The 54,657-nt window shown below is 67.9% G+C and carries 59 protein-coding genes and 1 tRNA gene (1 of these 60 only partly in view); 22 read left to right on the plus strand and 38 right to left on the minus strand.

Features of this window, described 5'->3' with window-relative positions; translation table 11 throughout:
• Nucleotides 1-1,505 (minus strand): glycoside hydrolase family 28 protein (locus tag ACFV15_RS18215; protein ID WP_378351633.1); only part of this gene is annotated, 1,505 nt, incomplete at its 3' end.
• A 194-nt stretch (nt 1,506-1,699) separates the two neighbouring features.
• Here ACFV15_RS18215 and ACFV15_RS18220 point away from each other — a divergent pair.
• Complete coding sequence (locus ACFV15_RS18220) at nt 1,700-2,245, plus strand: EF-hand domain-containing protein (RefSeq protein ID WP_378351634.1); 546 nt, start codon at nt 1,700-1,702, stop codon at nt 2,243-2,245.
• A 1-nt stretch (nt 2,246) separates the two neighbouring features.
• Here ACFV15_RS18220 and rnhA read toward each other — a convergent pair whose 3' ends face one another.
• Complete coding sequence (rnhA, locus tag ACFV15_RS18225) at nt 2,247-2,699, minus strand: ribonuclease HI (protein ID WP_378351635.1); 453 nt, start codon at nt 2,697-2,699, stop codon at nt 2,247-2,249.
• 55 nt (nt 2,700-2,754) lie between these two features.
• Between rnhA and ACFV15_RS18230 the strand changes: the two genes are divergently transcribed.
• Nucleotides 2,755-3,075, plus strand: coding sequence for a spore germination protein GerW family protein (locus ACFV15_RS18230; RefSeq protein WP_378351636.1), 321 nt, complete (start codon nt 2,755-2,757; stop codon nt 3,073-3,075).
• 54 nt (nt 3,076-3,129) lie between these two features.
• Nucleotides 3,130-3,633, plus strand: a complete 504-nt coding sequence (locus ACFV15_RS18235) for a hypothetical protein (protein ID WP_378351637.1) — start codon at nt 3,130-3,132, stop codon at nt 3,631-3,633.
• On the opposite strand, the gene ACFV15_RS18240 is transcribed toward ACFV15_RS18235, so the two are convergent.
• Nucleotides 3,618-4,994: a hypothetical protein gene (locus ACFV15_RS18240; protein ID WP_378351638.1), complete on the minus strand. Its 1,377-nt coding sequence runs from the start codon at nt 4,992-4,994 to the stop codon at nt 3,618-3,620. The genes ACFV15_RS18235 and ACFV15_RS18240 overlap by 16 nt on opposite strands.
• Before the next feature lie 52 nt (nt 4,995-5,046).
• Between ACFV15_RS18240 and ACFV15_RS18245 the strand changes: the two genes are divergently transcribed.
• From ACFV15_RS18245 to ACFV15_RS18255, 3 genes are all read left to right on the plus strand, one after another.
• On the plus strand, nt 5,047-5,676 hold the full coding sequence (locus ACFV15_RS18245) for a class I SAM-dependent DNA methyltransferase (RefSeq protein ID WP_378351710.1): 630 nt from the start codon (nt 5,047-5,049) through the stop codon (nt 5,674-5,676).
• 75 nt (nt 5,677-5,751) lie between these two features.
• Entirely contained in the window at nt 5,752-7,530 is a 1,779-nt protein-coding gene (locus ACFV15_RS18250) for a serine/threonine-protein kinase (protein ID WP_378351639.1), read from the plus strand.
• The gene (locus ACFV15_RS18255) at nt 7,527-8,321 is read left to right on the plus strand and encodes an FHA domain-containing protein (RefSeq protein ID WP_378351640.1); all 795 of its coding nucleotides are present in this window, start codon (nt 7,527-7,529) and stop codon (nt 8,319-8,321) included. Before ACFV15_RS18250 ends, ACFV15_RS18255 begins: the two co-directional genes overlap by 4 nt.
• Here the strand turns inward: ACFV15_RS18255 and ACFV15_RS18260 are convergent.
• From ACFV15_RS18260 to ACFV15_RS18305, 10 genes are all read right to left on the minus strand, one after another.
• Entirely contained in the window at nt 8,304-8,855 is a 552-nt protein-coding gene (locus tag ACFV15_RS18260; RefSeq protein WP_378351641.1) for an NUDIX domain-containing protein, read from the minus strand. The genes ACFV15_RS18255 and ACFV15_RS18260 overlap by 18 nt on opposite strands.
• 28 nt (nt 8,856-8,883) lie before the next feature.
• The gene (locus ACFV15_RS18265) at nt 8,884-9,636 is read right to left on the minus strand and encodes a hypothetical protein (RefSeq protein ID WP_378351642.1); all 753 of its coding nucleotides are present in this window, start codon (nt 9,634-9,636) and stop codon (nt 8,884-8,886) included.
• Entirely contained in the window at nt 9,633-9,938 is a 306-nt protein-coding gene (locus ACFV15_RS18270; RefSeq protein WP_378351643.1) for a type VII secretion target, read from the minus strand. The genes ACFV15_RS18265 and ACFV15_RS18270 overlap by 4 nt, the downstream gene beginning before the upstream one ends.
• Nucleotides 9,935-10,327, minus strand: a complete 393-nt coding sequence (locus tag ACFV15_RS18275; protein WP_378351644.1) for a YbaB/EbfC family nucleoid-associated protein — start codon at nt 10,325-10,327, stop codon at nt 9,935-9,937. Before ACFV15_RS18275 ends, ACFV15_RS18270 begins: the two co-directional genes overlap by 4 nt.
• Nucleotides 10,324-11,097 carry an ESX secretion-associated protein EspG gene (locus ACFV15_RS18280; protein WP_378351645.1) on the minus strand — a complete coding sequence of 258 codons (774 nt, stop codon included), beginning with the start codon at nt 11,095-11,097 and terminating at the stop codon, nt 10,324-10,326. Before ACFV15_RS18280 ends, ACFV15_RS18275 begins: the two co-directional genes overlap by 4 nt.
• Nucleotides 11,094-11,414, minus strand: a complete 321-nt coding sequence (locus tag ACFV15_RS18285; RefSeq protein WP_378351646.1) for a hypothetical protein — start codon at nt 11,412-11,414, stop codon at nt 11,094-11,096. The genes ACFV15_RS18280 and ACFV15_RS18285 overlap by 4 nt, the downstream gene beginning before the upstream one ends.
• 17 nt (nt 11,415-11,431) lie before the next feature.
• Nucleotides 11,432-12,553, minus strand: a complete 1,122-nt coding sequence (locus ACFV15_RS18290) for a WXG100 family type VII secretion target (RefSeq protein WP_378351647.1) — start codon at nt 12,551-12,553, stop codon at nt 11,432-11,434.
• A 149-nt stretch (nt 12,554-12,702) separates the two neighbouring features.
• Entirely contained in the window at nt 12,703-13,461 is a 759-nt protein-coding gene (locus tag ACFV15_RS18295) for a succinate dehydrogenase/fumarate reductase iron-sulfur subunit (RefSeq protein ID WP_378351648.1), read from the minus strand.
• A complete protein-coding gene (locus ACFV15_RS18300) occupies nt 13,458-15,386 on the minus strand; it encodes a fumarate reductase/succinate dehydrogenase flavoprotein subunit (protein ID WP_378351649.1) in 1,929 nt (642 codons plus the stop codon). The genes ACFV15_RS18295 and ACFV15_RS18300 overlap by 4 nt, the downstream gene beginning before the upstream one ends.
• A gap of 2 nt (nt 15,387-15,388) precedes the next feature.
• The gene (locus ACFV15_RS18305) at nt 15,389-16,003 is read right to left on the minus strand and encodes a succinate dehydrogenase cytochrome b subunit (protein WP_378351711.1); all 615 of its coding nucleotides are present in this window, start codon (nt 16,001-16,003) and stop codon (nt 15,389-15,391) included.
• Between the two features lie 166 nt (nt 16,004-16,169).
• On the opposite strand from ACFV15_RS18305, the gene ACFV15_RS18310 reads away from it, so the two are divergent.
• The gene (locus tag ACFV15_RS18310; protein WP_378351650.1) at nt 16,170-17,105 is read left to right on the plus strand and encodes a LysR family transcriptional regulator; all 936 of its coding nucleotides are present in this window, start codon (nt 16,170-16,172) and stop codon (nt 17,103-17,105) included.
• 60 nt (nt 17,106-17,165) lie between these two features.
• On the opposite strand, the gene ACFV15_RS18315 is transcribed toward ACFV15_RS18310, so the two are convergent.
• Nucleotides 17,166-18,320 (minus strand): GyrI-like domain-containing protein, encoded by a 1,155-nt coding sequence (locus ACFV15_RS18315; protein ID WP_378351651.1) that lies wholly within the window; start codon nt 18,318-18,320, stop codon nt 17,166-17,168.
• An 84-nt stretch (nt 18,321-18,404) separates the two neighbouring features.
• Here ACFV15_RS18315 and ACFV15_RS18320 point away from each other — a divergent pair, with 84 nt between their 5' ends.
• Nucleotides 18,405-18,545 (plus strand): hypothetical protein, encoded by a 141-nt coding sequence (locus tag ACFV15_RS18320; protein ID WP_378351652.1) that lies wholly within the window; start codon nt 18,405-18,407, stop codon nt 18,543-18,545.
• A 40-nt stretch (nt 18,546-18,585) separates the two neighbouring features.
• Here the strand turns inward: ACFV15_RS18320 and ACFV15_RS18325 are convergent, their stop codons facing one another.
• The gene (locus tag ACFV15_RS18325) at nt 18,586-19,983 is read right to left on the minus strand and encodes a hypothetical protein (protein ID WP_378351653.1); all 1,398 of its coding nucleotides are present in this window, start codon (nt 19,981-19,983) and stop codon (nt 18,586-18,588) included.
• 162 nt (nt 19,984-20,145) lie between these two features.
• On the opposite strand from ACFV15_RS18325, the gene ACFV15_RS18330 reads away from it, so the two are divergent.
• Nucleotides 20,146-20,388 (plus strand): hypothetical protein, encoded by a 243-nt coding sequence (locus ACFV15_RS18330; protein WP_378351654.1) that lies wholly within the window; start codon nt 20,146-20,148, stop codon nt 20,386-20,388.
• 87 nt (nt 20,389-20,475) lie between these two features.
• Here the strand turns inward: ACFV15_RS18330 and ACFV15_RS18335 are convergent, their stop codons facing one another.
• The 3 genes from ACFV15_RS18335 to ACFV15_RS18345 form a co-directional block, all read right to left on the minus strand.
• Complete coding sequence (locus tag ACFV15_RS18335) at nt 20,476-20,979, minus strand: hypothetical protein (RefSeq protein WP_378351655.1); 504 nt, start codon at nt 20,977-20,979, stop codon at nt 20,476-20,478.
• Between the two features lie 167 nt (nt 20,980-21,146).
• Nucleotides 21,147-21,305, minus strand: a complete 159-nt coding sequence (locus ACFV15_RS18340) for a hypothetical protein (protein ID WP_378351656.1) — start codon at nt 21,303-21,305, stop codon at nt 21,147-21,149.
• A 103-nt stretch (nt 21,306-21,408) separates the two neighbouring features.
• Complete coding sequence (locus ACFV15_RS18345) at nt 21,409-22,260, minus strand: alpha/beta fold hydrolase (protein ID WP_378351657.1); 852 nt, start codon at nt 22,258-22,260, stop codon at nt 21,409-21,411.
• A 77-nt stretch (nt 22,261-22,337) separates the two neighbouring features.
• On the opposite strand from ACFV15_RS18345, the gene ACFV15_RS18350 reads away from it, so the two are divergent.
• The 3 genes from ACFV15_RS18350 to ACFV15_RS18360 all read left to right on the plus strand — a co-directional run bounded on the left by ACFV15_RS18350 (nt 22,338) and on the right by ACFV15_RS18360 (nt 24,267).
• Nucleotides 22,338-22,985 carry a TetR/AcrR family transcriptional regulator gene (locus ACFV15_RS18350; RefSeq protein WP_378351658.1) on the plus strand — a complete coding sequence of 216 codons (648 nt, stop codon included), beginning with the start codon at nt 22,338-22,340 and terminating at the stop codon, nt 22,983-22,985.
• A 74-nt stretch (nt 22,986-23,059) separates the two neighbouring features.
• Nucleotides 23,060-23,728: a hypothetical protein gene (locus tag ACFV15_RS18355; RefSeq protein WP_378351659.1), complete on the plus strand. Its 669-nt coding sequence runs from the start codon at nt 23,060-23,062 to the stop codon at nt 23,726-23,728.
• Between the two features lie 20 nt (nt 23,729-23,748).
• Nucleotides 23,749-24,267 carry a hypothetical protein gene (locus ACFV15_RS18360; protein ID WP_378351660.1) on the plus strand — a complete coding sequence of 173 codons (519 nt, stop codon included), beginning with the start codon at nt 23,749-23,751 and terminating at the stop codon, nt 24,265-24,267.
• A 239-nt stretch (nt 24,268-24,506) separates the two neighbouring features.
• On the opposite strand, the gene ACFV15_RS18365 is transcribed toward ACFV15_RS18360, so the two are convergent.
• Nucleotides 24,507-24,580: transfer RNA gene (locus ACFV15_RS18365), tRNA-Pro, on the minus strand.
• Between the two features lie 150 nt (nt 24,581-24,730).
• Between ACFV15_RS18365 and ACFV15_RS18370 the strand changes: the two genes are divergently transcribed.
• Nucleotides 24,731-25,501, plus strand: a complete 771-nt coding sequence (locus ACFV15_RS18370; protein ID WP_378351661.1) for an ATP-grasp domain-containing protein — start codon at nt 24,731-24,733, stop codon at nt 25,499-25,501.
• Nucleotides 25,502-25,521: 20 nt separating this feature from the next.
• On the opposite strand, the gene ACFV15_RS18375 is transcribed toward ACFV15_RS18370, so the two are convergent.
• The 7 genes from ACFV15_RS18375 to ACFV15_RS18405 all read right to left on the minus strand — a co-directional run bounded on the left by ACFV15_RS18375 (nt 25,522) and on the right by ACFV15_RS18405 (nt 34,588).
• Entirely contained in the window at nt 25,522-26,703 is a 1,182-nt protein-coding gene (locus ACFV15_RS18375; protein WP_378351662.1) for an alginate lyase family protein, read from the minus strand.
• Nucleotides 26,704-26,815: 112 nt separating this feature from the next.
• Nucleotides 26,816-28,456, minus strand: coding sequence for a glycosyl hydrolase family 28-related protein (locus tag ACFV15_RS18380; RefSeq protein ID WP_378351712.1), 1,641 nt, complete (start codon nt 28,454-28,456; stop codon nt 26,816-26,818).
• 115 nt (nt 28,457-28,571) lie between these two features.
• The gene (locus ACFV15_RS18385; RefSeq protein WP_378351663.1) at nt 28,572-30,821 is read right to left on the minus strand and encodes a glycosyl hydrolase family 18 protein; all 2,250 of its coding nucleotides are present in this window, start codon (nt 30,819-30,821) and stop codon (nt 28,572-28,574) included.
• Between the two features lie 98 nt (nt 30,822-30,919).
• Nucleotides 30,920-31,819 carry a LysR family transcriptional regulator gene (locus ACFV15_RS18390; protein ID WP_378351664.1) on the minus strand — a complete coding sequence of 300 codons (900 nt, stop codon included), beginning with the start codon at nt 31,817-31,819 and terminating at the stop codon, nt 30,920-30,922.
• 47 nt (nt 31,820-31,866) lie between these two features.
• Complete coding sequence (locus tag ACFV15_RS18395) at nt 31,867-32,220, minus strand: hypothetical protein (protein ID WP_378351665.1); 354 nt, start codon at nt 32,218-32,220, stop codon at nt 31,867-31,869.
• A 70-nt stretch (nt 32,221-32,290) separates the two neighbouring features.
• Nucleotides 32,291-33,430, minus strand: a complete 1,140-nt coding sequence (locus ACFV15_RS18400; RefSeq protein WP_378351666.1) for a Glu/Leu/Phe/Val dehydrogenase — start codon at nt 33,428-33,430, stop codon at nt 32,291-32,293.
• A 9-nt stretch (nt 33,431-33,439) separates the two neighbouring features.
• Nucleotides 33,440-34,588 (minus strand): NAD(P)/FAD-dependent oxidoreductase, encoded by a 1,149-nt coding sequence (locus ACFV15_RS18405; RefSeq protein WP_378351667.1) that lies wholly within the window; start codon nt 34,586-34,588, stop codon nt 33,440-33,442.
• Nucleotides 34,589-34,737: 149 nt separating this feature from the next.
• Here ACFV15_RS18405 and ACFV15_RS18410 point away from each other — a divergent pair, with 149 nt between their 5' ends.
• The 4 genes from ACFV15_RS18410 to ACFV15_RS18425 all read left to right on the plus strand — a co-directional run bounded on the left by ACFV15_RS18410 (nt 34,738) and on the right by ACFV15_RS18425 (nt 38,391).
• Nucleotides 34,738-36,198, plus strand: coding sequence for an amino acid permease (locus ACFV15_RS18410; protein WP_378351668.1), 1,461 nt, complete (start codon nt 34,738-34,740; stop codon nt 36,196-36,198).
• A gap of 66 nt (nt 36,199-36,264) precedes the next feature.
• Nucleotides 36,265-36,831 carry an RNA polymerase sigma factor gene (locus ACFV15_RS18415; protein ID WP_378351669.1) on the plus strand — a complete coding sequence of 189 codons (567 nt, stop codon included), beginning with the start codon at nt 36,265-36,267 and terminating at the stop codon, nt 36,829-36,831.
• Nucleotides 36,824-37,705, plus strand: coding sequence for a CU044_5270 family protein (locus ACFV15_RS18420; RefSeq protein ID WP_378351670.1), 882 nt, complete (start codon nt 36,824-36,826; stop codon nt 37,703-37,705). Before ACFV15_RS18415 ends, ACFV15_RS18420 begins: the two co-directional genes overlap by 8 nt.
• Before the next feature lie 77 nt (nt 37,706-37,782).
• On the plus strand, nt 37,783-38,391 hold the full coding sequence (locus ACFV15_RS18425) for a TetR/AcrR family transcriptional regulator (protein ID WP_378351671.1): 609 nt from the start codon (nt 37,783-37,785) through the stop codon (nt 38,389-38,391).
• 21 nt (nt 38,392-38,412) lie between these two features.
• On the opposite strand, the gene ACFV15_RS18430 is transcribed toward ACFV15_RS18425, so the two are convergent.
• Nucleotides 38,413-39,195: an enoyl-CoA hydratase/isomerase family protein gene (locus ACFV15_RS18430; RefSeq protein WP_378351713.1), complete on the minus strand. Its 783-nt coding sequence runs from the start codon at nt 39,193-39,195 to the stop codon at nt 38,413-38,415.
• The gene (locus ACFV15_RS18435; protein ID WP_378351672.1) at nt 39,191-40,102 is read right to left on the minus strand and encodes a PaaX family transcriptional regulator C-terminal domain-containing protein; all 912 of its coding nucleotides are present in this window, start codon (nt 40,100-40,102) and stop codon (nt 39,191-39,193) included. The genes ACFV15_RS18430 and ACFV15_RS18435 overlap by 5 nt, the downstream gene beginning before the upstream one ends.
• A 361-nt stretch (nt 40,103-40,463) precedes the next feature.
• On the opposite strand from ACFV15_RS18435, the gene ACFV15_RS18440 reads away from it, so the two are divergent.
• Nucleotides 40,464-42,569 (plus strand): diguanylate cyclase, encoded by a 2,106-nt coding sequence (locus ACFV15_RS18440; RefSeq protein WP_378351673.1) that lies wholly within the window; start codon nt 40,464-40,466, stop codon nt 42,567-42,569.
• A 19-nt stretch (nt 42,570-42,588) separates the two neighbouring features.
• Here ACFV15_RS18440 and ACFV15_RS18445 read toward each other — a convergent pair whose 3' ends face one another.
• Together ACFV15_RS18445 and ACFV15_RS18450 are read right to left on the minus strand one after the other, a co-directional pair.
• Nucleotides 42,589-43,248, minus strand: a complete 660-nt coding sequence (locus tag ACFV15_RS18445) for a transcriptional regulator (protein WP_378351674.1) — start codon at nt 43,246-43,248, stop codon at nt 42,589-42,591.
• A gap of 61 nt (nt 43,249-43,309) precedes the next feature.
• Complete coding sequence (locus ACFV15_RS18450) at nt 43,310-43,810, minus strand: NADAR family protein (protein WP_378351675.1); 501 nt, start codon at nt 43,808-43,810, stop codon at nt 43,310-43,312.
• Between the two features lie 61 nt (nt 43,811-43,871).
• On the opposite strand from ACFV15_RS18450, the gene ACFV15_RS18455 reads away from it, so the two are divergent.
• Nucleotides 43,872-44,213: a VOC family protein gene (locus ACFV15_RS18455; RefSeq protein ID WP_378351676.1), complete on the plus strand. Its 342-nt coding sequence runs from the start codon at nt 43,872-43,874 to the stop codon at nt 44,211-44,213.
• 41 nt (nt 44,214-44,254) lie between these two features.
• Here ACFV15_RS18455 and ACFV15_RS18460 read toward each other — a convergent pair whose 3' ends face one another.
• A complete protein-coding gene (locus ACFV15_RS18460) occupies nt 44,255-45,463 on the minus strand; it encodes a DUF222 domain-containing protein (RefSeq protein WP_378351677.1) in 1,209 nt (402 codons plus the stop codon).
• A 147-nt stretch (nt 45,464-45,610) separates the two neighbouring features.
• Between ACFV15_RS18460 and ACFV15_RS18465 the strand changes: the two genes are divergently transcribed.
• Nucleotides 45,611-47,248 (plus strand): ABC-F family ATP-binding cassette domain-containing protein, encoded by a 1,638-nt coding sequence (locus ACFV15_RS18465; RefSeq protein WP_378351678.1) that lies wholly within the window; start codon nt 45,611-45,613, stop codon nt 47,246-47,248.
• Here ACFV15_RS18465 and ACFV15_RS18470 read toward each other — a convergent pair.
• Genes ACFV15_RS18470 through ACFV15_RS18480 form a run of 3 tightly spaced genes read right to left on the minus strand, consistent with a single transcriptional unit; the run spans nt 47,245 to nt 50,515 of the window.
• The gene (locus tag ACFV15_RS18470; protein ID WP_378351679.1) at nt 47,245-48,732 is read right to left on the minus strand and encodes a flavin-containing monooxygenase; all 1,488 of its coding nucleotides are present in this window, start codon (nt 48,730-48,732) and stop codon (nt 47,245-47,247) included. The two genes, ACFV15_RS18465 and ACFV15_RS18470, sit on opposite strands and share 4 nt — an antisense overlap.
• A complete protein-coding gene (locus tag ACFV15_RS18475) occupies nt 48,729-49,577 on the minus strand; it encodes an SDR family oxidoreductase (protein WP_378351680.1) in 849 nt (282 codons plus the stop codon). Before ACFV15_RS18475 ends, ACFV15_RS18470 begins: the two co-directional genes overlap by 4 nt.
• Nucleotides 49,574-50,515, minus strand: a complete 942-nt coding sequence (locus ACFV15_RS18480) for a patatin-like phospholipase family protein (RefSeq protein ID WP_378351681.1) — start codon at nt 50,513-50,515, stop codon at nt 49,574-49,576. The genes ACFV15_RS18475 and ACFV15_RS18480 overlap by 4 nt, the downstream gene beginning before the upstream one ends.
• Nucleotides 50,516-50,563: 48 nt before the next feature.
• Between ACFV15_RS18480 and ACFV15_RS18485 the strand changes: the two genes are divergently transcribed.
• Entirely contained in the window at nt 50,564-51,196 is a 633-nt protein-coding gene (locus ACFV15_RS18485) for a TetR/AcrR family transcriptional regulator (RefSeq protein WP_378351682.1), read from the plus strand.
• A 2-nt stretch (nt 51,197-51,198) separates the two neighbouring features.
• Here the strand turns inward: ACFV15_RS18485 and ACFV15_RS18490 are convergent, their stop codons facing one another.
• Nucleotides 51,199-51,447, minus strand: coding sequence for a hypothetical protein (locus ACFV15_RS18490; RefSeq protein ID WP_370949192.1), 249 nt, complete (start codon nt 51,445-51,447; stop codon nt 51,199-51,201).
• 269 nt (nt 51,448-51,716) lie between these two features.
• Here ACFV15_RS18490 and ACFV15_RS18495 point away from each other — a divergent pair, with 269 nt between their 5' ends.
• Nucleotides 51,717-51,962: a hypothetical protein gene (locus tag ACFV15_RS18495; protein ID WP_143046961.1), complete on the plus strand. Its 246-nt coding sequence runs from the start codon at nt 51,717-51,719 to the stop codon at nt 51,960-51,962.
• Between the two features lie 57 nt (nt 51,963-52,019).
• On the opposite strand, the gene ACFV15_RS18500 is transcribed toward ACFV15_RS18495, so the two are convergent.
• The 3 genes in view from ACFV15_RS18500 to ACFV15_RS18510 are tightly spaced (at most 6 nt apart) and all read right to left on the minus strand, a layout consistent with a single transcriptional unit that may run on beyond the window.
• On the minus strand, nt 52,020-52,850 hold the full coding sequence (locus ACFV15_RS18500) for a carbohydrate ABC transporter permease (protein ID WP_370950283.1): 831 nt from the start codon (nt 52,848-52,850) through the stop codon (nt 52,020-52,022).
• 5 nt (nt 52,851-52,855) lie between these two features.
• Complete coding sequence (locus ACFV15_RS18505) at nt 52,856-53,809, minus strand: carbohydrate ABC transporter permease (RefSeq protein ID WP_378351683.1); 954 nt, start codon at nt 53,807-53,809, stop codon at nt 52,856-52,858.
• Between the two features lie 6 nt (nt 53,810-53,815).
• On the minus strand, nt 53,816-54,657 hold the 3' portion of the coding sequence (locus tag ACFV15_RS18510; RefSeq protein WP_378351684.1) for an ABC transporter substrate-binding protein. The gene runs 442 nt beyond the window's last position; 842 of the gene's 1,284 nt are visible here — the last part of the coding sequence; its start codon lies off the right edge, out of view; it ends in the stop codon at nt 53,816-53,818.

Raw genomic sequence — 54,657 nt, forward strand, 5'->3', positions numbered from 1 at the left:
AAGTACTGGGTGCGGATGCGCAGAGCCTGGCCGCTGGTGGTCGTGCTGTCGCTCACCTGCTGCGCGCTGCTCTTGCGCCACGTGACGTCATACGTGCCGCCGCTGCGCTCGACCTTGGAGCCGCTGAGGAACACGCCTGCCACGTCATCGGTGGTGATGGCCGGGCGGCCGTCGGTCTTGTCGAACTCGAAGACGCTGTTGACGAAGCCGATCGCCTTGGCGTGGCGGATCCAGAAGCCGTACGACGGGCGCTTGCCGAAGATGCGCGGCGGGTAGGCGTCGGAGACCTCGGGCGGGTTGGCGGTCGCCTCGGAAGCGGGGTGGCCGCCGGGGACTGTCAGCTTGACCGTGTCGAAGGTGATGTTCTCGATCGGGGAGTCGGTGCGGCCGGAGATGGTGCTGGCGTAGTCGGGGTCGCCGGGGATGTCCTTCGGCGCGGTGAGGTTGGTGCCGGTGACGTTCTTGAAGGAGATGTCACGGATCTTGCCGGGGCCCGGCTTTCCGGGGCAGCGGCCCCGGTTGCCGATGTGCATGAAGATCGGCGAACCGGTCTTGGTCAGCGTGATGTTCTCGTAGCTGACCTTCTCGATGGTCGCGCCGTCCATCGACACGATGCCGAGGCCCGCCTTCGAGGCGCCGCCGATGGTCAGGTTCTTGAACTGGATGTTGCGGAAGCTGCCGCAGGTCTCCGAGCCGAACTGCAGCGCGTTGTTCTCGGTCGAGGTGATCGAGGTGTCGCGCACGATGTTGTTCTCGGACACGAACGTCTTGCCCAGCGCGTAGTCGCTCTTGAACGCGACCGCGTCGTCGCTGGCGACGATGGTCGAGTTGGACATCTCGATGTTCGAGCTGTTGATGAAGTTGATGCCGTCGCGGTCGTCGCCGGTGTCGACCTTCAGCTTGTCGATCTTGATGCCGTTGCAGCCGTTGGCGATGATCGCGAAGTGCCCGGCCTGGCGCAGTGTGATGCCGCTGATGCTGATGTTCTTGCACAGCGTCAGCGAGAGCATCTTGTCGCCGATGCCCGCCTTGATGTTCTCGCCGGTCTCGAGCTTGTTGTTGCCGTCGATGACCCCGGAGCCGGTGAACGAGACGTTCTCCACGCCGGCGCCGCGCAGCAGCGCGTTGTTGAAGTGGCTGTGCCCGAAGTCCTGGTACTTGTCGTTGGAGTTGGACTCCGGCGCGTCGATCCCGCTGCCGGAGGCGATGATCTTCGAGCCTGCCTGCAGGTTGATGGTGATGTTGCTCTTCAGGTGGATCGTGCGCGCGAGGTAGGTGCCCGACGGCACCTCGACGATGCCGCCGCCCGCGCTGCTGGCGGCGGTGATGGCCTTGTCGAAGGCGGGGGAGTCGACGGTGGTGCCGTTGCCCTTGGCGCCGAAGTCCTTGACATTGAAGGACGCGGCGTTGGGAGATGCTGTGGCGACCCCGGCTGGCGCGATGGTGGCGAGTGCCGCGGTGAGGGAGAGCACGGTGAACGCTGCTCCGGTCGGTCGACGCTTCATCTTCTTCCTTCACTAGGGGGTGCGGCGTCGAGGCGGCGGAGCTCGAAGATGCACTGAAAGCGGTTTCGCCTCGGAACACTAGGAGCGCGTTCCAGCTCACGTCAACAGCCGAAGGATGGCACCTCTGGCGGGCGGAAACACGCTGCTCGATCGGGCTACATACAGTGCGTGGCGAACGCCGATAGTTTGGTCTGATGCTGAGCGAACTGCAGATCGCCAACCTGAGCACCGCATTCGACGTACTGGACGTCACGCGCGACGGCGCGCTCGATCGGGATGATTTCGAAAAGATTTCGGAATCGGTGCTCGCCGGAATCGAGCGGCCCGCCGGTTCGATCTACGGCCAAGCCGTGCGCGACGGCTACCTCAACTGGTGGGAGCAGATCCGCGAGGACGCCGACGGGGACGGCGACGGCCGGGTCAGCAAGGCGGAGTACCTGGCCGCGGTCGACCGGGGTCTGTTGCACACCACGGACTATCTCGACGCGGTGACCTGCGTGGCGGACGCGTTGTTCACCGCGGTCGACACCGACGGCGACGGCTGCCTCAGCCACGAGGAGATGGGCGCGATCTACGCGAGCGTCGGCATCGGCGGCGAGGTCGCGGCGGGTGCGTTCGCGCAGATCGACACCGATCACGACGGCCGGATCACTTCCGCCGAATGGCGGGCCGCGATTCAGGGGGTATTCATGGCGACCATTGCCGAGGAACCCGGTTCGAATATGCTCGGCAACGCCTGAACTACCGTTTCCCGGTCGCTTGTTCGAGGCCTTTCGCGGCCAGCCGGTCGGCGCGCTCGTTCTCCGGGTGCCCGGCGTGCCCCTTGACCCAGTGCCACTCGACCTCGTGGCGCGCCGCGGCCTCCTCGAGCCGTTTCCACAGGTCGGCGTTCTTCACCGGCTGCCGCGCCGAGGTCTGCCAGCCGTTGGTCTTCCATTTGGCGACCCAGCTCATGATGCCGTTACGGACGTAGGTGCTGTCGGTGTACAACCGCACAGTGACCGGACGTGTGAGACTTTCCAGCGCCTCGATCGGCGCGGTCAGCTCCATCCGGTTGTTCGTCGTCTCGCCGGCCTCACCGCCGCACAGTTCCTTCTCGACGGTCCCGTACCGCAACACCGCGCCCCAGCCACCCGGCCCGGGATTCGGCACACAGGCTCCATCGGTGAAGATCTCGACCACTTGCTCGCTCACCGCGCCACCCTAACGGCCGCGTTGTGGTTTCGTGGGCGGGGTGAAACTCAACGACATGATCAGCACCGTGCGTGACTCGATCACGGTGCAACGGGTGTACGCCGACCCGATCGAGCGCGACGGCGTGGTGATCATCCCCGCGGCCAGTGTTCTCGGCGGCGGAGGAGGGGGACAGGGTCGCCAAGGCGCCGACGAGGGCGAAGGCGCCGGGTTCGGCGCGGGCGGGCGGCCGGTGGGCGCGTTCGTGGTCAAGAACGGCTGCGTCACCTGGGTGCCCGCCATCGACGTGACGCGGATCCTGCGCACGGTGTTCGGCGCCCTGGTGGCGATCGCGTACCTGCATCTGAGAAGGAAGCGACTGCCCAAGGCAACCTGACGGATATCCCCCGCGTGCAGGTGATCAGCGAGGGGACGCTGAAAGGGGATATTCATGTCTGTTCTAGTAAGACGCGGCTTGATCGCCGTGGCGGTTTCCGCACTGGCGATGGGGGTGGGGGTGTCGCCCGCGCAGGCGGCGAAGGACGTGTCGTGGTCCTTCGGGCCGTCGCTGGTCGACCCGGGCGGTCGGCTGGTCGCGGACCAGCACGTCGACATGGGTGGCTGCTACCCGGCCACACCAGTGACGTCGCCCGGCCTCGTCGAGCCACTGCGGTGGACGATGGGCGGCAACTTCGGCCGGATGTCCGGCTATGGCACGGCAGTGAACAAGCCGGGAAAGTATGTCGCGTCGTTCACCTGTAAAGACGGCAGGAAGACGTCGCGGACCTTCGTCGTCAAGGGCACCCCCGAGCCGACGCCGACCAAGACGCCGACGCCCACCACGACGAAGCCGACGCCCACCACGACGAAGCCGAAGCCACCCGCGCCGAAGCCGCAGGTGGTCGTCAAGCCGAAGGGGGCGCCGGCGACCGGCGGCGGTTACTCGGCCGCTTGAGCCAGCAGTGACCGGTACCAGCCGTCCCACGGATGGTTGGTGGCCGGGTAGTTGGCGAGCGGGCTGGTCGCGCGGGACGGGTCGTCGAAGTCCCAGCCTCGTACGGCACGCCCGGCTTGGCGGGCCGCCACGATGAACGAAGAACTCGTCGCCGGAGCGGCGTAGAACAGCGCGCCCTGCTTGAGTTCCGCGCTGTCGCCTTCCTGGTATTCGTCGAACGCGGTCTGCTGATAGCGGATGCGGTCCCCGGTCACGCCCGTGGCCGAGTACCGGAGCGTCTGGGCCGGCGTGGCACCGTCCGCGCCGGTCCAGACGCTCACCGGTCCCGAGACCGACTTGGGGTAACGGGCGTCGGAGGTCTTCGCATTGCCGGTCCAGGCGACCGTCTGGCCGCTGAGCGTGCCGCGCCACTCCCAGTTCTGGCTGCTGCTCTGGCTTTTGTGGATCTCGCGCAGTGTCGAGCCGGTGAACGCGATCGTCGGCAGCACGCCGTTGTCGTACTGATGACTCGGCGACCAGGTGATCTCGCCGTCCGCGCCGAGCTTGCCGACGTGGTACCAGAGTGTGCTCGCGGTCTGCGACTGGTGCACCTCGACGAGCGTGCCGTCGTCGCGCAGCGCGACCGCCGGCGTCTGCCCGCTGTCGTATTTGCCGTGCCTGAGCCAAGTCACGCGGTTGTCCGCGCCGAGCGTCCCGGTCCAGTACCAGAGCGAGCCACCGCCGGAGTCGTGCACTTCGACGACCTGGCCGCGGCCGTTGACCGCCACCGCGGGGTGGTAGCCGAGATCGCGGCGGTACTCGGCGCGGCTCTTGCCGTCACCCGAAAGCAGGCTGATCACGCGCCCGCGCAACGCGTCCACCGAGGGCAGGTCGCCGGGATAATCCTTGGCGAGCAGCAGTTTCGAGCCGAACGCGCTCGTGAGCTCCTGGTTGAGCGCGGTCATGTTGCCCGCCGCGTACGACGGGTTGTCGGTGAGGTCGTCCTTGAGGTCGAGCATGACGACCAGCGGCGCGTGCGTCCGATGCGCGTCGGACCAGTTCGACACGGCCGTGAGCCAGTCGCGCAGGTTGTTCGACGCGGGATTGCCCGCGTGGTCGACTTCGTCGCCGGGCCCGCTGTGGCCGAGCGAGTAGTCGCCGGTCGAGCCGAACAGGTTGTCGTGGATGTCGAACTCGAGGAACCGGACGCCGTGGTCGAGCTGGTAGGTGATGGAGTTCTTGGTGCCGCCGGAGTAGCTGTTGTGCGTCGCCTTGAAGACGGCTGACGCGAACGGCGTGTCCGCTGCCGCGGTCCCGGTCAGTGTCGCGGCGACGACCAGAGCCGCCGTGACGAGTGATCCTGCTCGTTTCAGACTGGTCATGACTTCGCTTTCGCTACGGTGGGGGCCGGATCATGCGGAGGTCGATGTGAGTATGCAGCGCCCGGTGACGGCGGCGGAGCTTTTCGACGACATCGGAGCGGGTTACGAGGACGCCTTCGGCAGGCCACCGGTCATCGACAAGGCGGTCCGCGAGCTGCTCGAGCGCTTGCCACCCGCCGCGCGCGTGCTCGACATCGGCAGCGGCACCGGCCGCCCGGTCGCACACGACCTGGCCGCGGCGGGCTGCCGGGTGACCGGGATCGACGTCTCCGGCGTCATGATCGGCATCGCCCGCGCGCAAGTGCCGTCCGCGGAGTTCATCCAGGCCGATGTCCGCGAGTGGACCTCACCGCCCGAGAGCTGGGAGGCGGTCTGCGCGTTCTTCCCGTTTCTGCAGATGTCACGCGCGGAAACGGAATCCGTGCTCGCGAAGATCGCACGCTGGCTGGTTCCCGGCGGGTATTTGTCGATTGTGACGGTGCCGAAGGACATCGAAGAGGTGGACGTCGATTTCCTGGGGCGTACGGTCCGGGTCACCAGCTTCGCCCCGGCGGATCTGGTGGCGCGGGTCGAATCAGCGGGGCTGACGGTCCTCGGCACGCACGCGGAGATCTTCAAGCCGGATAAGCAGGACGCGGAAGCCGAGGAGCATTTGCTGATCATTTCGCGCCGAGGCGAGTAGCCAGGGGCGAGAAGGCAGTAAGGTCATTCCTTGCCTGCGGGGCAGTACTCAGCGTCCCGGGGCGCGGGAGGGGAAATGCGGGCCGGAGAGGTCGTCGCCGGTAGATACCGGCTGGTGGAGCAGGTCGGATCCGGCGGGAACGGCGTGGTGTGGCGAGCGGTCGATGAGCGGCTCGACCGGCCGGTGGCGCTCAAACGTGCAATTCCGGGCGACGGACGGCGCTACTCCGAGCAGATCCGGGAATTGCGCCGCGAAGCCAGATTACTCGCCCAGCTGAACCATCGTAATGTCGTGACGCTCTATGACGTGCTCGACGACGGCGGTGAATGCTGGCTGGTCATGGAATACGTCCCGGCCAGGACGATGGCCGAGCGCGGCGTGCTCTCCCCGGTCGAGGCGGCTCATGCCGGCGCGCAGATCGCCGCCGCGCTGGTCGCGCTGCACGCCAAGGGCATGCTGCACCGGGACATCAAGCCGGCCAACATCCTCATGCTCGACGACGGCGAGGCCAAGCTCGGCGACTTCGGCATCTCCCAGATCGTCGCGGGTGAGGAGACGGTCACCGGATCGGCGCTGCTCGCGGGCACACCCGGCTATGTCGCGCCCGAGGTCGCGCGGGGGAGTGACCCGGTACCGGCCTCGGACATCTTCTCGCTGGGCTCGACCCTGTTCGCCGCGGTCGAGGGCACCTCGCCGGTCGGCGCCACCACCGACAACGCCTTCCTCCGGATCCGCCGTGCCGCGGACGGCACCATCGCCACCGCGCGCCAGGCCGGTCCGCTGGGCCCGGTGCTCGAACGGCTGCTGGCCGTCGACCCCGTACGGCGCCCGACCGCGGCCGAGGCACGCGACCTGCTGGCCGAGGTCGCCGGGATGACGCTTCCGGAGCCGCCCGCGGCCCCGCGTCGCGGTTCGCGCAAGCTGGTGCTGGCCGGTACGGCGATGGCCGTGGTGGCGGGCCTGGTGGCCTGGTTCGCGCTCAGCGGACCGCCCGAGGCGAAACCAGCACAGGGGCTGGTTCTCCCGGAAACCATGATCATGGGCGACCCGCGCACCGCCGACCCGTGCCCGCTGATCCCCTCCGGCCCGTTGAAGCGCTTCGGCGAGGCGGATTTCGTCAAGGATGTCGATGGTTTCGACCAGTGCGACGTGATCTTGAAGTACGACCTCGGTGAGATCGACACCAGGCTCAAGTTCGTCGCGGTCGCCAAGCCGGTCAAGATCCCCGGCGTGGCCGAGAACAAGGGCGGCTTCGCCGTTCTCCGTGGCACCTCGGCCGGTGAATACTGCGTCAACCGCATTCTGCTGCCCGAGGGGTACGAGATCCGGATCGACGCGTTCCGGCACCGGCAGCCGGATTTCGACGACCTCTGCGCGGTGGCCGGCGCCGCGACCGACTACGCGGCCGAGATGCTGGCCCGAGGTCCGATTCCCCGCAGGGCGCAGCCGGATCCGAGCTCCGCGATCAGGTTGGACGCGTGTGCGCTCGAGTCCTCGCCGGGGCTGTCGGACGTGCGCGGCGTCGATTTCGCGCATCCGAAGCCCGGGTTCGGCAACTGGGCGTGTACCTGGACGGGCTCCGCTTATCAGCTCAAACTGGAATTCCTCCGCCGCGAACTACCGGAGGCGAAGAACGTGGCCAAGACCGTTCAGCTCAAGGACAAGCGAGCCGTCGTATTCCAGGAAAAGAACGGCAGCGCCACCTGCGAGGTCGGAATGACCCTCTACCAATACGAGGACGATTTCCGCAATCTGCAGGATGACGCCGTCTTCGGTTCCGTGTCCGGCGGTTCGTCCCAAGATGAGCGTTGCCGTCTGGCGATCGAGTTGATGACCGCGTGGAGGCACCGATGAGCGAACGGCTCGCCCAGCTGGACGGCACCGCGCTGCCGTCCACCCATCACAGTCTCGCGTGGGGCGTGCCGCCAGGGGAGTCGGGCACCCTGCACGTGCTGGCGGTGACCGGCGGCATCACGGTCGGCCCGCGTGAAGGGCGGACGATCCTGTTCGGCCGCAACCGGCCGGACGTCCACGTCTGCGTCGGCGAGAACGACCGGCGGATCAGCAGGCACCAGGGCTCGCTGACGCACCGCGACGACCAGTGGTGGATCAGCACTTCGGGGCGGCTGCCGCTGCGCCTGCCGGGTTCGCGGCTGCTGTTCAGCGAAGACGAGCCGCTGCCGCTCGCGCCCGGGTACACGCCGCTGTTCGTGCGCGGCTCCAGCGGCCGCGAGCACCTGCTGGAGGTCCACGTCGGAGCGCGGGACGGCGGCCGCCAGCGCACCGAGCACGACGCGCCGACCCGCCCGCCGCACACCTGGGCGCTGTCGCCGTCCGAGCGGCTCGCGCTGATCGTGCTCGGGCAGCGCTACCTCCTGCACGAGGCATACCCGAACCCGTTGTCCTGGCGGCAGGCCGCCGAGCATCTCAACGATCTCCGGCCGGACGAGGACTGGACGCACAAGAAGGTCGAGCATCTCGTGGTCGGCGTCCGCACGAGGCTCAGCCGCGGCGGTGTCGCGGGCTTGACCCGTGAGGAGGTCGGCGAGCCCGTCGGCAACACCCTCAACCACAACCTGGTCCGCGAGCTGATGGAAAGCACCACGCTCGTGCCACCGGATCTGGGCTTACTCAACCACGACTGACGTCCGCCCGAACTCGCCGTAGAGGGTGTCGCCGCCGAGCATCGCCCGGTAGGCCAGCTCGATGCGGCGTGCCTTCGACGGCCGCAGACGCGTCTTGGCGGTGTCGAGGTCGAGGAATTCGCAGTGGCTGATCTCGTCGGCCTGCAGCCGGATCCGGCCGATCCGGTCGGCGTCGAGCACGCCGCCGTCGAAGATGAGCTGCATGCTGTCCCGCCACAGCCCGTGCGTCGGCATCCAGTCGACCACCAGCAGGCGTCCGATGTGGACGTCGATGCCCAGCTCTTCGAGCACCTCGCGACGGCAGGCGGCGAGCGGCGACTCGTCGTCCTCGGTCAGCCCGCCGGGGATTTCGAGGTAAGGCTTGTAGATCGGCGAAACGAACAGGACCCGGCCTGCCTCGTCGCGGATGAGCGCACCGGCGGCGACGCTCTTGCGCGGCAGCCTGCTCGCGATCCCGGTGACGAACTCGCCCTCCGGCTCGCCGTCGTCAAGGATGTCCTGGGCGAACAGCGCGGGGTCGCCGCAGTGGTTCATCGAGCCGCCTCATTCGGTCGTGCGATTTTCAGCGCACCTTATCGCCCTTCGCTCCGCCGCTGAGCTGGGTGAGCGCCGTCGTCACCGCTTCGACCGTCCCGAGCACCGCCTGCAGCAGCCGCAGCAGGTTGTCCGAGCTGGCCAGCAGCGTGCCCATCTTCTCGGCGATCTTCTGCCCGTACTCCACGGCGATCTGCACGATCTGCGGGATCGCCGCGGCCACGCTCGCGCCGAACGTGGCCGGTGCGGCGGCCACCGCCTGTGTCATGATCGGGATGATCTTCCCGGCTGCTTCGGTGATCAAGCCCGTGACCAGCTCCGTCACCCGCGCGACCACCTGACCGGCGCCGGACAGCGCGTGTGACACGGCCGTGCTCGCCTGCCCGAGCGCCTTGATCCCGTCGGCGTGCTTCTTGCTCGTGTCGCGGTAGTTCGCCCCGGCCCCTCCCGACCACCCGGTCGTCTCCTGGTCCGCTGACTCGCGGTAGGAATCGGCCGCGGAGTCGAGGTTTTGACCGGCGCCGTGCAGGCTCCGCGAGTTCGATGAGACGGGGCTCGGGTCGCCTTCGAGCTGCTTGAGTGGCTCTTCGAGGAACGAGACGAGATCCATGACCATGCCGAAACCCGCGCCCGCGATCGCCGAAAGCGGACTCGGCACCGGTCCGAGCAGGTCGAGCGCGGTGGAGGCTCCGCCGAGACCGGCGGCGACCCAGTCCTGGTTCTTCACCGCCTCGGTCGTCGACCTCAGATCGGCCAGCAGCCCAGCGGTGTCCGCGGTCATCGAAGATCCTCCCAGCGCACGGTGTTGTTGTCGTCGACGCGGTCGTAGCCGTCGGCGGCCAGCGTGAGCCACGTGCTCAAGTCGTCCACAGTGGACGATGCGTGCGTGACGGCGGCCATGGTCCGCGCCATCGCGTCGCCCAGCCCGGCGGTGAGCGGCTGGACGAAACCGCCGAGCGTCTGCGGGCCAAGCCTGTCCGGAAGTCCTCGCGCCGCGGCGGAAAGCTGGTCGGCAAGCGCGCCGACGCCTGCGGCGTGCGCGCGGATCTGGGTCGCGTCGACCTCGAAGCCAGGTGCGCTCATCGGGTGATCTCCGGTGGGTTGGTGAAGTAGTCGTCATCGCGGACCGGGCGTGCTTCGGCCGGCAGGTTCTCCTTGACGAAGTCCAGCGCGGGCCCGTCGCCCAGATAGTCCGTCATGATCTCCACGACCTGTGTCCCGACCGCCTGCTGCGCCTGCCGGGCCGTGGCCAGTATCAGCCGCGCGAGCTGATCGGCCTCGAGCGTCCGCGCGGATGGCGTCAGCCGCAGATCTTCGAGCGCGCCGCTGGGGCCGACCATGATCTGAACCTCGCCCCGCGGCGAGATCGCACTTCCGCCGACCTGCCGCAGCTGGTCACTCGCCATCCGGGCACTCGCCGCGGCGCGCGCGAGCGTCCCGTCGTAGTCCGCCAGCCATTGAGCCGCAGTCACTGTGTTCCCCTCGATGCCAAGGCCAGTTCGCCCAGTGCGAACCGCAAGTCGTTATGCCGTAACGGATTGACACTCACCCATCCGGTGGCGCGATTGATCCGGACACGCCCGCGCGGCCCATCGAGCCACGAGAGCTCGGTGCCGAGTCGCGTCGAGCCTCGGGTCGCTCCGAGCTGCCCGCGCCCGATCACCGTCGACACCAGCCCGGCGAGCTGATCGAGCACGCCGGGATCGCCGCCGCAGTCCCGGACCAGGTCCCGGAGCCGCCGTTCGTGCTCACGGTCGTTGCCACAGGCCAGCCCGGCCGCGGCGTCCACGGCATGCGCCGGCAACGTGATCGGCATCGACCGCGCGGCCGCGCGGTCAGGCACCAGCGCGAACAGCTCATCGGCCAGCGCCGCCTCGGGCACTCGCGACACCCGCACCGTTCCGGTGAGGTCATCGTCGAGTCGCTGACGGCAGATCAGCGCCCATGACCGGCAGACCATCGCGACGGCCGCGATGGTCTGGTCGCCGTCGGCCACCACGAGATCGATCGTGCCCTGCCGGTGCCGCAGCGCGGCGACCACGTCGGCGGCGATTCCGGCGGGCCCGTCTTCATCAGCGAGCCCGCTCGCCTCGAGCGTCGCACCGGCCGCGTGGAGCAGCACCTCGCGTTCCCCGTCGATCCGCCCGAAAGACGGAATCCGCAAGGGAAACGGGAACTTCGCCCCGGCGTGCGCGGCCAGCAGGTCCAGCTCGACCAGTCCGAAGTGGACGGTATCGGTCATTGCCCGCCGCCTTTCTCGACCGCCTGCGCGCCATCGGACTCCCGGTCGAGATACCGGCCGACCGTGGTCTTGAGCGCGTCGTGGAAGCCGGTGACCTCGGTGCCCGCCGCATCGACCTCCCCGGTCAGCCCAGTCCGCCCCGCCTCTTCCCGCAACCGTCGCGCGAGATGCAGCGCGGGCGGCGCGGTCCCGAGCAGTGGCAGCCGCTCGGCGAGCCGGTTCGCCGAGCCGGCGAGCGCCGTGGTCTGATCGCCGACGGTGCTGATGGCCTTGACCTGCGCGGTCAGTTCCCTTGGCACCACGCGATATCCGTGCATGTTTCCGCTCCCGTCCGTCACAGTCCGATGACCGGCGTGCTGGTCATCTCATCGGCGTCGAGCAGCGGCTGATCGAAGACGGGCATGCGGTTCTTGTGCTCTTTTTCTTCCTCGCCCTGAGCGCGCGCCCCATGACCCGGCATCATCCCGCCGTTCCCCGCGGCCCGTGCCGCGGCGAGCTGAGCCATCGCCGCCCGCCCGGCCAGCGCGGCGGTCAGCCCGCCACCGGTCATGAGCCCACCCGTCAATCCCGCTCCGGTCGCCTGTCCCCAAGACAGCCCAGCGCCGGAGTTCGCGCTGCCGCCGGTGTATCCGGCCGCGCTGGTCGTCTCGTCGGCACCCAGCCGACCGAACGTCTTGGCTTTGGTCGACCCGGCGGGGGCGATGGCGTCACTGCTGTTCCGCAGGCTCTCCTCGTAGCGCTGCATGACGTGCACGGCCTCGGCCTTCCGTTCGGCGGCCGCGACATCGGCGAGGAACAAGCTCGCCCCGCCCGCGGCCACCGCGCCGATCGCGGCGCCGATCAAGGCACCGGGCCCAGCGCCGACCCCACCGGCACCCGCCCCGACGATCGCCCCGATCGCGGCACCCGCCCCTGCCCCGGCGACCGCGGCACTCGCGGCAGGCCCCAGCGCGTCCCCAGGCGGCGGTGGCATGGTGTTGCGCGCGGTGGCCAGCGCGTCCCCGGCGCCCTGAGCCGCCTCGCCGACGGTCGCCGCCCGGTTCCCGATCCCGGACGTCCGCTGACTGAGCTCCCCAAGCCGGTCCGCGGCCCGTTCGGCGGCCTGGCCGCTCCAGCTCTCCTTGAGGGAAGCACGCTGGTCACGCAGTGTCTCGCCATGGCCGGTGAGCTCGGTCCCGTGCCGGTCCCACTCGGCCGCGACCGCGCTGACGTCGCCGACATCGGCGTCGTCCCAGAGCATCTGGTAGAGCTGCTCGTGCGTGTACGCGTTCCAGTTGGTGCCGTCCGGGGGAGTGGGCGAGCCGAAATACCCCTCCCAGACGTTGTTCAGCGCGTCGACGAGTGGCTTCGCCAGGTCACCGATCGGGCCCAGCAGGCCGGTGGCCGCGCTTGCCAGGTCGTTTACGCCCTCTGACGCCGTTTCCGCGATGTTCCCCGCATCGGGTTCGCCCGCCATTACCCCCGCCTTCGTCCGCGCCGGTCATGCCTGGACGGAAGGTAGGGGAGGCCGATGAAATCACGATGAAACGGGCTAGGTCGCGCCTAGTCGAGGCGGAGCGAAGGGCCGGCTGTCTTGATCGCACTTCACGAAAAAAATGGCCGGTCTCACTGGATTGTCTTGCGAGGAGCCCGGCCCGACGCCCGCAGGAACTCCCGGTTCAAGGTGGCGATGCTGGCGAACGGGATTCCCTTCGGACAGGACGTCACGCACTCGCCGGTGTTGGTACAGCCTCCGAACCCTTCATCGTCCATGGCCGCGACGAGGTCGAGCACCCGCTGTTCGCGCTCGGGCTGCCCCTGCGGCAACACGTTGAGGTGGGTCACCTTCGCCGACGTGAACAGCATCGCCGAGCCGTTCGGGCAGGCTGCCACGCACGCGCCGCAGCCGATGCAGGTGGCGTTGTCGAAGGCCGTCTCGGCGTCCGGCTTGGGCACCGGTGTGGCGTGCGCGTCCGGGGCACTGCCGGTCGGCGCGGTGACATAGCCGCCTGCCTGGATGATCCGGTCGAACGCCGAGCGGTCGACGACCAGATCCTTGACCACCGGGAAACCCTTGGCGCGCCACGGTTCCACGTCAATCACGTCGCCGTCGCGGAAGGCACGCATGTGCAGCTGGCAGGTCGTCGTGCGCTCCGGGCCGTGTGCCCGGCCGTTGATGACCACCCCGCAGGAGCCGCAGATGCCCTCCCGGCAGTCGTGGTCGAACGCCACCGGCTGCTCGCCGCTGGTGATCAGGTCCTGGTTGAGGACGTCCAACATCTCCAGGAACGACATCTCCGGGCTGATGTCGTCGACGGTGTAGGCGACCATCCGCCCGCGTTCGGCAGGGCTGGACTGGCGCCAGACGCGCACGGTGAGTTTCACGTGTAGCTCCGCTGAGTCGGGTGGACATGATCGAAGGTCAGTTCCTCGTGGTGCAGCACGGGTCGCCCGCCGTGCTCCCACGCGGCGACGTGGCTGAAGCGTGCGTCGTCCCGCAGCGCCTCGCCGTCGCCGGTCCGGTGCTCCTCGCGGAAGTGCCCGCCGCACGACTCCTCGCGCAGCAAGGCGTCGAGCAGCATGAGCTCGGCCAGTTCGAGGAAGTCCGCGACCCGGTTGGCCTTCTCCAGCTCCTGGTTGAGCTCGGCGCCCGCACCGGGGACGCGGACCGAGCTCCAGAACTCCGCGCGTAGTTCGGGCACCCGTTCCAGCGCCTTGCGCAGACCGGCGTCGGTGCGGGACATGCCGCAGTGGTCCCACATCAGCAGGCCCAGTTCGCGGTGGAACGAATCGACGGTCCGCGTGCCGTTGATCGAGAGCAGCCTGCCCAGCCGGGCCCGCACCTCGGTTTCGACCGTGGTGACCGCGGGATGCGCGGGGGAGACAGTGTCGAAGTCGCCGCCGCCGATGTAGTCGTTGATCGTGGTCGGCAGCACGAAGTAGCCGTCCGCCAGGCCCTGCATCAGCGCCGAGGCGCCGAGCCGGTTCGCGCCGTGGTCGGAGAAGTTCGCCTCGCCGATCACGAACAACCCGGGGATCGTGCTCTGGAGGTCGTAGTCCACCCACAGGCCACCCATCGTGTAGTGGATCGCGGGGTAGATGCGCATCGGGACCTGGTACGGATCCTCGGCGGTGATCCGCTGGTACATGTCGAACAGGTTGCCGTAGCGGGCCTCGATCGCTTGCCTGCCAAGGTGTGCGATCGCGTCGGCGAAGTCCAGATACACGCCCAGCCCGCCCGGTCCGACCCCGAAGCCCGCGTCGCAGCGGTTCTTCGCCGCCCTGGACGCGATGTCGCGCGGCACGAGGTTGCCGAAGCTCGGATACATCCGCTCCAGGTAGTAGTCGCGCTCGTTCTCCGGGATCTGGCCAGGCGGCCTGGTGTCGCCGGGGGACAGGGGCACCCAGATCCGGCCGTCGTTGCGCAGCGACTCGCTCATCAGCGTCAGCTTCGACTGGTGATCGCCGGAGCGTGGGATGCACGTGGGGTGGATCTGGGTGAAGCACGGGTTCGCGAACCAGGCGCCACGGCGGTGCGCGCGCCAGATCGCGCTCGCGTTGGAGCCCTTGGCATTGGTGGACAGGTAGAACACGTTGCCGTAGCCGCCGGTGGCCAGCACGACGGCGTCGGCGAGATGCGTCGTGATCTCCCCGGTGATCAGGTTCCTGGCGACGATTCCCCGCGCGCGGCCGTCCACGACGATCAGGTCGAGCATCTCGGTGCGGGCGTGCATCTCGACACCGCCGCCATCGATCTGCCTGGACAGCGCCTGGTAGGCCCCGAGCAGCAGTTGCTGCCCTGTCTGGCCTCGCGCGTAGAACGTGCGCTGGACCTGCACGCCGCCGAACGAGCGCGTGTCGAGCAGACCGCCGTACTCGCGGGCGAACGGCACGCCCTGTGCGACGGCCTGGTCGATGATCTGCGTGGAGATCTCCGCCAGCCGGTACACATTGGACTCCCGTGAGCGGAAGTCACCGCCCTTGACCGTGTCGTAGAACAGCCGGTAGACGGAGTCGCCGTCGTTGCGGTAGTTCTTCGCCGCGTTGATGCCGCCTTGCGCGGCCACGGAGTGGGCACGGCGCGGGGAATCCTGGAAGCAGAACTGCACCACGTCATAGCCCTGCTCGGCCAGCGTCGCGCCCGCCGAAGCGCCCGCGAGCCCGGTGCCGACCACGATCACCCGGTGCTTGCGGCGGTTGGCGGGGTTCACCAGCTTCGCGGTGAACTTCCGTTCACTCCAGCGCCTTTCCAGTGCGACGTCCGGCGATTTGGTGTCGGCGATGGGAGATCCGACGGTGTGGTCGAGCATGGTCAAGCCACCAATCCGGTCATCACGCCGATCGGGACGGCGAGGAAGCCGCCCGTGATCACCACGCTCACGAGGGTGCCGACGGTCCTGATCGCCCCGCCCGCGAAGCCCAGCGTGCGGGCCGCGCTCCAGAAACCGTGGTTGAGGTGCAGCCCGAGCATCAGCAGCGCCACCAGGTAGATCACGTTGACCCACCACACGCTGAAGTCGGCGACGATGTTGTGGAACGGCCTGCCGTCGACGTAGTCCCGGTTGGCCACGCCCACGGTCAGGTCGAGGATGTGCCAGACCAGGTAAACCGCCAGCGTCGCGCCGCCCCAGCGCATCGTGCTGGTCGCGAAACTCGCCCGCGCGCGCTGGCTGTGCACGTACCGGACCGGCCTTGCCCGGCGGTCCCTGATGGACAGCTGGGCGGCGGCGATGATGTGCAGGCCGACGGCGACGACCAGGCCCGCGCGCATGATCCACAGGAATGCCCCGTACGGCAGCACGGGCTCGCCGATCGTGCGCAGCCAGGCCGCGTACCGGTCGAAGTCGGCGGCGCCGAGGAAGACCTTCAGGTTGCCCAGCATGTGCGCGAACAGATAGGCCACCAGCGCCAGGCCGGTTACCGCCATGACGGTCTTCTTCCCGATGGTCGACGCCCAGAACCGGCCGATCGACGTGCGTTTTCGTGGTGGGACAACGAGATCCGTGGACACCCAGCCGACGCTAGGCCTGGGCCGACCAGAGGGCAAACAGAAGTTAAGTCTCATCAGCAGAGGCTGTGCCTATGATAGTCGGGTGCAGTTCCATCAGCTCGCCTACTTCGTGGCCGTCACCGACACCCGGCACTTCACCCGCGCGGCCGAGCTGATGCGGGTCGCCCAGCCCTCGCTCTCGCAGCAGATACGCGCACTCGAGCGCGACGTCGGCGCCGAGCTTTTCCACCGGATACGGGGAAATCTCTCGCTGACCGAGGCGGGGGAGACCCTGCTGCCGTTCGCCAGGCGCATCCTCGCCGACACCGAATCGGCGTACCAGGCCGTGCGGGAACTCGACGAGCTGGGGCGTGGACGAGTGCGGCTGGGTGCCACGCCGAGCCTGTGCACCGGCCTGCTGCCCGCGATGCTCGCCGAGTTCCGGGCCGCCTACCCTGGGATCGAGCTCACACTGCACGAGAGTGGTTCGCGCGACCTGCAGACCGATTTGTCCGAAGGCGCGCTGGATCTGGCGATAGTCGTCGACTCGCGGCCGCACGACCAGAACAGGCTGGCCACGCGTCCGCTGCTCATCGAGGAACTGGTCGTGATCTCCGCCAAGGACCGGCCGCCGCCGGTGCGCCGGGCCCGGATGCGGATCGCCGACCTCGACGGCCGGCCGCTGGTGATGTTCCGCCGCGGCTACGACCTGCGCGACGCCACCGTCGACGCCTGCCGTGCCGAGGGGTTCGAACCGTCGTTCGCCATCGAGGGCGGCGAGATGGACGCCGTGCTGGAGTTCGTGCGGGCCGGTATGGGGATCGCCGTCGTACCGAGCACCGTGGTCAGGGACAGGTTTCGCGTCACCCGCTTCGCCGAGCCAGGGCTCAGCCGGGTCGTGCGGCTCGCCAGCCGCCAGGACGTCGAACCGTCCAGGGCCGTACGGGCTCTGCGCGATGCCATCACCCGGTATCTCGCCAATGCCGCCATCCTTCCCCGAGGCACCCGCTCCCTACTGAAAGACGGCGAGCCGGGGTGAACGAAAGCGACAGCGATTCGCTCCTCGTGTCCTGCTCCGCCGACACCTGAGCTTTGCGACCTACACGGTCTTGACCGGCTGCCTCAAGATCGTTTTGAGCTTGGCGGGCGGGGTTCTGCGTGCGTCGCTGAGGTAGATCTCGTGATGGTCGCCGTTGAAGGTGAGGCCGTTCTCGGACAGATAGTGGTTGTGGAGGCGGTCCAGCGTGGGCGTCTCGTCGTCGTAGGAGCCGATGTGCAGGATCTGGACGCAGGTCCCTTCGACGAGGGTGAGCGGCCTGACGTCCTCGAGCGCGGGGAGGGCCTTCTTCTTCGAGACATCATGGATCGCGGCCTGGATCATGTCGTCGGTGATCCAGGACGGCTGACTGATCATCATGGTCCACTCCCACAGCTGCTTGCGCCGTGTCAGGAACACGGTGGGGTCGTCGGCTCGCCACAGTCCCTCCAGCGGGCCGACCACGAAGTCCCGGCCGAGTGTCTTCTTGCTGGTGAACTTCAGCGTGTACGCCACCCCGTACAGGGCTTCGACCGCGTTCGCGTACGTGGGTGAGGTGTTCGGATCACCTCGGCCATCGACTGCGATGTACCGGAACTCGGGCACCTCGACGACGGTGAATCCCTTGGAAGACGGGGAGTAGAGCTGCTTGTGGGCCTTTTTGATGTCGTACTTGTCCACCGCGGTCTCCTTTACCAAAGCGCCCAGCGTGGTTTCGGTCCAGCCGGCATCGGCGCTGAGCATGGCCTCGCTGTAGTCGAAGATCGCGGAGGCGGCACCGGGCAAGGGTTCCTGCCTGGAGCGAGCCGCCCGGACGTCCTCGAGTTGTTTCCGCACCGCCTCCAGGCGCCGGGTCAGTCCGGTCACCACGTCCGCGTCCGGCAGGCCGGGACTGTTGGCCATCGCGATCAGCACGCGCGCCCGCATCGGTGTCAGGGTCGTCAGCGCCTCCCGCGTGGCGGCAGCACACAGTTCATGACCCGACCTTGTGACACGGAAGGTGGTGCGCGCCTTCGCGGATGATGGAGCGCCCGCCGCTTCGATCAAGCCGCGCTTGGACAGTTTGTCGAGCACGTAGTAGATCGAGGAGAAGCCGAGCGCCGTCCATGCGCGAATCCCACGCTCTTCGATGACCTTTTCCAGGTCATAGCCGTGGCGGGGCTGTTCGACGAGCAGCCCGAGCACTGTCAGCTCGCCGTCGGTCAGGGTGAGGGACACGGCACTATTCTAGCATTAGAATAGTGCTGGTCGCCTGGTTCTCCCAGGCTCTGCGCTTGCGGGTGGTGCGGGTGAGCGGAGCTGATGGCCTGGACAGCCGTGACCTGGGCGATCGACACCCTCGTCGCCTCGGCGATGTCGCGTGCCGTGCTGCCGTGCGTGACCAAGCTGGTCACGGCCTCCACCGGCGCCGCAGGCGGTCCAGCTCCGGGCTCACCGCGATGATCGTGACGGGCGGTTCTGACCACCCGCGACACGCACAAGGTCAGCGTTCGTGGTCGAGCCAGTGATCGGCGCGGTCGATCGGGTTGTTGCGCTCGACTTCGCTGAGCTTGGTGGCGTGGCGGCGCAGGGCCGCCTCGGTCTCGGCCTCGGTCTGGCCGATCCGGTCGGTCGCGATCTCCAGGTGGGCCGAGCTCTCCCTGACCTCCCAGGCGAGGTCGAGGGTGAGTTCCTCGGCCAGCCTCACCAGCGCCAACCAGGCTTCCATCGGCCCCTCCGGCGAGTCGGACGCGTTGATCTCGGTTGTCCGGTACCACGGGCCGGTGCAGCGGGACCCCGCCGCGATCAGGTCCGCCGCCTCGTTGAGCTCCTTCTCGATCAGCGGCAATGTGGAAGTGGCGATGAAGCGCAGGCTGTCGAGGTTGACCTTCATCTCGCTGAGCTTCGTCTCCTTGAGCAGCGTCGGCGACGGCATGTTGAAGGAGTCGGGCTCGCTGGTGACCGTCTCCATCGCGCTCTTGATCGACGCCTTGAGGTCGTTCTCGCAGTTCCTGATCGTCTGCGCCAGTGTCTTCAGCGCTTCAACGCCCTTCGCGATCACCTTGTCCGGTGTGCCGGCGCCGTACTCGACTTCCTGCTTACTGGGCGTGCTGCCCGCGTTCATGAGTTTCTCCAGCGCGGGCAGCGCCGAGGCGACGCCCGCCAGCACCGGGGACGCCGGGGTCGGGAACACCGCGGCGAGGCTGAAGAGCGCGGTGACGGTGCTGAGGTCCCCCGAGACGGCTTTGCCACGGTCTTGCATCGCCTCGTACATCTTGTCGGCGATGGACTGGATGTCCTGCTGCGCCTTCGACCAGATCTCCCGCTCGCCGCACAGGGTCACGCCGGCGAGCAGTGCGAGGGTGTACTGGCCTTGGATGACCGTCGGCAGCGGGACGCAGAAATTCTGGGCGAACCGGTAGATCATGTTCCCGCCCATGTCGTCACCGCAGATCTTCTCCTGCAGATACTTGACGGGGTCCAGCTTGGCGTTGCCGACCTTGCTGACCTTGTCACCGGTGCTGCTGAGCGAGAGGGTCCAGGCGCCGTGCCGGAGGACGTCGAGGTAGCCGTCGAAGTCCGAGGGGGTGGGGATCTTCTTCCACGGCTGGAACATCTCGCGGATGGTGTTCTCGAAGTGCGCGTACATCAGCGTGCCCGCGTCGTGCCCGGAGCCGAATTCGAAGTCCTCGACATATCCGGGCAAGCCGCGGTTGAGGACCTGGCCGCCCGACGTCCGCGACGGCTTACCTGGCGGCGTGATCTCTGGGTCCCCGAGGCCGTGTCGCCGCTGGTAGTTGCCCTGCAGGTTGGGGTACCACTCGTAGACATCGAAGTAGAACTCGATCGCGCTGTCGATGATCCTTTCGACCGTCTCGTCCAGGTGGTCCGCGAACGCCATCGTCATCCCCTTGGTGCCTCGTGCAAGTCGCCGACATGATCGGCCATCGGCCGCCCAGATCCCGCCCAGGGCGAGCCGCCGGGCGTACTTTGCGCAGCCGACCGGATTCACACCTGGTTGAAAAGGTTGCGGGCGTATCCGTCGACTGTGGACTATGCGTCCATGAAAAAGACACTGGGGCGATTCGCGGTGCTGACCGCCATCTCTGGAGCGTTGCTGGCTTCTGCCGCGGGCATGGCGGCCGCCGACCGGCCGACCCACGGCACATACGGCACGGAGTGGGAGTGCGAGCGCGCCGCGGCGACGTACCGCAGCAGTGATGTCGGCGCGGAGTGCAAGCACGTCCCCGCGGAGGGCCTGAAGTCGGAGTACTGGGCCCTGTACGTCTGGTCGATCGGCGGCTGATCTCCGCTGTTCTCTGCTGTCGTGCGCGTTGCGGGCGGTGAGAACCGGGTGAGAACCCACCCGCAACGCGCACGAGGCCGAGCCGGGTCAGGAGCCCTTCAAGGGGCCGACTTCGAGGACCGCCGTTCCGTCGTCATCGACGCTCTCCAGGCTGATCTTGAAGCTCATCGGCTCTCCGAAACCGGCGTAGGAACCGTCTTCGGGACCGAGCGTGAGTGTCGCGCGCTTGCCGTCCGGGTAGCGCAGCTGGAAGTCCACACCGGCCGAGCTGATCTTGACCACCTTGAACGTCGGACGGCCCGCCCCGGCGTTGATCGTCGCGTTGCGCTTCACCCGGACCTCGCACTCGCCGTCCTCGCAGGACTTCAGGTTGGTGCCGTCCAACGGAAACGGCGGCAGTGCGACGCTTGACGTTGTCGGCGGTGTAGACGGCGGTGTTGCTGAGATGGTCGTGGGCGCGCTGGCGCCAGTTGTGGTCGGGAGCGCGGGAGTACCGGACGTTGTCGCAGGTGCCGCGGCCGGGACGTCGGGGCCGCAGCCCACTGCGGCGAACGCGATGACGACCAGGACCAAGTCACGGAATCGAACCATGGAACGCAGGGTAGGAACGGGGCCCGGGACCCCTCCCGCCACGGAGGCTCGTGAGTGTTCCGGGCGGTTAGCACTCCAGCTGTTAGTTCGTGATGTGCTGGGCGTGTCGCGGATGCGGCATGACAACTCCGCGACTCGCGGCATGAGAGTGCGTTGTGCTGGGACCGCTACGAACCGTAGCCCGGTTGCTGGTCGAGGCCTTCGATCTCGACCAGTTCACCACGCGCCAGTATCTGCATGACGCGTCGGAGGTCTTCTCTGGGCAACGTCTTCCAGATATCGCGGCTCGCCGTCCCGAGTGCCCGCCGGTGCCTCCATGATGCCAACGCACTGTCCACAGTGGTCGTCGAGGCGGCGTTCTGCGGACGCGCAGTCCAAACTCGCGTGAACGCGAGGTGCCGCGTGACTCTTTCGTTTCCGAACTGTCCATTACCGAGTCAGGAGTGCGCGGATGGCGGCGGTGACGTCCTTGGGGCGTTCTTCGGGAAGGAAATGGCCGCAGGGCAGGACCTGGGTACGCAGGTCGGGTGCCCATCGGGCCCACACCTGCTGCGGGTCGAACGGCAGAGTCACCTCGCTGGGGTCCTGCCACATCGCCAGTACCGGCATGGTCAGCCGGCGGCCCGCGTCCCGGTCGGCCTGGTCATGGCCGGGGTCCACGAACGCGCCGGCGCGGTAGTCCTCGCAGATGGCGTGAATGGCCTCGGGGGTTCGCGTCGTCGCCAGGTAGGCGGCCCGGACGTCGGCGGGGATCGGGTCGGCCGCCCAGGTGTCCAGGAAGTGCCCGAAGAACGTGTCCGGGTCGGCGGCGATCATCCGCTCGGGCAGGTCGGACGGCTGGGCGAGCAGGTACAGGTGGAAGCCGAACACGCCCACGGCGCCGGTGAGCGCGGCCCAGTTGTCCAGTGTGGGGATCACGTCGAGCACGCCGAGATGGGTAACGGCATCCGGGTGGTCGAGCGCGGCACGGAACGCGACCAGCGCGCCACGGTCGTGGCCGACGACGGCGAACCGGTCGTGACCGAGTTCGCGCATCATCGCGACCGTGGTCGCGGCGGTGGTGCGCTTGGCGTATCCGGCCGGCGGTGGGGCGCTGGCGCCGTAGCCGGGCAGGTCCGGGCATATCACGTGGAAATCCTCGGCCAGGGACGTGGCTACGTGCCGCCAGGCGAGATGGGTCTGCGGGAAACCGTGGAGCAGCAGAACTGGATACCCGGTGCCGCCGTGGGTCACAGAGAGCCCGGCCGTGGTGTCGTCGGCAAAGTCAGCGAAGTTCGTCATCCGTCCACCAAACTGTACAGTGTCCAACTCTGTAATGGACACTGTACAGTTTGTATTGGACGCTGTACAGTTCAACGATGGACCACGGACGTTCCCCAGGCCACCGGGCCGGCCTCACCCATGCGGCGGTGCTCAGCGCGGCCCGGGAACTGCTGGCCGAGCACGGCATCGCGGGCCTGACCATGCGGATGCTGGCCGCCCGGCTGGACGTCGCCCCGAATGCCCTCTACAGCCACGTGGCCAGCAAAACCGCGTTGGTAGACGCCCTGCTCGACGACGTACTCGGCGAGGTCGCCGTGCTCACGCCTTCCGTCGAGAACCCGGCCCTGGGGCTGCACCAACTGATGACGTCGACCTACGACGTACTCGTCGGCCACGCTGACCTCGTGCCGCTATACCTGAGCCGCCAAGGCGCACACGGCCCCAACGCCCTACGGCTCGGCGAGGTCACCCTGGACCTGCTCCGCCGGGCCGGCGTTCCCGAACCCACCGCATCCGACGCACTGCGGGTCCTGATCGTCTACACGATCGGCTTCGCCGCCTTCACCCGACACCTGCCGGCCACAGGCGGATCCGAGCGCCGGCCGAGCGCCGCGGAAATGCAGTCCAGCTTCGAGCACGGACTCGGCTGGCTACTCGCGGGAATCAGCGACGATCACCCAGACGCCCAATCTCATCTCCGCTTCGCAAGTGAGACGGAGCCGAAGCGGCCCGCGAGAAAATAGCCAGTCAGGTAGGTTCTCGCCGCGCATGATGTCGCCATGATCAGTCTCAATCTCGTGCCATCTTCTTTCCGCGGTTGCTCATCGGCATGACATATCGTCCGGTGATGGCGTACACGGGCTTCCGAACCATGAATGTCGGAACCTGGCTGCTGCCCGAGGACGAAGGCGCGTTCGACTCGGCATTGCGCGACACATTCCCTGGTGCCGCGTGGCGGTGCTCGCAGCCAGGACCGCTGGGACTTCACCCCACCCACTTGCACGGATCGCTGGCAAACGCGATGGCTTGTGGCGGACGGGGAGTTCAGGTGTTCCTGCACCTGCCGATCGGCGCAAGCCTGCCACCAACCGTCACGCTCGCCGATGGCGTCCCGCTACCGGACGGGCCACCAGTCGCTGCCACCGTCCAACTCCTGCGCTCGACGCGCCGGCATGATCCCGGCGGTACGTACTGCGATCACGACGGTGGGTACCAACATCCGCAAGGGGATGCGTACTTTGCTGCCGGCAGGCTGGCCGTCCGCTGGTCGGAGGACGAAGTCGGTGCCGACACGCACCAGACCCTCCTGCGGCAAACGCGGGCGGTTCGGTCGGCGCTGATCGCCACCACTCGTCCGGCTCGCGTCAAAGATCAGAACGGCCGGCGGCTGACTGGCCACCGCATCGGTCCGGCCGCTCAGGCGATGGCCGAAGCGACGGGCACTCTTCTCGGCCGCGCTGGAGTACAGCGGTTCCAGCTCGGCTGAATCTGCGGGATCCGCGTTCGTTGGCGCTCGCGGACTGGTACACGCTGACAGCCCTGGCGGACGCACTGGTCGCGCGGTCGTCCAACAAGTACCGCGGCTGGGGCGATGTGGTGATGTTCGCCGCGTGCACGGCAGCGCGGATCGGTGAAGTGTCGGGCTGCCGGGTAAAGGACATCGATACCTCGTCGTGGTCGTGGCAGATTCGCCGGCAGACCACCACGGCGCCGGGTGGGCTGGTGGACAAGGGCGCCAAAGGCAATCGGGCCCGGAAGGTGCCGCTGATCGAGGACATCCGTGAGCTGGTCGAGTGCCGCATCGTCATGGCCGACCGGGATCCGGAAGATCGCCGGCCACGGCTCGCTCGAGGCAACACAGCGGCACCTGCATCCGGATCGCCAGTCCGTTGCGGATGCGGGGGACTTGCTGAGCAAGCACCTGCGCGCGCCACGATCAGGTCGTCTCCGCGCCGTCTGATCGCAACGAGCAAAACCTGGGAACGCTCGGCCTTGAACCAAGACGGGGCGTTCTTTTTTGCGTGATTTCGTTGCCCGGAGCCAGAATCTGGCCGCCAGCAACGAAGGCAGGTTTCGCCGCCCGAAGCACGAGTACTGGAGCCAACGTCAGCACGGGTCAAGGGGGCTAGACGCGGTGGTCCCCGGGGCTGGTCCCCAAATGGTACCCAAGCGGGTCTCGCCTCGGCCGCCTGCGGTGCGGGTCGCACACGCACAAAAGCCGCCTGACCTGGGCTTTCACCCAAGTCAAGCGGCTCTGTTGTCCGTCGGGCTGACAGGATTCGAACCTGCGACCCCTTGACCCCCAGTCAAGTGCGCTACCAAACTGCGCCACAGCCCGGACCCGTCCTCCGGGTGTTCCCCGGAAGGCGATGTGAGTACTTTAGCGCCTCGCTCAGAGGCCGCTGCAACCAGGTCACCCTGTGTGCCTGACCTGCACTAACAGTCAAATTCGGGTGCGCCGGTGATCGACAGCTGACAGGGTGGGCCGATGGGGAAAGAACGGACGCTGGTGGTGGCGCCGCGGGTGCTGCCGACCGTCGGGCCGCTGGCGCGGGTCGCCGCTTGGCGAGGTCTTGAGGTCGTGACGCACTTGACTGGGGGTCAAGGGCGCTTGGGTTCAACGCACTACTACGGCGGGCCGAAGGTGGGGGAGCGGCTCGCGGGGGAGCTGGCGATCGGGTTGCTGGAGCCCGCTGATGACTGGCTGCCGAACGTGCCGCCGGAGTTCGCTGGGCGGACTGTCGCGGCGATGAGCCTCGGTGAGGCATGGGCGCTGGACGGGCAGGCGTTCGTGAAGCCGCCGAGTGACAAGGGGTTCGCCGCACAGGTCTATCGCGACGGGACGGACCTGCGGGAAGCGACCGGGAGTCTGGCCGAGGACACGCCGGTCTTGGTCAGCGAAGTCGTCGAGTTCGCGAGTGAGTATCGGCTGTTCCTGCTCGACGGGCTTGTGCACGCGGCGTCGCGATACGCGACCTGGGGGAGGCTGGATCCCGGACCGCGTGACACTGTGCCCGCCGAGGTACTGGAATTCGCGGGCCGGTACCTCGGCGAACATGGCGGTGAGCTGCCCGGCGCGGTCGTGCTCGATGTCGGCGTGGTGGCTGGGCGGACGGCGATCGTCGAGGCCAACATGGCTTGGTTCTCCGAGTACTACATGGCGGATCTCGACAAGGTGCTGGATGTCGTGCTCAGGTCCGCGGGGCCGCTCGACGAGGTCTCGCCGCGGGACCGCCGGTTCGTGAGGACCCCGAGCTGATCGGGGCCCTCACGAAACCGTCAGTACGGGTTGTTCGCGTGGGTCAGGGTCTGCCAGGAGACGAAGAGGGCGTTGGTGCCCGCCGGCCGCCTGGATTCGGTGAGCTGCTGGGTGTTGGGCATGTCGTTGCCGAGTCGGGTGTGCATGGCGTTGAAGCCGACCTCGGTGACCGGGCCGAGGCCCAGGTTGAGCTTGCCGCCGCAGAGCCAGGACGGCACGGCCGCGCCGAGTTCGTACTTGGCGTGGAAGCCGAGCGCCTGGCGGAGACGGGTGCCGATCTCGGGGTAGAGATCCTGGCCTTGGATACGGGTGGTCTCCGCGAAGTCGGCGATCGCGGCGATGCCGTAGCCGGTGTGGGTGAAGTCGCGGCAGGTCTCCTGGGCGAGTCCGTCCACAAAGGTGCTCTGGTTCTGCCAGTACTGGATGACCTTGGCCTTGGTGTCGAGGCCGCTGCCCGGCGTCACGCGTGGTTGCGAGCCGTCGGTGGTCAGGTAGATGTAGGCGGGCACGCGGGCGCGGAACTTGGTCACGGCCGTGTCGTAGCTGCCCTTGTCCTCCAGGAACACGGAGATGCCGATGGCGGCCTCCAGCATGCTGAGTTCCCAGTTCCCGTTGCTGTTACTGCCTTTGATCACCACCGGCAGGTACACGTTGCGCAGCATCGTCGCGAACCGGCCGGAGTTCGGCCAGCTCGAATACGTGTACTTGATGATCTCCGCGGCGCGTGGCCATGATGAGCCCGCCCAGCCGGTCTGGAGCGGGGCGTTGGAGTTGGTGTGGCTCTTGATGGTGGCCGACCAGGCGTCCATGATCGCGATGGACTTGGTGGCGTAGCGGGAATCGCCGGTGATGTACCAGGCCAGCGCCAACGAGTACGCGGCGATCGCGTCCTGGCGCTCGTCGGTGCAGCCGTAGTTGGGGTTGGAATAGGGACCGCATTCGACGATCGCCCTGGGTTTCGGTGTGCGGCTCAGGGACGCGTAGCCGCTGCCCATCATCTGGTCGTAGGCGCTCTTCCACGGCTGGGCGCCGGAGTTGACCTTGCCTTTGACGAAATCGAGCTGGGTTTTGCTGACCAAGACACCGGGATGGGCGAAGGTCGCCGGAGCGGCCGTGCTTTCCACTCCGGTCGCGGTGACAGCGAGCGAGACGAGCAGTGCCACCGCTGATATTCGGAGTCCACGTTGACGTACGAACATCATGCTCCTTTTGCAGGGAAGGAGTTGTGCTGTGTCATGCAGTGTGAATGGTCTAAACCAAGACAGTCAAGGTCTTAGTTTTTTACCTGAATAAACACATATGTGAATGGCGGGATCAGCCGCGCAGGCGACGTTGCGCCTGGTGGAGGTTCGACGGCGAGATCGCCGTCGTGCCGTAGTTTTCCAGGCGTGCGTTCAGATCGCCGGTGAAATCGGGTTTGTCGATCTGCCCGAAGTCACGCACGGTAGAGATTCCCACGGTGGCGCTGCACGGTGCCACGTTGTCGATTTTCACGCAACCTGCCCGCTCATTGGTGACCGTGATGTTCCAGTGAGCGAAACGCGCGCCGTACAGCGGGCCCGCGTCCGCGCTGCCGCCGTGCGAACCGTCGTTCAAGATCGTGATTTCCGTGCGTACGTTGGCGAACGGCAGTCCGCGGTGGGTGTCGAAGGTGCCTGCCTCCATGACGCCGCGCGACCAGACGTTGCCGGACGACAGGCCCTCCACGTTGATGCCGTGGTGCGTCGACCCCGGCGTCGTCTCGGTGAACTTGGCGATGCCGAAGTCTTCGACAAGGTTGTCATGGGACTGCTCGCGACAGGCGTAGGAATGGTGCTGGCCGCGCCCGGACACCCGCGTCCTCGACAGTGTGATGCCCTTCGCCGCCACGAGCAGGAAGCCGTTGTCACTGTCCACAACCGACACGTTGTCCGCCCAGCAGTCCCACGCGCACTGGAAGACCAGGCCGTTGTAGCCCTTGTCCTTCAGGTGCGGCGGCCGCACGGTCTTGACCATCTGGATGGTCAGGTCCTCCACACCGGACCCGCTCACCGGCGTGACCATGGTGGTCAGTCGCGGCTGCCACTCCGGCCGCGCGTCGAGCGGCAACGGCTGGCTCAGCCTGATCTGCTTGCCGCGCACCGCTTCGATGCGTACCGGCCATTGGAACGGCCGGTACGACAGGAGCTTGCCCTTGTCGGACCACTTGTACGCCGCGGTGCCCGCAACGTCGCCCGCCATGTGCCGCAGCAGGCTGAAGTCGGCGGTGTCGTCGAGTTGCAGCAGTACCCGGCGGCCCGCGCAGAGCCCGCGCGCGTCGTCGACGGTCAGGGTGAACGCACCGCGCGCCGCGGGCGTGGTGATCTTGGCGATCGGCTTGGTCGCGTCGCCCTCGTTGCCGGTCCAGCCTTCGAACGGCCAGTCGCGGGCCTGGATGGCCGTGACGAGGTCGCGGTAGCGGTCGCGATGGCAGACCCACACGAGGCCCCCTGACCAGCTCCACGCGGAGTTGTCTCCACCGCCGTAACGGCTGCGGTTGATGCCGATGATCTCTTCGAGCGACTTGGTCGCGAACAGTTTCGTCTTCTCGCGCCCGGCGCCGCGCAGTACGACGTTGTCGTAGCCGATGCGCACGATGTCGTCGATGCGATAAGTGCCCGGTGGCAGGTACACCGCGCCGCCGCCACGCTTGCCGACCTGCTCGATCGCGCGGTTGATGGCGGGGGCCGCATCGGCCGAGCCGTCCGGTTTCGCGCCGTACGCCAGCACGTTCGCGTGGACCGGTACGTGCGGGAGCCGCTGCCCTGTCCGGTATCCGGCGTAGGCGACGTTCGGGAGTTGCGGATGACGGTACGGGTCACGGACGAATTCACGCCAAAGATCGGAGCTTTCGTCGGGAGACGCCAGTGCGGGCACTGTTCCACTCGCCGAGTACGTCGCCGCCAGTGCGCCCATCAGGAACTTCCTTCGCTGCATCTCCACGCGCAAAAGGTAAGTCCGTGAGACATCGGATGTAAATGTCGCGATGAGCGGGAAATGGTCGTGAGTGTCGCCGACGGCCAGAACCGTCGGCAACACTCACGACCTCTGCCTACTTCAATCCGCCGTCGACGGCGTTCATCAACGTGCCGCCGGCGTCACCGGACATCTCCCAGGCCATCACGCCGAGCAGGCCCTTGCTCTTGAGCCAGGCCGTCTTGGCCGCGATCGACCAGGCGTCGTCGAACGTCCACCACTGCCCGTTGTTGCCGGTGTAGCAGGACGTCGCGACGGCCGCCGTGTCGTGGTAGACCGTGCAGCCGGGTACCGACGAGATGAGGTTCGAGTACCCGCGCGTGCCCGCTTCCTCGGCGAACTGCCCTGGCGCGGCACCGGTCGCGGATTGCCATTCGCCGTTCTTGCCGCCCGAGGCCACGCCTTGCCAGCCGCGGCCGTAGAAGGCGAGCCCGAGTGTCAGCTTCCGTGGATTGACGCCCTTGTCGGTGTAGGCCTTGATCGCGGCCTCGACACTGAACTTGTTGGTATACGGGTCATCCGCGTCGGCGTACAGGTTGCCCTGGTGCCCGGTGCGGTTCGGCTCCCACGAGTTGTCACTGCCCGCGCCGTGGAAGTCGTAGCCCTGCACGTTCGCCACGTCCAGGTATTGGAAGATCTTGTCGACCTCCCAGCCGCCGGAGACCTTGCCCGGGTCCGCGGGCGTGAACGCCTGCAGCTGGTACCGCTTGCCGGTGGTCGTGCCGTACGCGTCGAGCTGCGTGCGGAACTCGGCGAGCAGCGCGGTCAGGTTCTGCTTGTCGTTGGCGCTCCAGTGGTTGCCGGGGTGACCGTCGGGGCTGCCCGGCCATTCCCAGTCGATGTCGATGCCGTCGAAGATGCCCGCCACCGTGCCGGGGCCGCCCGCGCCGCCGTACGGCGCGATGTTGCCCTTGATCCAGGTGTCGACGCACGAGGAGACGAACTTCTTGCGCGAGGCGTCGGTGGCCGCGACGTCCGAGAAGTACTTCGAATACGTCCAGCCGCCGAGTGACACCAGTACCTTGAGGTTCGGGTTGGCCGCCTTGAGCTTCTTGAGCTGGTTGAAGTTGCCGCGCAGCGACTCCCAGCCGGTGTCGGCGACCCCGTCGACCGACTGCGCCGCCGACATCGGCCGCGAGTAGTCGGCTTCCGCGTCGCCGGCGCCGTCACCCTGGTTCGGGTCCTGCGGGTTGGCGGTGGTGCCCTTGGTGACGCCGGACAGGCAGGTCAGGTTGACCGGGTCGATGTTCTGGAACGCGTACAGCAGATGCGTCAGCTTCGACGCCGCGCCTGAGGTCTGCAGGTTCTTGACGAAGAACTGCCTGCCGTAGATGCCCCACTGCACGAAGTAGCCGACGCGCGCGTAGCCGCTCACGATGTCCGTTGTGGACGCTGTCAGCGCGTTGCTCGCGGCGGACGCATTGTCGTAGGCGTCACGGGCTTTGACGGTGAAAGTGTATGAAGTGGACGGTGCGAGTCCGCTGATCTTCGCGGTCGTCGTGGTGACCGTGGCGGCCAGCGCGCCGCCGCGGTAGACGTCGTAGGCGACGACGCCGGTGTTGTCGGTCGAGGCGTTCCAGGCGAGCGTCACGCTGCCCGAGTCGGCGCCGGTCGACCGCAGGTTGCCCGGCGCGGTCGGCGCTTGCGTGTCGTCACCGGGGTTGTTGGTGGTGACCGTCAGCGGCGCGCTGGCCGGTGACGCGGTTCCCTTGGTGTCCTTGGCTTTCACCGTGAACGTGTAGGAGGTGTTCGCGGTGAGGCCGGTGAGTGTGGCCGTGGTGCCGGTGACCGAGGCGGTGATCGCGGTGCCCTTGTAGACGTCATAGCCCGCGACGGGCAGTGAGCCTGCCGCTGAGGCGTTCCAGGCCAGTGTGACCGTGGTCGTCGTCTTCACGGTGGCGCGTAGATTGCCGGGCGCCGACGGCGGGGTGTCGGGGGAGCCGTCGCAGTTGGCGTTGTCCACCCGGCACTGCGTCGGCTGCGCGGCCGAGCTGAGCTGGAAGGTCGGGCTGTACGGGTAGGTCGAGCGGCCCGGTTGCAGCGTGGCGATGTAGTACGCCGGGGTGAGGGTGACCTGGGTGCCGGACTGGCTGACCGTGCCGTGCTGGCCGGAGGTCGCGGTGACGCCGGACGGCAGCTGGAAGGTGATCGCCCAGTTGCTGACCGCGGCGGTGCCGCTGTTCGTGACCGTGTATTCGCCGGTGTTCCCGGTCATCACCAGCGTGGCTTTGAGGCTGCCCGCGGCGAGCGCGGGTGGACTGAACGAGGTTGTCGCCAGCAGTAGCGTGGCGAACGCGACGAGTAAGCGGCGGAGGGTACGTCTCATGGCTGTTCTCCTAGCGACTAAGGAGGTGCCTACTGTGGTCTAGACCACAAATGAAGGTAACTCGCCGATCGGAAAACGTCTAGACCACTTCGTCTGGTCTAGACACGCAGTGACGTCGCGGCGGCGAGTTTCAAACAGTCGAGCGCGACCGGCAGCAGCGGATTGCCGTTATTCGGCCGATGCACCGCGAGCACCCGGCGGCTCGCGGTCACCCCTGACGGCCGCAGCGCGCGGATGTCCTCGCCGGAGACGGCCAGGCCGGGCAGCATCGCGACGCCGAGCCCGCGCGCGACGAGGTCGCGCAACACCGTGTAGTCGTTGCTGCGGAAGATGATGCGCGGAGTGAACCCCGCAGCCTGAGCCAGCCGCCCGAGCGAGCGCGCGCCCGCGGTGTCCTCGCGCGTGCACATCCATGACTCGCCGGCCAGCTCGGCGAGATCCACGTCGGGGCCCTCGGCCGCGTGCGCCGACGGCACCGCGATGGTCAGCGGCTCGGCCAGCAGTTCCGTGCGGTGCAACGATATGGGCCATTCGCGCGCGTCGAGGTCGTACTCGAACACGAGCGCCAGGTCGACCGAACCGTCCACCACACCGCCCAGCACCTCGTCCGGCTCACCCTCGTCGAGCTCCACCTCGGCGCCGGGGCAGCGCGCGACGATCTCGGCCAGTGCCGGCGGCAGCACCCGCGCGCTCGCGGTCGCGAAACTCGCCAGCCGCAGCGTGCCGTGCTCGCCGAGCGCCATCGCGCGGGCTTCGCTCTCCAGCTTGGACAGCGCGCTGAGCACGTCCTGGCTGCGCTCCGCCAGCAGCCGGCCGACCGCGGTCGGCCGGACACTGCGTGCCGAGCGCTCGAACAACGCCGCGCCGACCGCCCGTTCCAGCAGCATCATCTGCTGCGAGACGGCCGACGCGGTGTAGCCGAGACTCCGCGCGGCCTCCGCGAACGATCTGGTACGGACGCATTCGCGCAGTGTGCGCAGGTGGATCGGGTTGAGCACGCCGTGACACTAGGCGTCGCGGCGCGTGAAGCCAACACCCGGTTCGGCTAGCGGAATTCGTGCACGACTTCGATCAGGCCGACGATGTGCGTGTTGAACTCGGCGAGTTCCTCGGCGGGAACCCAGAGTTCGAGGATGGTCTTGCCGCCGGCCTGTCGTACCGGGTAGCGCTGGAGGAACTCCGACTCGACGTGGAACTTGGTCACGTAGCCGACACCGTGATGCGGCACGTTCCAGTCTCGGGCGATCTTGATCGCGTAGTCCTCGTTGAGCACCGGATAGAAGATCGGCTGCTCGGGGAGCCGGCGTGGCCAGGCTCGCCAGGCGGCCTGGCGGAGGAGTTCGTGCTCCTCGGGGCCGGTCGGGCGCCACAGCACCGTGGTCGGCGCAGCCTGAATCACTGTATTCCCCTCGCGCTCGTTCGAAGAGCGAACACTAACGGGCGTTTTGACTGGTGCGCCAGCCATTTGATCAGGGCAGCCGACCCCGCAGTTCCATCGCGGCGCGGACGCGGCCCTGCGCGATCGAGATGGCCGCCGCGTGCGGCAATGTCCCGGATCGCTCGGCCGCTGTGAGCACCTGATCGGTGTTGCGCCGCACGCGTTCGGCGACCGAGGTCATGATCGCGGCCGGGTCGGGTCGGAACGGCGAGTGCCTGGCGTCCATCGCGAAGGCCGCCGCGATGACGCCGCCGGCGTTGGCGATGAAGTCCGGCACGACCGTGACGCCGCGCCCGGCGAGCACCTGGCGCGCGGCGGGCGTGGTCGGCAGGTTCGCGCCCTCGATGATCAGCTGTGCCTTGACTTCCGGCGCGAGGTCGACGCCGAGCACGTCCTGGCGGGCGGCGGGGATGAGCACGTCGCAGTCGACGAGCAGTTCGGCGCCCGCCTCGATCCGGTGATGCGGCGGCGCGGCTTGGACGCACGCGTCGCCGTGTTCGGCGCGCAGGTCAAGCCACTTCGGCACGTCGAGGCCGCTGGGGGAGTAGACCGCGCCGTCCGCGGTCGACAAGGCGACGACCTGCGCGCCGAGTTCGTGCAGCCGCCGGGCGGCCGCCGCGCCGACCGCGCCGAAACCCTGAATGGAAACCCGCGCGCCCGAGGACGATCGGCCGATCCGGAACAACGCCGCGTCGGCCGATTCGGCGACGCCGTGCCCGGTCACGCCGAGCTTGTCGTAGGGCACGCCGCCGAGTTCCTCCGGCACGCCGACGGCCGCGCCGCGGTCACCGAGCTCGTCCTGGATGATCGCCGCGTCGCGCTCGGTCAGGCCCATGTCGAGTCCGGCGACGTACTGCGAGGGGATCTGATCAGCAAGTTTGCGGGCGAACGCGCGCAGCACGCGTTCCTTGTCCTGGCCGTTCGGGTCGCCCGCGATGCCCGCCTTCGCGCCGCCGTGGAAGAGATCGACGGCGGCCCACTTCCACGTCATCACCCTGGCGAGCCGCGCGATTTCGTTGACAGACACGTCCGGGCTCATCCGGACGCCACCCTTGCCGGACCCGCGCGCCGTGTTGTCGATGACGAGCACGCCCCGCATCCCGGTCTTCGTGTCCGAAACGCAGACGATCTTTTCCGGGCCCCACTCGTCCATGCTCTGCAGCAAGTCCACTCAAAGTCCTTAAACGACGTTGTGTTCGAGCTTGATCTTGTTTCCCGTGAAACGTTGCGCGTCCAATGTGGACACGTCGACAAAAGGTTTTTCGCCGAGCACGAGATCGCGCAGCACCTCGCCGACGGCGGGCCCCTGGCCGAAGCCGTGCCCGGAAAACCCGGTGGCGTAAAAGAAACCGGGGACGTCAACGGACTGGCCGATCATCGCGTTGTGGTCGGGACTGATCTCGTAGAGCCCGGCCCAGCCGTGCGCGATGCCGACTTCGGCGAGTTTCGGCGCGCGATGCAGCACCGCCGAGCCGAGCCGTTCGAGCCAGCCGTCGTGGGTCGACAGGTGATAGCCGAACTCCTCCTCGGGGTCGGACATCCCGATCAGCAGGCCCGCGCCCTCGGGGTGGAAGTAGAACGTGGTGGCGAAGTCGATGGTCATCGGGAGATCCGGCGGCAGGTCCGGAATCGGCTCGGTCACCCGGATCTGGCGGCGCAGCGGCCGCACGGGCAGGTCGACGCCCGCCAGTTCGCCGACCTCGGCCGACCACGCGCCCGCGGCGCAGATGACCGTCGAGGTGCGGACGGTTCCGCCGGTGGTGTGCACCGCGGAGACATGGCCGCCGGTGGTTTCGATGCCGGTGACAGCGCAGTGCCGCCGGATGGTCGCGCCCAGCCGTCGCGCACCCTGCGCGAAACCCTGCACGACCGACTCGGGCGTGCAATGCCCGTCGCGCGGCGAATACGCGGCCGCGAGCAGGCCCTCGGTGCTGATGATCGGCGACAAGGCGAGTGCTTCGGAGACCTCCAGCATGCGGCTTGGCACGCCTGCCGTGTTCTGCACGGCGACGCCGGCGGTGAACGCGGCGACGTCGCCCGGCTTGTCGAGCAGGAAGAGATAGCCGTGCTGGTGCAGGTCGATCTCGCCGCCCGGCCGCTGCGCGAACCGTTCCAGCAACTCGATGCTGCGCGCGCCGAGCGCGATGTTGACCGGGTCCGAGAACTGCGCGCGGACCCCGCCCGCCGCCTTCGAAGTGCTGCCGGACGCGAGCTCGTCGCGTTCGAGCAGCAGGACGTCGATCCCCGCCTCGGCGAGGTGGAAGGCGGCGCTGACGCCGACCACCCCACCGCCGATGATCACTACCTCGGCCGTGTCACGCATTTCCATACAGTGACCGTATGACGCCGGACCGTGCGGGCGCGAGCTGTTCAGTGCCAGTAGATCTGGGGCTCAGCGTCATCCATCGGCGGGCTCGTGAACCTTTCGCGAACTCGGCGAAACGGTGAAAGTCACCCACAACGATCTGGGAGGCGCCCATGAGCCGGCTCGGCGAACGCGAATCAGGATTTCTGAGCACCGGACCGCGCGGGATCTTCCGCCGGACCCTGCCCGCTGCGGAGCCGGACTCAGGGCACCGCATGGTCCGGGTGCTCGGGCTGGGCCAGCTCACCTTGATCGGGGTCGGCGCGATCATCGGTGCCGGGATCTTCAGCCTGGCCGGCGCGGTCGCCCGCGACATCGCCGGGCCCGCTGTGCTGCTGTCGTTCCTGATCGCGGGCGTCGCCTCGCTGTGCTCGGCGTTCGCGTACGCCGAGTTCACCGGGCTGGTTCCGCGCGCCGGGTCCTCGTACACCTACGGCGCGGCGGTGCTCGGCGAGATCGTCGGCTGGGTGATCGGCTGGGACCTGCTGCTCGAGTACACCGCGATCGTGGCGGCGGTGTCGATCGGCATGTCGGGGTATGTCGGCTTCCTGCTCGACGACATCGGTGTCCATCTGCCCGCGTGGGCGCTCGGCGCACCCGGAACCGGCGCCGGCCACAAGATCGACCTGGTCGCGGTGCTGATCTGCCTGGGAGTCGCGTGGCTGCTCAACCGCGGCACGAAGACCTCGTCGCGGGTCGACGTCGTGCTCACCGTCATCAAGATCGCGATCGTGCTGCTGGTGGTGATCGTCGGGATCACCAAGGTGCAGAGCGCGAACCTCAGCCCGTTCATGCCGTTCGGCTTCGACGGCGCCGTCGCGGGCGCGTCGACGGTGTTCTTCGCCGTCTTCGGTTACGACGCGCTGAGCACAGCGGCCGAGGAATCCCTTGAGGCACGGCGGAATCTGCCCAAGGCGATGATGCTCTCGCTCGGCATCTGCATGGTGCTCTACGTGCTCGCCTGCATCGTGCTCACCGGCATGGTCGGCTACCAGCAGGTCGACCCGGCGCGCGGGTTCTCCGCCGCGTTCGAGGCGGTCGGGCTCGGCGGCGTCGGCACGATCGTCGCGATCGGCGCGGTGCTCGGCATCGTGACGGTCAGCTTCTCGTTCATGATGGGCGCCTCCCGGCTCTGGTACGCGCTCAGCCGAGACGGTCTGATGCCGCGCTGGTTCGGCGGCCTGCACCCGCGCCGCCGGGTGCCGCATCGCGCGACCTGGCTCATCGGCGGCGCGTCCGCGGTGCTCGCCGGGCTCCTGCCGGTGCGCGAGGCTGCCGAGCTGACCAACATCGGTGTGCTGCTCGCGTTCGTCATCGTCAGCGCCGCGGTGATCGTGCTGCGCTACCGCAGCCCGGACCTGCCGCGCGGGTTCAAATGCCCTGGCATGCCGATCGTGCCGTTGATCGGCATCGGGTTCTCCATCTGGCTGATGACGTTTCTCAAGGCCGAAACCTGGTGGCGGCTGGGTGTCTGGCTGGTGCTCGGCTTGGTCATTTACGCTGGTTACGGCTACCGCAACGCGCGGAAGGTCAGCCCTGGGGGATCGGTCGATTTGGCGAACCTGCCCGACTGAGCCGTGAACTCGTTTCGCTCTTGCCGCGAATAGCAGGGTGAACGCTCCCACGGCGAGAGGCTGAACTTGAGCTCAGACGCAGCGGTGATCGAGGCGTCGCTAGGCGAACCAGGCCGGTTCGCCGCAATCTTCGACCGCCACGGTCCCCACATACACCGCTATCTCGCGCGCAGGCTCGGCAGAGAGGCCGCGGACGACCTCGTCGGCGACACCTTCCTGATCGCCTTCGACAAGCGCGGCAAGTACGACCTGGCCAGGCCTGACGCCCGGCCGTGGTTGTACGGCATCGCGACCAACCTGGTCAGCCAATACTGGCGTGACCAGGGCAAACAGGCGCGCCTGCGGCTGGTCACCGGACCGGAGCCGGTCCAGGACGGGCACGCCGATCGCGTCGCCGAGCAGGTGACCGCCGAGGCCATGGGCGACGTGCTCACCCAGGCACTGAACACGCTGTCCGAAGGCGACCGCGACGTGCTCGTGCTGATCGCCACCGAGGGACTGGCCTACGACGAGGTCGCGGCCGCGCTGGACATCCCGGTCGGGACGGTCCGGTCGCGGATGTTCCGCGCCCGCAAGAAGGTCCGCGCCTCGCTCGGTTTGAAGACTTCTGAGGAGATTTCCCAGCATGGATGAGCTGCAGTTGCTGAAAGAAGCAGGAGACAAGACCCCGCTCGTCACGCTGGCGGAACTGGCACCGGCCCGGGCGCGGCTCGAAGCGGCGATCGGCGCGTCGCAGGCGCCCCGAACCCGCCGCAGGCGGCTGGTCTGGGGCGGGGCCGGCGTGATCGGGCTCGCCGCCGCCATCACCGCGGTGATCGCGATCGCGCCCGTCGACGAGGTCGCGCCGCAGGCGGTGGCCGATCCCGTGCGGGTGCTGACCGAGGCCGCCGCCGCGGCGTTGCTCGCGCCCGATGTGGAACCACGTCCCGACCAGTTGATCTACACCAAGACGCAGAACCCCGACAGCGTGCGGGAGTCCTGGCTTTCGGTCGACGGCGAGCACGACGGGCTCATCAAGCAGTCACAAGGCGACTTCCCGCTGCCGGGTTGCATCAACGGGAAGGCTCAGGTGATCAAGGGCGACGAGCCGATACCCGGGCTGTTCGAGGCCTGCAAGCCGTCACCCTCCTACCTGCGAGACCTGCCCACCGACCCCGACGCGATGCTCGCTTATCTGCTGAAGAACCACAGCGGGGCCGAAGGCGACGTCAACGCACTCGGCAAGGACGTCGCGTCGCTCGCCAACGAGCGGTACCTGCGCCCTGCTGCCCGCGCCGCGCTGTTCCGCGCCGCGGCCAAGGTGCCGGGCTTGTCGGTGGTGGAAAACGCGAAGGACGGGATGGGCAGGCTGGGTATCGGTATCACCTGGCCCACCCCGCACGGATCTTCGAAGGACGCCAAGCCGATGATACTGGTCTTCGACCCGAAAACCGGGATGTACCTGGGGAGCCGGAACACCGCGGTGGTCACCAGGGCGATCGTGGACAGGATCGGAGACCACCCCTGACCGGGTGACGACGGCGCCGCGAAGCCCTGACTAGAATTCGTGCCGGTTGGCAAGATTTCGCCGGAAGGGGTTGCCGGATGGGGGCTCGGGGGCCGTACGCGCCGGGGGTCGCGCGGCGGGAAGAACTCATCCGGGCGGCGCTGCAGGTCTTTGCGACCAAGGGATACGAAGCCGTTTCGCTGCGGGAACTCGCGGCACAGGTCGGGATTTCGCATACCGGGCTCCGCCATCACTTCGCCTCGAAAGAGGAGTTGCTGATGGCGGTGCTCCGGTATCGCGACGAGCAGGCGCTCGAGCCCGAAAAGGCCGAGGGCGTCACCGGGATGGACTGGCTGCGTGCGAGCGAACAGGTGGTCGCGCACAACGTCCGCCAGCCACATCTGGTGCAGCTCTTCGCGACCCTGTCGACGGCCGCGAGTGAACCGTCGCATCCCGCGCACGCGTATTTCGTCGACCGGTACGCCAAGGGCAGGGAAATCGCGGCGAAACACGTGCGTGCCGCGCAGGAAGCCGGCCGGATCGGCGCCGACGTCGATCCGGAACTGGTCTCGCAGCTGTTCTTGGCGACCATGGACGGCCTGCAGATCCAATGGCTGCTGGATCCGGAGGCCGTCGACATGACAGCGGCCTATGGGCAGTTCCTGTCGCGGTTCATCGAGGCGCTTTCCGCGACCGTGTCTTCTTAAGCCGTCTCTCTTAGGCTTGTCTTAGCGTCCGGTGAAAGTCGCTTTACCCGGTCCGTCGGCGAGGAATGACTTCACCGCGCCGCGCAGGTCCTCGGTGTCGAACAAGTCCGCGGCGATCGTGGTGATGTGCGCGTTGGCCTCCGCCACGCCGCCGTGTTCGTAGTGCTCGAGCACCTTCTTCGTGGCGGCGTGCGCCTTGGTCGGCCCGGCGGCCAAGTCCTCGGTGAACGCGCGGCACGCGGCGTCGAAGTCTTCCGCGGGCAGCACGCGGTTGACCACGTTCCAGCGCTCCAGCGTGTGCGCGTCATAGGTCGCGCCGGTCATCACGAACTCCTTGGCACGGCCGACACCGGCGCGCGCGGCGAGCCGCTGGGTGCCGCCCATGGTCGGCGTCAGGCCGACGACCCGTTCCACCAGACCGAATTTCGCGCGCTCGGAAGCCAGGATGATGTCGCACGCGACGGCTACCTCGAACGCCCACGTCAGGCACAAGCCGTGCGCGGCGAAGACGGTCGGGAACTCCAACGCGGCGATCCGGTCCGGAATGGACAGCATCCGGTCGAACAGGACCTTCGCCTCGGCGGCACTGCTCTGCGCGTCGAAGAGCGACACGTCCACGCCACCGCTGACGATCTTGCCCTCGGCGCGGACGAGCAGCGCGCGCGGGCGGTCGTTCTCGAGCTCGCCGATCGCGTCGGCGAGCCGGTCCTGGAGCTCGGCGGTGTAGAGGTTCAGCGGGGGAGCGTCGATGGTCAGCACCGCGAGCCCGGCGCTTTCCCGTTCCACTTGAATCAAGGCGTCAATCCTGTTCCTCGGCGTCGACCAGCGTGTCCCAGTGTTGCTGGGCCTCCGGCCGCCAGTCGACGTGGGTCTTGTGGAACAGCTCGGCCGCCTTCAGCCCGCTCCAGTTCGACGGCAGCAGGTCCGACGGCAGCTGCGGATCCAGGAACGGGAAGCGGCGCCATTCGTGCACGAGCCTGGTCTGCGCGCGCAGCACCGCCTCGCCGCCCGCCGGGTTGAGGCCGGTGAACTTGTCGATGAAGTCCTCGTACCGGTCCTTGAGCTCGGTCAGGTCCCACGAGCGCGCGACCATGGTCTCCTGCTCGCCGACCTCGCCGTAGTGCGAGGTGAACGACATCGCCTGCGTGTCGAGGCCGAGGTCGTGCACGATCTGCTGCGCCTCACGCTGGCGCGTGACATCCGGGCTCACCCAGACCCCGGACACCGGGGAGCCGAATCCTGCCCAGGTCAGCCGGGTGCGCAGGCGATGGCGCAGGTCGCGCTTCGACTCGGGCACCGAGACGATCAGCATCAGCCAGCTGCCGTCCCAGCTGCGGGTCTCGTTGCCGAAGCCGTAGATCCGCTCCGCGCCCTCGGTCAGCAGGCGGCGCCCCGGCGGCGTCAGCGACCAGCGGACCCGGCGGCCGACGCGCTCGGAGACGACCCAGCCCTCGGCCGACGAGCGCGCGAGCGCCTGGCGCGCGGACTTCTCCTCGACCTCCAGCAGGCCGAGCACGTCCACCAGGATCGAGGTCCAGACCGGCTTGTCTCTGGGCAGGACGAATTCGCCGAGCACCGTCATCAGCAGGGAGCGCGCACTGGCGTGGCTCACCTCCCGGCGGCGGGAAACGGTCGGCCGCGGCGCGGCGCCCTTCTGCTCGGTCGTGCGCGACCGAGCCCCGACCATCGCGTCGGTGGCGGGCTCCGCCATCGCTCTCACCGCCTCACTGCTCACGGAACGTCAACCTGGTCAGCCTACCCAGGCCATCGATCGGGCGGGACAAGTCGGTCCGGAGTTTCGCCAAGTAACCGAAAAGGCACGCCCGAGGGGCGGGCGCGAGTTTCGTCCCGATGAACGGAAGCGGGACATTTTGCCCCGTTGCCGCCCGAGGGCAAGAAAGCAGTTGTCACGGAGCGTTTTCTGGGGTCCGCCAACTAGGTGAAGAACGCCTTTGCGGGTGCCACTACACTTGCCGGGCTTTCTAGGGTGAGGATCTTCGGATCGGGGCAGCGGTAAGGTGGTCGCCTCGCACGTGGATTTTCGCCGATACCTGAGGCGGGGAAGAGCGGCTGTGACGACTTATGCAGGGGCGGCGCGGCGATGGACTTGGGCCGGGTATCTCGTCACCGGTTTCGCGGTCATCGCCGCTTACTACGTGACCGTCATTTCTTCCGCTCCGCAACTATTACGGGTCGTGCTCTACTGCTCGGTGACCGTCTCGGCGTTCGTCGCCGTGTTCTACGGGTGCGTCCGTAACCGGCCGGCGGCCAAGCTCCCGTGGGTACTGCTCGGGCTGGGCCAGATCGTTTACGCGACCGCCGACACGAGTTTCTACGTCGCGCACTACATCGTCGGCAACCTCGATTTCCCCGCGCTGGCCGACGTCTTCTATCTGGGGCATTATCCGCTCGTGGTGGCCGGCCTGGTCGTGCTGATCCGCTCGCGCACCCCCGGCTGGGACCTGCCCGCCGTGCTCGACGCCGCGATGCTCGCCGTCGTCGGCGGGATGCTGTCGTGGCTCTACCTCATCGCGCCGCAGGCGACCAGCGCCGCGCCGATGCTGGTCAAGGTGGCCTCGGTCGGCTATCCGATGATGGACCTCGCCATGTTCGCCGTGGCGTTGCGGCTGGTACTCGGCCAAGGCCGCCGCCCGGTCGCTTTTTCGCTGCTGTCGCTGAGTTTGCTGTCGTTCGTCGTGGCCGACACCGTCTACGTGGTGCAGCAGGTGAACGGCACTTATTCGGCAGGCAATTTCCTCGACGCGATTTGGCTTTCCGGGAACCTGCTGCTCGGCGCGTCCGCATTGCACCCGACCATGGGCAAGGTCGCCGAAACCGTGCCGTTCGGCGCGCCGGTGCCCGGTCCGTGGCGCATCGCCGCGTTGTGCACGGCCGTTCTCATCGCGCCGGCGACCGTGCTCATTGAGAACGCCCGCGGTGCGCATTCGGGTATTCCGGTGGTCGCTTGTGCTTGCGCGGTGTTGTTTTTGCTCACGATCGCGCGATTGGCGGGGCTTGTTTCCCAGCAACGCAAGCTCGCCATCACCGACGCGCTGACCGGGTTGCGCACGCGCCGTCACTTCGAAGCGCAAATGGTCCCCGAACTCGCCAGGGCGCGCCGCGCCGGCGGTTCCGTCGCTGTGCTGATCGCGGACGTGGACCATTTCAAGTCCGTCAACGACCGCTACGGCCATCCCGTCGGCGACGAGGTGCTGATCGAAATCGGCAAGCGGCTGCGCGAGGCCATCCGGCCAGGCGACCACCTCGCCCGCTATGGCGGCGAGGAATTCGCGATCCTGATCCGCGACGCCGGTCCCGACGACCCGGCGGTGATCGCCGAGCGGCTGCGCCAGCAGGTCGCGGACCGCCCGATCGTCGTCTCCGGCGACGTGTGGATCGGCGCGACCATCTCGGTGGGCACCGCGAGTTATCCCCTGCACGGCAACACGCCCGGTGAGTTGTTCGGCGCCGCGGACCGCGCGCTCTACTCGGCCAAGGCGCAGGGCCGCGACCGCGTCGTGCTCGCGGACCTCAGCGGGCACCCGCCGGTCGACCAGCACACGGAGCGGTCGCTCACGCTCGATCTGGAGAAGGTCGCCGACGAGGTCGACGGCTGGCTGTCCAACCACGAGCACAGCAAGGTCGTCGGATATTGGTCCGGACTGGTCGCGACCGGGATGGGGCTCGCGCCCGAGGTCGCTGGCCGGGTGGAGCTGGCCGGGCGGCTGCACGACATCGGCAAGGTGCTCGTCCCGCAGGAGGTCTGGACCAAGGAGAAGCCGCTGACGGATGAGGAGTGGCTGCTCGTGCGGCAGCACCCCGAGTTCGGCTGCAGGCTGGCGAAAACCGTGGCCGGGCTCGGCGACGTCGCCGAGATCATCCGGCAGCACCACGAGCGCTTCGACGGGACGGGGTACCCGGGTGGGCTCGCCGGCGCGCACATCCGGATCGAGGCCCGCATCCTGGCGGTGTGCGACTCCTGGGCGGCGATGCTGGCCGATCGGCCGTATCAGAAGGCGCTGACCGAGGATGGCGCCGTGCGTGAGCTGCTCAGTGGCCGCGGCACGCAGTTCGATCCGGATGTGGTCGCGACATTCCTGACCTTGCACCGGCACCGCAGGCTGGGGCCGCTGCCCCTGCTCGACCCGGCTGGCAAGACGCCGGCCGGGCGAGCCTGAGCGGTAGTACTTGGCCTCGCTATTTGGCCTCGTCGGCGATCGTGTTCCAGAACTGCAGTTCGTAGTCCTGGAACAGGCGTGCGTACGTCCAGGCCTCGTCGGTCGCCTCGTTGCGGTCGATCCCGGCTTGGACGATGGTCGCGGCCTGCTCGTCCGCGCCGGGGATCGGCGCGCCGAAGAAGTCGAAGAAGCCGCACGCCTCGTCGTCGAAGCCGTAGTGCTCGCGCATCGCCTTCGCGATGGTCGCGCAGTAGGTGCCGAAGGCGGCGAAGTTCGCGTTGAGCGCGACGACGACGTCGGCGGGCTTGCCATTGAGCGCCATCCACGCCATGAACGACGGGTACGCCTGGCAACCCGCCAGCGGGCGGTACTCGCTCAGCGCCTGGTCGTCGAGGCCGGTCACGGCGGCCAGTGCCTTCAGTTTCTCGAGCGCGAGCCCTTCGCCCGCGCCGAGCCCCGCGAAGAACTCCCGCGCGCCCGGCTCGCTCGCCCGCGCCGCCAGGTGCAGGAAACTACGCTGGTCACTGGGCACGATGCGGCTTTCCTCGGCCGCGATCAGCCGGAACACCGAGCGCGGCGCCTTGCCGCTCGCGATCAGGTCGACCAGGCGGTTTTCACTCTCCTTCGGAGCCAACTCTTGGTGGACTGCGTCAAGCAACTCACGAGCCGAAGCGGCCATGGATCTACCGTTCCCCTTTGCCGGTCGGTGACCGTTCGCTGACGGTCGGTACCCGACGAGCCTAGCGAAGCCGCTCGCGGACCTCCATGAGCGCGAAGCCGAGAAGGTTCAGGCCGAGCCACTGGTTCGGGTCGGCGGCGCGTTCGTCGTCCTCGGCGAGGCCGATGCCCCAGATCCGGTCGAGCGGCGATGCCTCGGCGAGTATTCGGTCGCCGGTGTTGACCAGGAATGTCTTGAGGTCGGCGTTCTGCCCGAATTTGGCCAGGTTCCCGGTCACGACGATTTCCTCGCGGTGCTTGGTCCAGCGCTGCTCGTCGAACCCGGTGATCTGGCGGCCGAGGGTCTTGGCTTCGTTCGGGTGGTTCACGTTCCTGATCCTGGCCGCGGTCGCGGGGTCGTCGAAGAGCATGGCTTTGGCGGCCATCATGTAGTGCTCGGCCGTCGGGTAAACGTGCCCGTCCACGGTGAACCCGGCGGGCCACCATTGGCTCAGGCAGGCCTTGGTGACGCCTTGTCCTTGGTGGCCCCAGAAGTACAGGAACTTGGGCTTCTTTTCGGGCATGGGACAGTGGTACCAGGCTTGGCGGGCCTGCCGCGCTGGATTTTCGGGCTTAGCATGGGGGATGTCGATCGACTTGTTCGCCGGGATCTATGTCCGTGACTACGAGGCGGCGAAGGCCTGGTACGTCCGCGTACTCGGTGCCGAGCCCGCGTTCTACCCGAATGACACAGAAGCCGTGTGGGAGATCGCCGAGCATCGGTACCTGTACATCCGGGTCAATCCCGAGCATGCCGGGCACGCTGTTCAGACGATCCTGGTCGACGATCTCGATGCTCGTGTCGGCGGGATCGCCGAGCGGGGGATCGAGCCGGCGAACCGGGAGGCCTATCCCAATGGCGTGCGCAAGGTGATGTACCACGATCCCGATGGCAACGAGATCGGGTTCGGCGGGATGCCCGAGTAGAGTCTGGGCCGAGTTCTCCAGCACGACGTCGGTCACTTGGCCTACTCCGCCATGACGGGGACGAGCGGCTCCCGCCTCTTCGTGTAGTCCCGTCGCGTGATCGCCGAAGTCCAGACCGTCTCGCCGTCGGCGCCCGTGCGAACCCGCCAGCGGCCGGAATGCTTGGCGCGGTGATGGCGGCGGCATTCGCAGTTGCCGTTCGTGTCGTCGGTGGGACCGCGGCGGTTCCAGGGACGCACGTGGTCGTAGTCGGTCTTGTGCGCGACCAGGTAGCACGCAGGGAAGGTGCAGGTGTTGTCGCGCAACTGGACGAATTCCTTGAGCGCCGCGCTGGGCCGGTATTTCTTCTCGGCCATCTTCTTGGGGTAGCCGCCGTCGTCGACGAGAACACCTGTCCAGACCGCATGCAGGCCGAAAGCGATCTCCCGCAACTGCTCGGCGGTGATGGCGCCGTAACCGCGGAGAGTCCCTGGCAGGTCGTCGAGTCCCAGGATGGTAGAGGCGTTGCCTGCGACGTAAACATGAGCGACTGTCTTGCTGGAGTACTTGCCCAGCAACAGGTCTCGCATGATGTCGGCGCGGAGTTCGTTCATCGAGCGGGAATCGCCGCCGCGTTTGTGGTCGCGGGCGATGGTGTCGATGCGGTCCTGGACGGCCAGGATGTTCTCGGCGGAGTCGTGCCAGAACTGCGTGGCCATCCCGTCGGGTTCGGTCCGTACCGAGATCCGGCGGCGTCCCTTGGCGATGGCGCGCCGTTTGGCTTCGCCTTCGGGGTCGATGCTGAGGATGGTCTTGCGCAGCAAGGACCAGAGCTGACCGGGGGACAGCTCGGACGCGTGGGGATGGATCGCCGCGTCCACCGCGCGGGCGTTCTTCTCGGTCAGGCCCGAGCAGGCGCGGTCGACGATGTCGGCGCGAAGCCAGTTGAGGCGACCGTCGGCCAGCGCGGCGAAGGACAGGGGATGCCGCGCCGCCAAGGAGCCTGCGAAAGCGATGTCCTTGCCGACGCGGGCGGAGGTCGTCTTGCGTTCCACGGTGATCAGGTCGACCGCCGCTTGGGTGTCGCCTAACGCTTCGACGAGTCCGTTGACCGTGCGGAGGTACGCGGCGTCGAGGGTGGCACGAGCGTTGTCGACCTCGTTCAAGAGGTCCATCCGCTGTGTGGCGGACAGTTTCTTGAGGTCCATCGTCAGGAAGATCGAGGGTGGCCGGTCCGCGTAAGCGGTCCCAGCTCTTCGTTCATCGTTCACATGTTCGAATGTAGAGACCTATACCTCTGTCCACCAGGACACGTTCGGGTGACTCACAACATCTCCGCAACGAAACGCGGCCCCGCTGGCCGGCCCAGCAAGCCATCGCAAGCCTGCGAAGGACGGCCAACTAAGCTCGTAACCCTCATGAGCGCCACACTCGTAGCGAAGGACCTCGCGGCCGGCCACGGCGATCGCGTCCTCTTCTCCGGTTTGAATCTCGTCGTCGCACCCGGCGATGTCGTCGGCCTGGTCGGCGTCAACGGCGCGGGCAAGTCGACCCTGCTCCGCACCCTCGGCGGCCTGATCCCGGCGGAGCAGGGGACCGTGCGGCTGAGCCCGCCCACCGCGACCGTCGGGCACCTCCCGCAGGAGCCGGAGCGGCGTGAAGGCGAGACCGTGCACGCCTTCCTGAGCCGGCGTACCGGGGTCACCTCGGCGCAGGCGGAGCTCGACGCGGCGACCGCAGCGCTGGCCGCCGAGACGGCGGGCTCCGACGACGCCTACGCGACCGCCTTCGACCGATGGCTCGCGCTCGGCGGCGCGGATCTCGACGACCGGATCGGCGAGGTCATCCACGAACTCGGGCTCGACGTGAGCCTCGACCAGCCGATGACGTCGCTGTCGGGCGGACAGGCCGCGCGTGCGGGCATGGCTTCGCTGCTGCTGAGCCGTTACGACCTCTTCCTGCTCGACGAGCCGACCAACGACCTCGACCTCGACGGGCTCGACCGGCTCGAGCGGTTCGTGAAGAACCTGCGCGCCGGGACCGTGCTGGTGAGCCACGACCGCGAGTTCCTCGCGCGCACGGTGACCAGGGTGGTCGAGCTGGATCTGGCTCAGCAGCAGGTCAATTCCTACGGCGGTGGCTACGAGGCCTACCTCGAGGAGCGAGAGGTCGCGCGCAGGCACGCGCGCGAGGAGTACGACGAGTTCGCCGACACCAAGGCCGCGCTCGAAGCCCGCGCGAGCATGCAGCGCGGCTGGATGGAGAAGGGCGTCAAGAACGCCAGGCGCAAGGCCACCGACAACGACAAGATCGGCCGCAAGTTCCGGTCGGAGGCCACCGAGAAGCAGGCGTCGAAGGCCCGCCAGACCGACCGCATGATCGAACGGCTCGACGTCGTCGACGAGCCGCGCAAGGAGTGGGAACTCCGGATGGAGATCGCGGCGGCGCCGAGGGCGGGCGCGGTCGTGGCGACGCTGCGCGGGGCCGTCGTCGACCGGGGCGAGTTCACGCTCGGCCCGGTGGATCTGCAGATCGACTGGGCGGACAAGGTCGCCATCACCGGCGCGAACGGCGCGGGCAAGTCGACGCTGCTGGCCGCGCTGCTCGGCCGGATCGAGCTGACCGCGGGCGAGGCCTCGCTCGGCTCCGGCGTCGTCGTCGGTGAGGTGGACCAGGCACGCAAGCTCTTCCTCGGTGATCAGCCGCTGGTCGACGCGTTCGCCGCCGAAGTGCCCGAGCTCGCGGACGCGGAGGTGCGCACGCTGCTGGCCAAGTTCGGCCTCAAGGCACACCACGTGCTGCGGCGCGCGGCGACGCTTTCGCCGGGCGAGCGGACCCGGGCCGCCTTGGCGTTGCTGCAGATCCGCGGTGTCAACCTGCTCGTGCTCGACGAGCCGACCAACCACCTGGACCTGCCGGCCATCGAGCAGCTCGAGTCCGCGCTCGCGAACTACCCCGGCACCCTGCTGCTGGTCACGCACGACCGCCGCATGCTGGAGGCTGTGGAGACCAACCGGCGCTTCGAGGTCGCCGACGGCAAGGTGGCCGAGCGCTAGGACATTCCCGCGAACGAGTAGTCCTCGAGCGGGAAACGCCCGGCTTCGCGGTGGGCGTTGGCCGTGGAGGACGGCCGGAGCAGGGTCGCTTCCCCGTGCGGGTTGAAGTAGTAGCTGTTGGCGGCGGAGCACTGGCCGAGTGCGAAGATCGAGTCGCCGACCTTCTCGCGCATCCGGCCGAGGAACTCGTCGTTGGCGTGCTGGGTGACCTCGAACTCCGTCGCGCCGCGGGCACGCATGGCGGTGAACAGCCGGTCCATGTGCCGCATCTGCGTCTCGATCGTGGTGAAATAGGACAGTCCCGAGTAGGAGTACGGGCTGTTGAGCGAGATGAAGTTCGGGAACCGCGGCACGGTGACGCCCTCGTAGGCCTGGAAACGGTTCTCCCGCCACCACTTCCCGAGGTCGCGGCCGCCACGGCCGATGATCTCGATCGCCGGGAAGTTCGCCTCCCACAGGTCGAACCCCGTGGCCAGCACCAGCACGTCGATGTCGCGGCGCTCGCCGTCGGCGGTGACGATGCCGGTTTCGTCGACGCGCGCGATGGACGTGGTCTCCAGGTGGACGTGATCGCGGGTGAAGGTGGGGTAGTAGTCGTTGGAGAACGTCGGCCGTTTGCAGCCGAACGAGTACCGCGGTGTCAGCTTGCGCCGCAACTCGGGGTCGCGGATCTGGCGGCGTAGATGCGCGCGGCACCAGCGCTCGCCGAGCCGGTTGGCCGCCGGGAGCTGCTTGTAGTGCAGCACTCCGGTCACCATCATCAGCTCGAGGATGGCGCTGCCGGCCCAGCGCGCGATGCGCTGGGTGAGCGGGACCGCCGCGAAGGCGCGCCGCAGCGCGGACGGGACCGCGAGGTCAGGTTTGGGGCTGACCCAGATCGGGGTCCGCTGGTACACCGTCATTTCGGCGGCCACCTTGGCGAGCTCGGGGATGAGCTGGACGGCCGTCGCGCCGGTGCCGATCACAGCGACGCGCTTGCCGGTGAGGTCGTAACCGTCGTCCCAGTCGGTGGTGTGGATGACCTTCCCGGCGAAGGTGCCGATCCCGTCGATGTCGGGTTTCTTGGGCTGGGAAAGGAAACCGGTCGCCGTGAGCAGGTACTTCGCGGTGACCGGCCCGCCGTCGCGGCGGGAGACCGTCCACTGGGCTCGGTCGGCGTCCCACACCGCCCCGGTCACCTCGGTGCCGAACCGCATATAGCGGCGCAGCCGGTACTTGTCGGCGACGTGCTCGGCGTAGCGCTTGAGTTCGCGGCCCGGCGCGAACAGGCGTGACCAGTCCGGGTTCGGCTCGAACGAGTAGGAGTAGGTGGCGGACGGGATGTCCACGGCCAGCCCGGGGTAGTGGTTGACGTGCCAGGTGCCGCCGAGGTCCGACTCGCGTTCGAGGATGAGCAGGTTGTCGTACCCGAGGCGGTTGAGCTGGATCGCGGCGCCCATCCCACCGAAACCCGCGCCGACGATGATCGCGTCGTACGTGCTCATGCTTGGTCCTTTCGCTGGGCGTCCTGGCTGAGGCGTGCGCGGTAGTCCGCGCGCTCGGGGCTGTCCGGGTGCAGCGCGCGATCACCCTTGGCCAGCTTGCGGAATGCGCCGAGTGCGGGCTCGGGCAGCAGCCCGGCGGCGGTCGCGAGCGCGCCGACGTAACCGGGCACGGCCACCTCGGCGGCGCGGGTGCGCACGGTGGCGACCACCGCGTCGGCGATGCGTCCCGGACTGACCTTGGGAATCGGCCGCATGTCCAGACCGGACGCCAGCGCGGTGTCCACGGCGGACGGCAGCACGGCGCTGACACTGACGCCGCGGTGCGCGTACTCGAGGCGGGTGGCGGCGGTCAGTCCGACGACGGCGAACTTGCTGGCGTTGTAGACCGCGAGTCCAGGCACCGGGAACTTCCCGGCCAGTGACGCGACGTTGACGATGTGCCCACGGCCGCGCTCGAGCATGCCGGGCAGCGCCAGCCGCATGCCGTGGATGACGCCGAAGACGTTGACCTCCATCATCGCCCTGTTCAGCTCGGCAGGGATGTCGAGGAAGCCACCGTTGGGCATGATCCCGGCGTTGTTGACCAGCACGCTCAGCGGGCCGTTCGCCGCTTCGGCCTCGGCGAGGAAGGCTGCGTACGAGTCAGGGTCCGTGACGTCGAGGTGATGCGCGGTGCCGCCGATGTCCGCGGCGGTGCGCTTGGCCGTTTCGGCGTCGAGGTCGCCGACGGACACGCGCGCGCCCCGCGCGGCCATGCGCTCGGCGGTCACCCGGCCGATGCCTTGTCCCGCACCGGTGATCGCCACGTGGGCGCCGGTGAGATCGATCGCCGGATATCGGGTCATGGCCGGGCTCCTTCGAAGGCCTGGTCGAGCAGTTCCGGTGCGGTACGAAGTGCGGTGGCGAGCACTTGTTCGCCGCGGCGGCCGTCCATGAAGTTCGCGCCCATCGCGTCGAGGTCGCGCTGGGACGGCTCGATCCGGATCACCCTGCTGCCCGCCGCGCGCAGCCTGCGCACCTCTTCGTCGAGCCTGCGGGTCATCGCGGCGCGCAACAGTCGCTCCGCACGGGAGAACCCGCGTGCCGGAGCGCCGTTCTCGCTGGACATCGGCGCGATCACGACGACCTCTTCGACGTCGTGCCCGAGCAGGAGGTCGGCTGAGGTGGGCGAAACGGTGCCGCCGTCGAGGAACGGCCGCCCGTCGATGGACACGGGCGGGAACCAGCCGGGGATGGCCCACGACGCCGCGATCGCCTCGCCGAGTGCGGCGCTCGGCGCTCCGGGCGACCCGAACGCGACGCGCCTGCCGGTCAGATCGGTGGCCACGCACCAGGTCGCGGGATGGGGGACCCAGCCGTCTTCGGTCGCCAGCGCTTCACCCAGGTCTCGCAGCCAGCCCGCGTCGCCGCGGCCGAGGGGGAGCAGTCCCGCGAGCCCGGCCGTCCGGTCGACCTCGCCGCGGCGCGCGGCGCGGATCAGCCCGGTCGCGGGCCAGCGCGGCGACGGCACGGGCGGGAAACGGCCCGGCGCCCGGCGCAGGTGCGCGGCGACGACAGGGTCGCCAGCCGAGCCCGTCAGCGCGCCCAGTATCGCCGAGGCCGGGATGCCGGAACCCAGCATGGCTACGGCTTCCGCGCCGGCGGAGGTGCCGATCAGCACGCGCGCGGCGCCGGGATCCCAGTCAGCCCGAGTGGCCAGCGCGTCCAGGACGGCGGCTGTCCACGCGAAGCCCAGCGTGCCGCCGCAGCCGATCACCAGAGCTCTGCTGGAATGGCGTGTCATTCTTGGAACCGTATGTCAGTTCTGCACCAAGGGCAATATGCTGGCGCCATGACGACAGGGACCCCGCTCAGCCGGGCTGAGCGGAAGAAACAGGAACTGCGGCGCGAGATCATCGAGACCGCGTTCGACTGTTTCGCCGAGCGCGGCTACCACGCGACCGGTATCGCCGACATCGCCGCGCGGCTCGGTGTCGGCCACGGGACCTTCTACCGGTACTTCGCGAACAAGCGCGACATCGTCGACCACGTCATCACCGACCTGGTGCAGACCGTCGTCGCGGCGCTGGCCGCCGACAACGCCCCCGAAGCGGTCAGCAGCCTGGCCGAGTACCGCGCGCAGACCGCGCGCATCGGCGACGCGCTGGGCCGGATCTTCGGCGGTGACCCCCGGCTCGCGCGCTTCCTCCTGCTCGAGGCCGCGGGCATCGACGCCGACATGCGCGAGCGCGTGCTGGATTTCTACGACGGCGCCGCTCAGTTGACCGCCGCGTATCTGCGGCACGGCGTCAAGGTCGGCTACCTGCGCGCGGACCTCGATGTCGACGGATCCGCGCGCGCGATCAACGGCATGATCCTCGCCGCGGTGCTCGCGAGCCTGCGTGATCCGGCGCCCGAGTCGCAGGCGCGCCTGAGCGCGGCGATCCGCCGTGTCATGTACGACGGGATCGCCGCGCGCGACTGACCTTAGGACGCCGAGTCCGCGTCCAGGTGGTACTGCTCCAGCACCGCCGTGGCCAGGTGGTGCCGTAGCAACGCCGCCTCGGCCATGGTCAGGCGGATGTCCGGGCCGTTCTCGACCCTTAACGTCAGGTGCGCTCCGCCGACGTCCTGGGTGACGCCGACGGCGATGGGGACCGAGCGCCCCGTGTCGGGCTCTCGTCCGTTCACGATCAGGGTGATGCTCCAAGGTCTTGGCTGTGCGCTGACGGTCATCTCCAGCTCCCGGGTCGATTACCTCCACCGTGAACGGGAGAACGTGACCCACGCCTCATGACGGGACTATCCGGTAACCAATGGGTCACGGTGACGAGCGTGACAATGGAGTAACGCTACGTCACTTGATCTCGTTTGGGTCCTGATTTGTGCACAGAGTGCAACGGTCATACCCATCTTTGGTCGTAAAGCACTAGCACGGCGGGGTGTGACGAGCTTCACTGGAAGGGAGCAGATCCAGAGAAACCGACTGAGGGGTGGAGATCGAAATGTCCGAGGTAGCGAAACCGGAATTGGTGCAGGCACTGTTCTGTTCACCGTTGCCGGTCACGGCCGATCTGCCGGTCGACAGCATCCGGGCCGAGATCGAGAGCATTCTCAAGGCGCAGGAGTCCAGCGGCTGCCTGTGCGACGTGGCGCAGGAAGCAGGCGATCATCCTGAGACTTATCTTGACCGGATCAGATGGTGCATCAGTTGTGTCCAGAAGGCCTACCCGCAAGTGGGGGCGGCCTGACGGGCGGCGAGAGGGGACCTGAACCGGCCCAGCACGGCCTAGGTCCCCTCCGCTGGTTCAGCCCTTGGTCGCGCCGCCGGTCAGGCCCTTGACGAACTGCTTCTGCAGCGCCAAGTAGAAGATCAGCACCGGAAGCGTGGCCAGGAACATCAGCGCGAACACGCTGCCGAGGTCCGCCTGGTACTGCCCGATGGACCGGTAGATACCCGTCGTCACCGTGGTGCCCTGCGAGGGCCCCAGGATGATCAGCGGGTCGATGAAGTCGTTCCAGATCCACACGCCGAGGAAGATGAGCACGCTCGCCGTCGCCGGCTTGAGCAGCGGGAACACGATCCGCCAGAACACCTGCATCCGGTTCGCGCCGTCGAGCAGGGCCGCCTCTTCCAGCTCCACCGGCACGCCGCGGATGAACCCGCTGAACACGAACACGCCGAATGGCACGTAGTAGCCGACGTTGAACAGCACCAGTCCTTGCAGCGTCGCCATCAGGTGTGTCGCCCGCAGCACGTCGGTGATCGGAATGAGGATGACCTGTGGCGGGATCATCAGCCCGGCCAGCAGGACCATCGTCAGCGCCTTCGTCCAGCGCTTCTGGGACCGGGCCAGGTAATGCCCGAGCATCGCCGAAAGCACGGTGAGCACCAGAATCGACAGCAGCGTCACCACGATGCTGTTCGTGAGGCTCACCCAGTACAGCCCGTCCGGCCTGGTCAGCACGGCGCTGATGTTCTTGAGCGTCGGCGGCAGCGGCAGCGCGGACGGCTCGGTCGAGATCAGGTCGCCGCGCTTGAAGACGTTGACGAGCACGTAATACAACGGGATGAAGAAGACCGCGCTGACGGCGATCGCCACCACCGGGCGGACCCAGGACCGCTTGTCGGTCGTCACAGCGCTCACAGGTCGACCTCCCGCCTGCGCAGGAACTGCAGCACGATCGTGGTCACGACCGCGACGATCGTCAGCATCACGACCGCCATCGCGGAGGCGTATCCGGCGTGGTTGGCGTCGAGTCCGGTCGCGAGCACGTTGAACGCGATCGTCGCCGTGGTGCCCGAGCCAGGTCCGCCGTTGGTGATGACCTTGACGTAGTCGTAGGTCTTGAACGCCGAAATCAGCATCACGACCGTGTTGATCGTCAGCGACGGCGCGAGCAGTGGCCAGGTGACCGCGCGGAACCGGCGCCACGGCCCGGCGCCGTCGATCTCCGCCGCTTCCAGAAGCTCCGTCGGCACGCCCTGCAGACCGGCCAGGTAGACGACCACGCAGAAGCCGAGCATCTGCCAGCAGACGATCGAAGCGACCGAATACAACGCGATGTCCGGGTCGGACAGCCAGCCCGGCGGATGGTCGACGCCGAGCGCGCGCAGTGCCTGGTTGATCGGGCCCTGGTCGTCGAGCAGCTTCTGCCAGATGATGCTGACCACGACCGAGCTCAGGATGACCGGTGTGAAGAACACCGTGCGCAAGGCGTTGTACAGCCAGCCTTTTTTGTCCAGCAGCAACGCGATGCCGAGGCCGAGCACGTTCGGCACGATGACCACGATCAGTGTGAGCACCGTCGTCACCCACAGCGCGGTGAGGAAGGTTTCGTCGCTGAACAGGTTCTTGTAGTTCTCCAGCCCCACGAACTTCGTGGGCGGGTTGAACGGGTTGTAGTTCGTCAGGCTGTAGCCGAAGCTGATCAGGATCGGCGCCATCACGAAGCAGAGATAGATCAGCACGCCGGGCGCGCCGAACGAGACGAAGTGCCATACCCGGGGCAGGATCGGCTTGCGCCTGCGACGGGTGGGCACCTTGCCACGGTCAGCACGCTCCGGCGTCGGAGCGGTCACGACATCTGTTGCCATTGTGGGTTATTTGGCCTTTGCCCATTCGGTGTCGAGGAAGGCGCACGCGTCCGCGACCGACTTGCGGCCGGTGATCACGTCCTGCGCGGCCTGGTAGACCTTGTCCTTCATGCCGGGCAGCAGGCCGTCGTCGGCCGTCTCCCACGAGAAGGCGTTCACGACCGCCTTCTGCTCGACGGCCTTGGTGTAGAGGTCGTAGCCCGCCTTGAAGACCGCGCCCGCGTCGGCGGGCGGGGTGTAGCCCTTGATCGCCGGGAACAGGCCGTCGGCCTTGACCGAGGTGTCGAGCTGGGTCTTGTCGAGCTGGAACGCCAGCGCGAACGTCCTGGCCGCTTCGAGGTTCGCGGACTTGGCGTTCACGATCATGCCGCCGCCGGTGTAGGCGGGCACCACGAGCTTGCCGTCCTCGCTGGGGAAGTTGAACACGCCGATCTCGAAGTCGTGCGGTTTGGAGTCGGCGGCCGAGGCGAACCAGTTGCCCATCGGGTACATCGCGCCCTCGCCCTTGAGGAAGGCGGCCTGGGTGTCGTCGTAGCTGCGCGAGACCTGGCTCTTGTCGATGTAGCCCTTGGCGACCAGGTCGGCGAACTTGCCGAACGCCTTCTGGAAGTCGGGGTCGGCGAACTTGACCTTGTCCGCGCGGCGCTGGGTGAGCCAGTCGGGGGTCTTGCCGTAGAGGTCGACGCTGACGAGCCCGTCGAGGATCATCGCCGACGGAAAACCTTCCTTGCCGCCGCCGATGACGAACGGCTTGCCGCCTTTGGCCTTCACCTTCTCGGCGGCCGCGACGAGCTCGGCCCAGGTGGTCGGCGTGGCGGTGATGCCTGCGTCGGCGAAGATCTTCTTGT

Source organism: Amycolatopsis sp. NPDC059657, assembly GCF_042734395.1.
Taxonomy (GTDB): Bacteria; Actinomycetota; Actinomycetes; order Mycobacteriales; family Pseudonocardiaceae; genus Amycolatopsis.

Coding starts and splice junctions, on each gene's coding strand:
- ACFV15_RS18220 (WP_378351634.1), top strand. CDS start 1,700: ATGCTGAGCGAACTGCAGATCGCCAACCTGAGCACCGCATTCGACGTA.
- ACFV15_RS18230 (WP_378351636.1), top strand. CDS start 2,755: ATGATCAGCACCGTGCGTGACTCGATCACGGTGCAACGGGTGTACGCC.
- ACFV15_RS18235 (WP_378351637.1), top strand. CDS start 3,130: ATGTCTGTTCTAGTAAGACGCGGCTTGATCGCCGTGGCGGTTTCCGCA.
- ACFV15_RS18240 (WP_378351638.1), bottom strand. CDS start 4,994: ATGACCAGTCTGAAACGAGCAGGATCACTCGTCACGGCGGCTCTGGTC.
- ACFV15_RS18245 (WP_378351710.1), top strand. CDS start 5,047: ATGCAGCGCCCGGTGACGGCGGCGGAGCTTTTCGACGACATCGGAGCG.
- ACFV15_RS18250 (WP_378351639.1), top strand. CDS start 5,752: ATGCGGGCCGGAGAGGTCGTCGCCGGTAGATACCGGCTGGTGGAGCAG.
- ACFV15_RS18255 (WP_378351640.1), top strand. CDS start 7,527: ATGAGCGAACGGCTCGCCCAGCTGGACGGCACCGCGCTGCCGTCCACC.
- ACFV15_RS18260 (WP_378351641.1), bottom strand. CDS start 8,855: ATGAACCACTGCGGCGACCCCGCGCTGTTCGCCCAGGACATCCTTGAC.
- ACFV15_RS18265 (WP_378351642.1), bottom strand. CDS start 9,636: ATGACCGCGGACACCGCTGGGCTGCTGGCCGATCTGAGGTCGACGACC.
- ACFV15_RS18270 (WP_378351643.1), bottom strand. CDS start 9,938: ATGAGCGCACCTGGCTTCGAGGTCGACGCGACCCAGATCCGCGCGCAC.
- ACFV15_RS18280 (WP_378351645.1), bottom strand. CDS start 11,097: ATGACCGATACCGTCCACTTCGGACTGGTCGAGCTGGACCTGCTGGCC.
- ACFV15_RS18285 (WP_378351646.1), bottom strand. CDS start 11,414: ATGCACGGATATCGCGTGGTGCCAAGGGAACTGACCGCGCAGGTCAAG.
- ACFV15_RS18290 (WP_378351647.1), bottom strand. CDS start 12,553: ATGGCGGGCGAACCCGATGCGGGGAACATCGCGGAAACGGCGTCAGAG.
- ACFV15_RS18300 (WP_378351649.1), bottom strand. CDS start 15,386: ATGCTCGACCACACCGTCGGATCTCCCATCGCCGACACCAAATCGCCG.
- ACFV15_RS18305 (WP_378351711.1), bottom strand. CDS start 16,003: ATGGCGGTAACCGGCCTGGCGCTGGTGGCCTATCTGTTCGCGCACATG.
- ACFV15_RS18320 (WP_378351652.1), top strand. CDS start 18,405: ATGGCCTGGACAGCCGTGACCTGGGCGATCGACACCCTCGTCGCCTCG.
- ACFV15_RS18325 (WP_378351653.1), bottom strand. CDS start 19,983: ATGGCGTTCGCGGACCACCTGGACGAGACGGTCGAAAGGATCATCGAC.
- ACFV15_RS18330 (WP_378351654.1), top strand. CDS start 20,146: ATGAAAAAGACACTGGGGCGATTCGCGGTGCTGACCGCCATCTCTGGA.
- ACFV15_RS18335 (WP_378351655.1), bottom strand. CDS start 20,979: ATGGTTCGATTCCGTGACTTGGTCCTGGTCGTCATCGCGTTCGCCGCA.
- ACFV15_RS18345 (WP_378351657.1), bottom strand. CDS start 22,260: ATGACGAACTTCGCTGACTTTGCCGACGACACCACGGCCGGGCTCTCT.
- ACFV15_RS18350 (WP_378351658.1), top strand. CDS start 22,338: ATGGACCACGGACGTTCCCCAGGCCACCGGGCCGGCCTCACCCATGCG.
- ACFV15_RS18370 (WP_378351661.1), top strand. CDS start 24,731: ATGGGGAAAGAACGGACGCTGGTGGTGGCGCCGCGGGTGCTGCCGACC.
- ACFV15_RS18375 (WP_378351662.1), bottom strand. CDS start 26,703: ATGATGTTCGTACGTCAACGTGGACTCCGAATATCAGCGGTGGCACTG.
- ACFV15_RS18380 (WP_378351712.1), bottom strand. CDS start 28,456: ATGCAGCGAAGGAAGTTCCTGATGGGCGCACTGGCGGCGACGTACTCG.
- ACFV15_RS18385 (WP_378351663.1), bottom strand. CDS start 30,821: ATGAGACGTACCCTCCGCCGCTTACTCGTCGCGTTCGCCACGCTACTG.
- ACFV15_RS18405 (WP_378351667.1), bottom strand. CDS start 34,588: ATGGAAATGCGTGACACGGCCGAGGTAGTGATCATCGGCGGTGGGGTG.
- ACFV15_RS18410 (WP_378351668.1), top strand. CDS start 34,738: ATGAGCCGGCTCGGCGAACGCGAATCAGGATTTCTGAGCACCGGACCG.
- ACFV15_RS18420 (WP_378351670.1), top strand. CDS start 36,824: ATGGATGAGCTGCAGTTGCTGAAAGAAGCAGGAGACAAGACCCCGCTC.
- ACFV15_RS18425 (WP_378351671.1), top strand. CDS start 37,783: ATGGGGGCTCGGGGGCCGTACGCGCCGGGGGTCGCGCGGCGGGAAGAA.
- ACFV15_RS18435 (WP_378351672.1), bottom strand. CDS start 40,102: ATGGCGGAGCCCGCCACCGACGCGATGGTCGGGGCTCGGTCGCGCACG.
- ACFV15_RS18445 (WP_378351674.1), bottom strand. CDS start 43,248: ATGGCCGCTTCGGCTCGTGAGTTGCTTGACGCAGTCCACCAAGAGTTG.
- ACFV15_RS18450 (WP_378351675.1), bottom strand. CDS start 43,810: ATGCCCGAAAAGAAGCCCAAGTTCCTGTACTTCTGGGGCCACCAAGGA.
- ACFV15_RS18455 (WP_378351676.1), top strand. CDS start 43,872: ATGTCGATCGACTTGTTCGCCGGGATCTATGTCCGTGACTACGAGGCG.
- ACFV15_RS18465 (WP_378351678.1), top strand. CDS start 45,611: ATGAGCGCCACACTCGTAGCGAAGGACCTCGCGGCCGGCCACGGCGAT.
- ACFV15_RS18470 (WP_378351679.1), bottom strand. CDS start 48,732: ATGAGCACGTACGACGCGATCATCGTCGGCGCGGGTTTCGGTGGGATG.
- ACFV15_RS18475 (WP_378351680.1), bottom strand. CDS start 49,577: ATGACCCGATATCCGGCGATCGATCTCACCGGCGCCCACGTGGCGATC.
- ACFV15_RS18480 (WP_378351681.1), bottom strand. CDS start 50,515: ATGACACGCCATTCCAGCAGAGCTCTGGTGATCGGCTGCGGCGGCACG.
- ACFV15_RS18485 (WP_378351682.1), top strand. CDS start 50,564: ATGACGACAGGGACCCCGCTCAGCCGGGCTGAGCGGAAGAAACAGGAA.
- ACFV15_RS18490 (WP_370949192.1), bottom strand. CDS start 51,447: ATGACCGTCAGCGCACAGCCAAGACCTTGGAGCATCACCCTGATCGTG.
- ACFV15_RS18495 (WP_143046961.1), top strand. CDS start 51,717: ATGTCCGAGGTAGCGAAACCGGAATTGGTGCAGGCACTGTTCTGTTCA.
- ACFV15_RS18505 (WP_378351683.1), bottom strand. CDS start 53,809: ATGGCAACAGATGTCGTGACCGCTCCGACGCCGGAGCGTGCTGACCGT.